Origin of the sequence: Streptomyces mirabilis, assembly GCF_039503195.1 — a bacterium.
Taxonomy (GTDB): Bacteria; Actinomycetota; Actinomycetes; order Streptomycetales; family Streptomycetaceae; genus Streptomyces; species Streptomyces mirabilis_D.
The window spans coordinates 3,483,165-3,538,880 of sequence record NZ_JBCJKP010000001.1 but is presented as its reverse complement, the minus strand read 5'-3'; the positions used below and the strand labels follow the sequence as shown (position 1 = coordinate 3,538,880).

Annotated in this window: 51 protein-coding genes, 1 tRNA gene and 1 pseudogene (1 of these 53 cut by a window edge); 27 read left to right on the top strand and 26 right to left on the bottom strand. The window is 70.0% G+C overall.

Annotated elements, in window-relative coordinates; all coding sequences use genetic code 11:
* Positions 1–55 precede the first annotated feature (55 nt).
* Positions 56–988, bottom strand: coding sequence for a LysR family transcriptional regulator (locus AAFF41_RS16680; protein WP_415925811.1), 933 nt, complete (start codon positions 986–988; stop codon positions 56–58).
* Positions 989–1,036: 48 nt separating this feature from the next.
* Between AAFF41_RS16680 and AAFF41_RS16675 the strand changes: the two genes are divergently transcribed.
* The 3 genes from AAFF41_RS16675 to AAFF41_RS16665 are packed head-to-tail and all read left to right on the top strand — an operon-like array spanning position 1,037 to position 2,632.
* Positions 1,037–1,849: an NAD(P)-dependent oxidoreductase gene (locus AAFF41_RS16675; protein ID WP_319743921.1), complete on the top strand. Its 813-nt coding sequence runs from the start codon at positions 1,037–1,039 to the stop codon at positions 1,847–1,849.
* Positions 1,850–1,860: 11 nt separating this feature from the next.
* On the top strand, positions 1,861–2,277 hold the full coding sequence (locus AAFF41_RS16670) for a RidA family protein (RefSeq protein ID WP_343324144.1): 417 nt from the start codon (positions 1,861–1,863) through the stop codon (positions 2,275–2,277).
* A 25-nt stretch (positions 2,278–2,302) separates the two neighbouring features.
* Positions 2,303–2,632: a YrdB family protein gene (locus AAFF41_RS16665; RefSeq protein WP_343324143.1), complete on the top strand. Its 330-nt coding sequence runs from the start codon at positions 2,303–2,305 to the stop codon at positions 2,630–2,632.
* Positions 2,633–2,670: 38 nt separating this feature from the next.
* Here AAFF41_RS16665 and AAFF41_RS16660 read toward each other — a convergent pair whose 3' ends face one another.
* Positions 2,671–3,246 (bottom strand): TetR/AcrR family transcriptional regulator, encoded by a 576-nt coding sequence (locus AAFF41_RS16660; RefSeq protein WP_099922862.1) that lies wholly within the window; start codon positions 3,244–3,246, stop codon positions 2,671–2,673.
* A 166-nt stretch (positions 3,247–3,412) separates the two neighbouring features.
* Here AAFF41_RS16660 and AAFF41_RS16655 point away from each other — a divergent pair, with 166 nt between their 5' ends.
* The gene (locus tag AAFF41_RS16655) at positions 3,413–5,947 is read left to right on the top strand and encodes a glycoside hydrolase family 3 protein (protein WP_319743915.1); all 2,535 of its coding nucleotides are present in this window, start codon (positions 3,413–3,415) and stop codon (positions 5,945–5,947) included.
* A 126-nt stretch (positions 5,948–6,073) separates the two neighbouring features.
* A complete protein-coding gene (locus AAFF41_RS16650; RefSeq protein ID WP_343324142.1) occupies positions 6,074–6,910 on the top strand; it encodes a hypothetical protein in 837 nt (278 codons plus the stop codon).
* A gap of 28 nt (positions 6,911–6,938) precedes the next feature.
* Here the strand turns inward: AAFF41_RS16650 and AAFF41_RS16645 are convergent, their stop codons facing one another.
* Together AAFF41_RS16645 and AAFF41_RS16640 are read right to left on the bottom strand one after the other, a co-directional pair.
* Entirely contained in the window at positions 6,939–7,919 is a 981-nt protein-coding gene (locus AAFF41_RS16645; protein WP_319743911.1) for an aldose epimerase family protein, read from the bottom strand.
* Between the two features lie 37 nt (positions 7,920–7,956).
* Positions 7,957–8,859 carry an SGNH/GDSL hydrolase family protein gene (locus AAFF41_RS16640; RefSeq protein ID WP_343324141.1) on the bottom strand — a complete coding sequence of 301 codons (903 nt, stop codon included), beginning with the start codon at positions 8,857–8,859 and terminating at the stop codon, positions 7,957–7,959.
* Between the two features lie 256 nt (positions 8,860–9,115).
* Here AAFF41_RS16640 and AAFF41_RS16635 point away from each other — a divergent pair, with 256 nt between their 5' ends.
* Positions 9,116–9,610, top strand: coding sequence for a DUF3145 domain-containing protein (locus tag AAFF41_RS16635; protein ID WP_054231012.1), 495 nt, complete (start codon positions 9,116–9,118; stop codon positions 9,608–9,610).
* Positions 9,611–9,786: 176 nt separating this feature from the next.
* Here AAFF41_RS16635 and AAFF41_RS16630 read toward each other — a convergent pair whose 3' ends face one another.
* From AAFF41_RS16630 to fasR, 5 genes are all read right to left on the bottom strand, one after another.
* On the bottom strand, positions 9,787–11,058 hold the full coding sequence (locus AAFF41_RS16630; protein ID WP_343324140.1) for a beta-ketoacyl-[acyl-carrier-protein] synthase family protein: 1,272 nt from the start codon (positions 11,056–11,058) through the stop codon (positions 9,787–9,789).
* 106 nt (positions 11,059–11,164) lie between these two features.
* Positions 11,165–11,413 carry an acyl carrier protein gene (locus AAFF41_RS16625; RefSeq protein ID WP_028800941.1) on the bottom strand — a complete coding sequence of 83 codons (249 nt, stop codon included), beginning with the start codon at positions 11,411–11,413 and terminating at the stop codon, positions 11,165–11,167.
* A gap of 77 nt (positions 11,414–11,490) precedes the next feature.
* The gene (locus AAFF41_RS16620) at positions 11,491–12,522 is read right to left on the bottom strand and encodes a ketoacyl-ACP synthase III (protein WP_319743907.1); all 1,032 of its coding nucleotides are present in this window, start codon (positions 12,520–12,522) and stop codon (positions 11,491–11,493) included.
* Positions 12,523–12,537: 15 nt separating this feature from the next.
* A complete protein-coding gene (locus AAFF41_RS16615) occupies positions 12,538–13,464 on the bottom strand; it encodes an ACP S-malonyltransferase (protein ID WP_319744512.1) in 927 nt (308 codons plus the stop codon).
* An 89-nt stretch (positions 13,465–13,553) separates the two neighbouring features.
* Positions 13,554–14,759 carry a fatty acid biosynthesis transcriptional regulator FasR gene (gene fasR, locus AAFF41_RS16610; protein WP_319743905.1) on the bottom strand — a complete coding sequence of 402 codons (1,206 nt, stop codon included), beginning with the start codon at positions 14,757–14,759 and terminating at the stop codon, positions 13,554–13,556.
* A gap of 132 nt (positions 14,760–14,891) precedes the next feature.
* Here fasR and AAFF41_RS16605 point away from each other — a divergent pair, with 132 nt between their 5' ends.
* Positions 14,892–15,551 (top strand): pirin family protein, encoded by a 660-nt coding sequence (locus AAFF41_RS16605; protein WP_099922868.1) that lies wholly within the window; start codon positions 14,892–14,894, stop codon positions 15,549–15,551.
* Positions 15,552–15,635: 84 nt separating this feature from the next.
* On the opposite strand, the pseudogene AAFF41_RS16600 reads toward AAFF41_RS16605, so the two are convergent.
* Both AAFF41_RS16600 and AAFF41_RS16595 read right to left on the bottom strand, forming a co-directional pair.
* Positions 15,636–16,459: pseudogene (locus AAFF41_RS16600) on the bottom strand (serine hydrolase domain-containing protein).
* Positions 16,460–16,478: 19 nt separating this feature from the next.
* Positions 16,479–16,955 carry a GNAT family N-acetyltransferase gene (locus AAFF41_RS16595; RefSeq protein WP_319743901.1) on the bottom strand — a complete coding sequence of 159 codons (477 nt, stop codon included), beginning with the start codon at positions 16,953–16,955 and terminating at the stop codon, positions 16,479–16,481.
* A 131-nt stretch (positions 16,956–17,086) separates the two neighbouring features.
* Between AAFF41_RS16595 and AAFF41_RS16590 the strand changes: the two genes are divergently transcribed.
* On the top strand, positions 17,087–17,575 hold the full coding sequence (locus tag AAFF41_RS16590) for a MerR family transcriptional regulator (protein WP_101408168.1): 489 nt from the start codon (positions 17,087–17,089) through the stop codon (positions 17,573–17,575).
* Positions 17,572–18,585, top strand: a complete 1,014-nt coding sequence (locus tag AAFF41_RS16585; protein ID WP_343324139.1) for an aldo/keto reductase — start codon at positions 17,572–17,574, stop codon at positions 18,583–18,585. Before AAFF41_RS16590 ends, AAFF41_RS16585 begins: the two co-directional genes overlap by 4 nt.
* Positions 18,586–18,627: 42 nt before the next feature.
* Here AAFF41_RS16585 and AAFF41_RS16580 read toward each other — a convergent pair whose 3' ends face one another.
* The 3 genes from AAFF41_RS16580 to AAFF41_RS16570 form a co-directional block, all read right to left on the bottom strand.
* Positions 18,628–19,476, bottom strand: a complete 849-nt coding sequence (locus AAFF41_RS16580) for a DUF4429 domain-containing protein (RefSeq protein ID WP_054231050.1) — start codon at positions 19,474–19,476, stop codon at positions 18,628–18,630.
* Between the two features lie 66 nt (positions 19,477–19,542).
* On the bottom strand, positions 19,543–20,760 hold the full coding sequence (locus tag AAFF41_RS16575; RefSeq protein WP_343324138.1) for an alpha/beta hydrolase: 1,218 nt from the start codon (positions 20,758–20,760) through the stop codon (positions 19,543–19,545).
* Positions 20,761–20,939: 179 nt separating this feature from the next.
* On the bottom strand, positions 20,940–21,596 hold the full coding sequence (locus AAFF41_RS16570; protein ID WP_060896032.1) for a TetR family transcriptional regulator: 657 nt from the start codon (positions 21,594–21,596) through the stop codon (positions 20,940–20,942).
* A gap of 113 nt (positions 21,597–21,709) precedes the next feature.
* Here AAFF41_RS16570 and AAFF41_RS16565 point away from each other — a divergent pair, with 113 nt between their 5' ends.
* Complete coding sequence (locus AAFF41_RS16565) at positions 21,710–23,332, top strand: MFS transporter (protein WP_343324137.1); 1,623 nt, start codon at positions 21,710–21,712, stop codon at positions 23,330–23,332.
* A 268-nt stretch (positions 23,333–23,600) separates the two neighbouring features.
* On the opposite strand, the gene AAFF41_RS16560 is transcribed toward AAFF41_RS16565, so the two are convergent.
* Both AAFF41_RS16560 and aceE read right to left on the bottom strand, forming a co-directional pair.
* On the bottom strand, positions 23,601–24,368 hold the full coding sequence (locus tag AAFF41_RS16560) for a potassium channel family protein (RefSeq protein WP_319743893.1): 768 nt from the start codon (positions 24,366–24,368) through the stop codon (positions 23,601–23,603).
* A 111-nt stretch (positions 24,369–24,479) separates the two neighbouring features.
* Positions 24,480–27,227, bottom strand: a complete 2,748-nt coding sequence (gene aceE / locus AAFF41_RS16555) for a pyruvate dehydrogenase (acetyl-transferring), homodimeric type (RefSeq protein ID WP_060896035.1) — start codon at positions 27,225–27,227, stop codon at positions 24,480–24,482.
* 469 nt (positions 27,228–27,696) lie between these two features.
* On the opposite strand from aceE, the gene AAFF41_RS16550 reads away from it, so the two are divergent.
* The 6 genes from AAFF41_RS16550 to AAFF41_RS16525 all read left to right on the top strand — a co-directional run bounded on the left by AAFF41_RS16550 (position 27,697) and on the right by AAFF41_RS16525 (position 32,545).
* Positions 27,697–28,125 (top strand): DUF3052 domain-containing protein, encoded by a 429-nt coding sequence (locus tag AAFF41_RS16550; protein WP_054231000.1) that lies wholly within the window; start codon positions 27,697–27,699, stop codon positions 28,123–28,125.
* A 368-nt stretch (positions 28,126–28,493) separates the two neighbouring features.
* Positions 28,494–28,952: a peroxiredoxin gene (locus tag AAFF41_RS16545; protein WP_060896037.1), complete on the top strand. Its 459-nt coding sequence runs from the start codon at positions 28,494–28,496 to the stop codon at positions 28,950–28,952.
* Between the two features lie 129 nt (positions 28,953–29,081).
* Positions 29,082–29,657 (top strand): TerD family protein, encoded by a 576-nt coding sequence (locus tag AAFF41_RS16540; protein WP_054230998.1) that lies wholly within the window; start codon positions 29,082–29,084, stop codon positions 29,655–29,657.
* A 204-nt stretch (positions 29,658–29,861) separates the two neighbouring features.
* Positions 29,862–30,437: a TerD family protein gene (locus AAFF41_RS16535; protein ID WP_343324136.1), complete on the top strand. Its 576-nt coding sequence runs from the start codon at positions 29,862–29,864 to the stop codon at positions 30,435–30,437.
* Between the two features lie 111 nt (positions 30,438–30,548).
* Positions 30,549–31,697 (top strand): DUF475 domain-containing protein, encoded by a 1,149-nt coding sequence (locus tag AAFF41_RS16530; RefSeq protein WP_097284526.1) that lies wholly within the window; start codon positions 30,549–30,551, stop codon positions 31,695–31,697.
* A gap of 107 nt (positions 31,698–31,804) precedes the next feature.
* Positions 31,805–32,545 carry a TerD family protein gene (locus AAFF41_RS16525; RefSeq protein WP_060896039.1) on the top strand — a complete coding sequence of 247 codons (741 nt, stop codon included), beginning with the start codon at positions 31,805–31,807 and terminating at the stop codon, positions 32,543–32,545.
* A 39-nt stretch (positions 32,546–32,584) separates the two neighbouring features.
* Here the strand turns inward: AAFF41_RS16525 and AAFF41_RS16520 are convergent, their stop codons facing one another.
* The gene (locus tag AAFF41_RS16520) at positions 32,585–33,472 is read right to left on the bottom strand and encodes a TerD family protein (RefSeq protein WP_097284525.1); all 888 of its coding nucleotides are present in this window, start codon (positions 33,470–33,472) and stop codon (positions 32,585–32,587) included.
* Positions 33,473–33,661: 189 nt separating this feature from the next.
* Here AAFF41_RS16520 and AAFF41_RS16515 point away from each other — a divergent pair, with 189 nt between their 5' ends.
* Genes AAFF41_RS16515 through AAFF41_RS16505 form a run of 3 tightly spaced genes read left to right on the top strand, consistent with a single transcriptional unit; the run spans position 33,662 to position 38,133 of the window.
* Positions 33,662–34,831, top strand: coding sequence for an HpcH/HpaI aldolase/citrate lyase family protein (locus tag AAFF41_RS16515; protein ID WP_060896041.1), 1,170 nt, complete (start codon positions 33,662–33,664; stop codon positions 34,829–34,831).
* A gap of 33 nt (positions 34,832–34,864) precedes the next feature.
* On the top strand, positions 34,865–37,309 hold the full coding sequence (locus AAFF41_RS16510; protein WP_343324135.1) for a phosphoribosyltransferase: 2,445 nt from the start codon (positions 34,865–34,867) through the stop codon (positions 37,307–37,309).
* Positions 37,309–38,133: an HAD family hydrolase gene (locus AAFF41_RS16505; RefSeq protein ID WP_343324134.1), complete on the top strand. Its 825-nt coding sequence runs from the start codon at positions 37,309–37,311 to the stop codon at positions 38,131–38,133. The genes AAFF41_RS16510 and AAFF41_RS16505 overlap by 1 nt, the downstream gene beginning before the upstream one ends.
* A gap of 185 nt (positions 38,134–38,318) precedes the next feature.
* On the opposite strand, the gene AAFF41_RS16500 is transcribed toward AAFF41_RS16505, so the two are convergent.
* On the bottom strand, positions 38,319–38,543 hold the full coding sequence (locus AAFF41_RS16500) for an FmdB family zinc ribbon protein (RefSeq protein ID WP_079089420.1): 225 nt from the start codon (positions 38,541–38,543) through the stop codon (positions 38,319–38,321).
* Between the two features lie 796 nt (positions 38,544–39,339).
* On the opposite strand from AAFF41_RS16500, the gene AAFF41_RS16495 reads away from it, so the two are divergent.
* The 3 genes from AAFF41_RS16495 (at position 39,340) to AAFF41_RS16485 (ending at position 44,021) form a co-directional block, all read left to right on the top strand.
* On the top strand, positions 39,340–41,310 hold the full coding sequence (locus tag AAFF41_RS16495) for a transglycosylase domain-containing protein (RefSeq protein WP_319744510.1): 1,971 nt from the start codon (positions 39,340–39,342) through the stop codon (positions 41,308–41,310).
* Positions 41,311–41,421: 111 nt separating this feature from the next.
* Positions 41,422–42,723 carry a polysaccharide deacetylase family protein gene (locus AAFF41_RS16490; RefSeq protein WP_343324133.1) on the top strand — a complete coding sequence of 434 codons (1,302 nt, stop codon included), beginning with the start codon at positions 41,422–41,424 and terminating at the stop codon, positions 42,721–42,723.
* 167 nt (positions 42,724–42,890) lie between these two features.
* Positions 42,891–44,021, top strand: a complete 1,131-nt coding sequence (locus AAFF41_RS16485; RefSeq protein ID WP_343326301.1) for an amidase domain-containing protein — start codon at positions 42,891–42,893, stop codon at positions 44,019–44,021.
* Positions 44,022–44,051: 30 nt separating this feature from the next.
* Here AAFF41_RS16485 and AAFF41_RS16480 read toward each other — a convergent pair whose 3' ends face one another.
* The 3 genes from AAFF41_RS16480 to AAFF41_RS16470 all read right to left on the bottom strand — a co-directional run bounded on the left by AAFF41_RS16480 (position 44,052) and on the right by AAFF41_RS16470 (position 47,131).
* On the bottom strand, positions 44,052–44,780 hold the full coding sequence (locus AAFF41_RS16480; RefSeq protein ID WP_343324132.1) for a DUF4383 domain-containing protein: 729 nt from the start codon (positions 44,778–44,780) through the stop codon (positions 44,052–44,054).
* Between the two features lie 107 nt (positions 44,781–44,887).
* A complete protein-coding gene (locus AAFF41_RS16475) occupies positions 44,888–46,276 on the bottom strand; it encodes a coiled-coil domain-containing protein (protein ID WP_343324131.1) in 1,389 nt (462 codons plus the stop codon).
* Between the two features lie 72 nt (positions 46,277–46,348).
* On the bottom strand, positions 46,349–47,131 hold the full coding sequence (locus AAFF41_RS16470) for a DUF4097 family beta strand repeat-containing protein (protein WP_319743874.1): 783 nt from the start codon (positions 47,129–47,131) through the stop codon (positions 46,349–46,351).
* A gap of 179 nt (positions 47,132–47,310) precedes the next feature.
* On the opposite strand from AAFF41_RS16470, the gene AAFF41_RS16465 reads away from it, so the two are divergent.
* The 4 genes from AAFF41_RS16465 (at position 47,311) to AAFF41_RS16450 (ending at position 51,860) form a co-directional block, all read left to right on the top strand.
* Positions 47,311–47,385 (top strand) — tRNA-Val (locus AAFF41_RS16465).
* 1,012 nt (positions 47,386–48,397) lie between these two features.
* The gene (locus tag AAFF41_RS16460) at positions 48,398–49,093 is read left to right on the top strand and encodes a hypothetical protein (RefSeq protein ID WP_319743872.1); all 696 of its coding nucleotides are present in this window, start codon (positions 48,398–48,400) and stop codon (positions 49,091–49,093) included.
* Positions 49,094–49,554: 461 nt separating this feature from the next.
* On the top strand, positions 49,555–50,124 hold the full coding sequence (locus AAFF41_RS16455) for a hypothetical protein (protein ID WP_343324130.1): 570 nt from the start codon (positions 49,555–49,557) through the stop codon (positions 50,122–50,124).
* Positions 50,125–50,648: 524 nt separating this feature from the next.
* Positions 50,649–51,860, top strand: coding sequence for an acyltransferase family protein (locus AAFF41_RS16450; protein WP_319743870.1), 1,212 nt, complete (start codon positions 50,649–50,651; stop codon positions 51,858–51,860).
* 90 nt (positions 51,861–51,950) lie between these two features.
* Here the strand turns inward: AAFF41_RS16450 and AAFF41_RS16445 are convergent, their stop codons facing one another.
* The 4 genes from AAFF41_RS16445 to AAFF41_RS16430 form a co-directional block, all read right to left on the bottom strand.
* Entirely contained in the window at positions 51,951–52,193 is a 243-nt protein-coding gene (locus AAFF41_RS16445; protein WP_319744508.1) for a SpoIIE family protein phosphatase, read from the bottom strand.
* 69 nt (positions 52,194–52,262) lie between these two features.
* On the bottom strand, positions 52,263–52,598 hold the full coding sequence (locus AAFF41_RS16440) for a hypothetical protein (RefSeq protein WP_343324129.1): 336 nt from the start codon (positions 52,596–52,598) through the stop codon (positions 52,263–52,265).
* Between the two features lie 71 nt (positions 52,599–52,669).
* Positions 52,670–53,011, bottom strand: coding sequence for a hypothetical protein (locus AAFF41_RS16435; protein WP_054230980.1), 342 nt, complete (start codon positions 53,009–53,011; stop codon positions 52,670–52,672).
* A gap of 105 nt (positions 53,012–53,116) precedes the next feature.
* Entirely contained in the window at positions 53,117–53,524 is a 408-nt protein-coding gene (locus tag AAFF41_RS16430; protein WP_319743867.1) for a winged helix-turn-helix transcriptional regulator, read from the bottom strand.
* Positions 53,525–53,647: 123 nt separating this feature from the next.
* Between AAFF41_RS16430 and AAFF41_RS16425 the strand changes: the two genes are divergently transcribed.
* Positions 53,648–54,568 (top strand): alpha/beta fold hydrolase, encoded by a 921-nt coding sequence (locus tag AAFF41_RS16425; protein ID WP_343324128.1) that lies wholly within the window; start codon positions 53,648–53,650, stop codon positions 54,566–54,568.
* Here AAFF41_RS16425 and AAFF41_RS16420 read toward each other — a convergent pair.
* A protein-coding gene (locus tag AAFF41_RS16420) for a hypothetical protein (RefSeq protein WP_343324127.1) crosses the window boundary here: on the bottom strand, positions 54,530–55,716 show its 3' portion. It continues 337 nt past the right edge of the window; 1,187 of the gene's 1,524 nt are visible here — the last part of the coding sequence; the start codon falls outside the window, past its right edge; its stop codon occupies positions 54,530–54,532. The two genes, AAFF41_RS16425 and AAFF41_RS16420, sit on opposite strands and share 39 nt — an antisense overlap.

Below are 55,716 nucleotides of genomic sequence, written 5' to 3'. Positions count from 1 at the left end.
ATGAGGTGTGGCACCGGCAGCCGAAGCGGCCGGGGTGGCTCGGGCGGCGGGTGGCTCAGGTGGGCAGGCGGGTCGCCGCCTCCCGCAGTGCCCCCAGGAACGCCCGCGCCGCCGGTCCCAGTGACCGGCCCCGCACCGTCGCCGCGTACACCGCCCGCGCCGGCGCCTCCTCGTCGCGCACCGCGAGCAGCGCGATGTCCGGGCGTACGGACTCGGCGGCGAGCGCCGGGACCAGGGTCACCCCGAGCCCGGCGGCGACGTACCCCTGCTTGGCCGTCCACTCGGCCACGACATGCGCGACGCGCGGCCGGAAACCGTGCCGCAGGGCCGCGTCCAGCAGGGTGCCCTCGGGGCGGGCGGAGCCGGATATCCAGTCTGCGTCGGCGAGTTGGGGGAGGCGGACGGAGGGCTCGGCGGCGAGCGGATGGTCGGCGGGGACGGCGACGTACAGGGACTCGTCGAGGAGGTGGTGCAGGGTGTACGGGTCCAGCGGGGCGCGGCCCGTCGTGGAGACGATCGCCAGGTCGAGGCCGCCCGCGGAGAGCCGCTCCAGGAGCACGGGCGTCAGGCCCTCCTCGCGGGTGAGCCGCACCCCCGGATGGCGCAGCCGGAACGCGGCGATGGCACGGGGTACGAGCGCGGCGTCGGCCGTGGCGAACGCGCCGAAGCGCAGCCGGCCGCCCGCGACCCGCCGCAGCGCGGCCAGTTCGCGGTTCGCGTCGTGCAGCCGCTCGACCACCGCCTCGGCGTGCGGCACGAGGAACCGCCCGGCCTCCGTCAGCCGTACGCCCCGGGGCAGCCGGTCGAAGAGCGGGGCTCCGCCGAGCGCCGACTCCAGCGAGGCGATCTGCCGGGACACCGCGGACTGCGTCCAGCCGAGGGCCCGCGCGGCCACCGTGAACGAGCCGTGTCGGGCGACCTCCAGGAAGACCCGCAGCCAGGTGGTGGAGAGGTCGGGTACGGCATGCGGGTTGGGCATGAGAGCCATGCTAGACATTCGCTTGTCGCATCACGTGGGCCCACCTAGCGTCGAGGCATGGAAAAGATCGCATTCCTCGGGCTCGGGCACATGGGCGCCGCGATGGCACGCCGCCTTCTCGCCGCGGGATTCCCGCTGACCGTCTGGAACCGCACCGCCGAGAAGGCCGAGCCGCTGGTCGCCGAGGGCGCCACCCTCGCCACGTCCCCGGCCGAGGCCGTACGGGGCGCGGACGTGGTGATCACCATGCTCGCCAACCCGGCCGCGCTCGACACGGTCGCGGACGCCATCGTGCCGGAGCTGCGCCGGGGCACCACCTGGGTGGAGATGTCGACCGTCGGCCCCGACGTGGTCAAGGACCTCGCCGCCCGGCTCGGGGAGGGCGTGACGTTCGTCGACGCGCCCGTGGCGGGCAGCACGGACAAGGCGGCCGCCGGGCAGCTCGGCATCCTCGCGGGCGGCGAGCTGACGGGCGTCGGGCACGTGCTCGTCCATATGGGCACCGTCACCCGCACCGGCCCGCTGGGCTCCGGCGCCGCGCTCAAGCTCATCGTCAACACGGCCCTGCTCGGCGGGGTCGCCCTCGTCGCCGAGACCATGGCCCTCGCGGACAAGCTCGGCATCGACGAGAAGGTGGCGCGCACCGCGCTCGCGAACGGCCCGCTCGGCGGCGCCGTCGGCCGCGCCTTCGCCGAGGACGTGCACTTCGCCACCGCGCTCGCCGCCAAGGACGTCGCCCTCGCCACGAAGGTCGCCGAACTCCCCGTACTCGAAGCGGTGTTGGAGCACTACAAGCGGGCCGCCGCCGATCCCGCCGTCGCCGGCGCGGACATCGCGACGGCCGTCGAACACATCCGCCGCTCCGCCTGAGAGGGCCTCCCATGCAGATCACGCTGGACAACCCGTCCTCGGCGCCGGGGCCGGCCAACGGCTACTACTCCCAGGTCGCCCGGGTCGAACTGCCGGGTGCGGGAGCCCTGTTGTACCTCTCCGGACAGGTCGCGGAGGGCGCCGACCTCACCGAACAGAGCCGCGGGGTCTTCGAGACCATCGACGCCCTGCTGGGGGCGCACGGGGCAGGCCTGGCGGACATCATCAACATCCGTACGTATCTGACGGACATCACCCGACTCCCCGCCTACGGTGCCGTACGTGCCCAGTACCTCACCGGTGCCCCGCCCACCAGCATGACTTTCGAGGTCTCCCGCCTCTTCAAGCCGGAGGCCCTGATCGAGATCGAGGTCGTGGCCGCCGTACCGGCCGTACCGGCTCCGCGTGACGCACACGGGCCGGAGTGATCCCTTCCGGGTGATACTGCCGCCCATGAAGGCAGTGAACCTGGGCGTCCTCTTCCTCATCGAACTCGGCGCCCTCGCGGCCGTCGGGTACTGGGGGTTCACCCGCGCCGCGGCGACGCCGCCGAGCTGGCTCGTCGGCCTGGGCGCCCCGGCCGTACTCATCACGCTGTGGGCGCTGTTCGGCTCGCAGAAGGCGTCGTACAAGACGCGCGGCGCGGTCCGCATCGGTTTCGAACTGCTCTGGTTCGGGGCCGGCGTGGCCGCGCTGGCCTTCGCCGGGGCCCACGGGTGGGCGATCGCCTTCGCCGCCGTCTGTGCGGTGAGCAAGACGCTGGCCGTGGTCTGGCACCAGTAGCGCAGGCGGTGGCGGAGGCGGAACGGTGGTGGTCGGGTTCAGTCCTCGCCGAGCAGCGCGAGGAAGTCCCGGAACGCGCCCGGCATGTCCACCGACTCCGGGTCCAGGAGCCACTGGAACTGGAGGCCGTCCATCACCGCCACCAGCAGCGGGGCGGTGCGCTCGGGCGTGAGCCCGTTCGGCAGCCGCTCCCCGTACTCGGCGCGCAGCACCGCCGCCATGCTCGCGCGCACCCGCGCGTACCGCTCGGTGAAGTACTCGCGCGCCGGGTGCCCCTCGGTGACGCTCTCGCCGAGCAGCGCCGAGAACGTCTGGATGATCCCGGGCCGCATGGCGTTGTACTCGACCAGTGAGGCGAGCAGGTCGACCCGCCACTGGGTGTCGGGCACGGCGTCCCACTGGTCCCGCTCCTCGAGCACCGCGACGAGCAGCGCGTCCTTCGTCGGGAAGTAGTGCAGCAGCCCCTGCTGGGTCAGCCCCACGCGTTCCGCGACCGACGCCATGCTCGCGCCCCGGTAGCCGCGCTCGGCGATCACCTCCAGGGCCGCCCGGACGATCTCGGCGCGCCGCTCCTCGCTTCTGGCCCTGGTGCTCATGGCGTCACCGTACGGCATGCGCACCCATGGACTATAACGAAGAAATAACGAAACCTACTGCTCTACAGGTACCGGATGCAGGATGGACGCGCAGAGCGGATTCAAGGGCTCACGGATTCGCGGGCTCACGGATTCGCGGGCTCACGGATTCGCGGATTCACGGACTCAATGAGGAGGCACCGCGATGGCGGGAACGCGCACACCGGCCGACGAGGCCCGCGAGGCGGTCGTCGAGGCGGCCCTCGGCAAGCTGGACCTGGACGCGAAGACGAGGCTGCTCGCCGGGCAGGACATGTGGTCGCTGCCCGCGCTGCCCGAGATCGGCCTCAAGCCCCTCGTCATGTCCGACGGCCCGATCGGCGTACGCGGTGTCCACTGGACCGCAGACGACCCGTCGATCGCGCTCCCCTCGCCGACCGCGCTCGCCGCCACCTGGGACCCGGCCCTCGCGCGCCGGGCGGGCGCCCTGCTCGCCCAGGAGGCCCGCCGCAAGCAGGTCCACGTCCTCCTCGCGCCCACCGTCAACCTGCACCGCTCTCCGCTCGGCGGCCGCCACTTCGAGGCGTACAGCGAGGACCCGTACCTGACCGGCGAGATCGGCTCCGGCTATGTCCAGGGCGTCCAGTCGGGCGGCGTCGGCACCACCGTCAAGCACTTCGTCGCCAACGACGCCGAGACCGAGCGCTTCACGGTGAACAACCTGCTCTCCGAACGCGCCCTGCGCGAGCTGTACCTGGCCCCCTTCGAGGCCATCGTCGCCCAGGCCCACCCCTGGGGCATCATGACCGCCTACAACACGGTCAACGGCACCACGATGACCGAGCACCACCACCTCGTGAACGAGATCCTGCGCGGCGAGTGGGGCTTCGACGGCTTCAACGTCTCCGACTGGACCGCCGCCCGCGCCACGGCCGGCGCCATCGAGGGCGGTCTCGACGTCGCCATGCCCGGCCCCCGGACCGTGTACGGGGAGGCGCTCGCCGCCGCCGTCCGCGCGGGCGGGGTCGAGGAGGCCAAGGTCGACGAGGCCGTCCGCAACGTCCTGCGGCTCGCCGCCCGCGTCGGCGTCCTGGAGGGCGCCGAGCCGGTCGTCACCGAACCGCCCGCGACGGTGGACGGCGAGGCCCTGGCCCGCGAGATCGCCCGCCGCTCCTTCGTCCTCGTGCGCAACCAAGGGGCTCTTCCGCTCGGGGGAGGGCGCGGGGAAGGGCACGGCGAAGCGCGCGGCGAAGGGCACAAGGTCGCCCTGATCGGCGCCGCCGCCCGCGACGCCCGCATCCTCGGCGGCGGCTCCGCCACCGTCTTCCCCGCCCGGGTCGTCCCGCCCCTCGACGGCCTCACCGCCGTCCTCCCCGAGGGCAGCCTCACGTACGCCGTCGGCGCCGACCCGAACGAGGAACTCGCCGTCGCCGACAGGGGGTTCACCCTGCGGGCCGTCTGCCGCGACCGGGACGGCGCGGTCATCGGCACCGGCTCGGCCCCCAACGGCCAGATCCAGTGGATGGGTGACGACCTCCCCGAAGGCGTCACCCACGCCACCCTCCACAGCGTCGAACTGACCGGCACCTTCACCCCGCGCGAGAGCGGCACCCACACCCTCGGCATCAAGGGCCTCGGCGCGTTCACGCTCACCGTCGACGGCACGGTCCACTTCGACGACATCCAGCGCGGCACGAAGGACGACCCCTTCGAGGCGTTCTTCGGCGCCCCCGTCGAGCGCGCCCAGGTGGATCTCGTCGCCGGTGAGACGTACGAGGTGGCGCTGCGGCACGTCATCGTCGTCCCCGAGGGCGCGCCGCTGAAGGTGGTCGGCTTCGCACTCGCCCACCAGGACCCGCGCCGCGACCCCGACGAACTCATCGCCGAGGCCGTCGATGCCGCCCGCGCCGCCGACACCGCCGTCGTGGTGGTCGCCACCACCGACCGCGTCGAGTCCGAGGGCTTCGACCGCAAGGACCTCCGGCTGCCCGGCCGTCAGGACGAGCTGGTGCACGCCGTCGCCGCCGCCAACCCGAACACCGTCGTGGTCGTCAACGCCGGCTCCCCGGTCGAGCTGCCGTGGCGCGAGGAGGTCGCGGCCGTACTGCTCGGCTGGTTCCCCGGCCAGGAGGGCGGCGCCGCCCTCGCCGACGTCCTCACCGGCGCCCACGAGCCCGGCGGCCGGCTGCCCACCACCTGGGGTTCCCTCACGGCCGCCCCGGTCACCCAGGTGGTCCCGGCCGACGGCGAACTCCCGTACACCGAGGGCGTGTTCATCGGCTACCGCGCCTGGGAGAAGGAGGGCAGGACCCCCTCGTACGCCTTCGGACACGGCCTCGGCTACACCGACTGGACGTACGAGTCGATCGAGCTCGGCGACGGCGACGGCGGTGCCGGTTCCGGTGTCGACGCCGGTTCGGGTGCCGGTTCCGATTCGGGTACGACGACGGTCACGGTCCGCGTCCGCAACTCCGGTGCGCGGGCCGGGCGCGAGGTCGTCCAGGTCTATCTGGCGCCCGTCGAGGCCGACGCCGGGCGTCCGGCCCGGTGGCTCGCCGCCTTCGCGGGCGTCGAGGCGGGCCCCGGCGAGAGCGTCGACGTCGTCCTCGTACTCCCGCGCCGGGCCTTCGAGGTCTGGGACGAGAGCACCGGAGCCTGGGTGTTTGTGAAGGGTTCGTACGAGATTGCTGCGGGTCGCTCGATCGTCGACCGTCGGGTCGCGGCGACGATTAACGTCTGACGTGGGACGAGTCCACCCCGAGCAGCCCCGGTCCGGAACCTGACATCCGGATCGGGGCTCGTCGGTTCTCGGCCACCTGTGGCAGACTCGCGGGCCGGAACACGCCGGTTCGGGGGAGAACAACGCATGTACCCAGGTCAACAACCAGGCCCGTACCCACCGCGGGGGCCCTATCAGGGGCAGCAGCCCTACTACCCGCCCCCGCAGCAGGTCCCGTACCCGCCTCCGTACCAGCAGCAGCCCCAGGCCCCCCAACAGCACCTGGGCGAGGGCGAGATGCGGCTGGACCCCCACCTCACCCCCGACCAGCGACAGCTGGTGCTGCGCATCCAGCAGCAGGCGAAGACATACGCGTACGGCTTCGTCCTCGGCATCCCGCTGACCTTCGGCGGCGCCCACTACGGCATCACGCGGACACCGGTCGGCTTCGCGGCCACGGCCGTCGGACTGGTCGCCGTGGCCGTCGGCCTCTTCGCCATGACACGGATGCGGGCCCTCAAGCAGCAGCTGCGCCTGATCACCCCGGACGCCTGGCGCTCCCCGGCCGCGCATCTGCCGGGCGCCCGCAAGGCCGCCACCCTCGCCGCGTACCTCAACGGCGTACTCGTCCTGCTGTCCCTCGGCGCCGCGGGCTATCTGCTCTACAAGGGCGCCGGATGGGGCGCGTACGGCAACTCGTTCGGCTTCGGTGCCCTGGTGCTCGGCGCGTTCATCCCGTTCGGCATGGGCATCGCCGCGGCCACGACGATCCCGCAGCTGCTGCGGGTGATCCCGGCCGGCGCCAAGGTCGGCCGGAGCCTGTACTCCATCATCATGGTGCTGGCCACCACCGTGCTCGTGGAGGGGATCAAGGGCAAGTCCCCGCTCCCCGCGCTGGTCGGGGCCGTGGTGGTCGCGGTCTGCCTCGGCGCGATGACCCTGCTGGGCAGAGCCACCAAGCGGATGCGCGGCGAGAGCGTCTGACGGCCGGTCGCCGGTCGCCGGTCGTCGGCTACTGGTCGCGGACGCCGAACCCGTACACGGTCTCCGACCGGTACACCCCGCCCGGCCGCAGTTCCGTGCTCGGGAACTCGGGCCGGTTGGGGGAGTCGGGGAAGTGCTGGGTCTCCAGCGCGACGCCGTCCCCGGGGGCGAAGGGGTCGCTCAGGTGCTCCGCGGTGTACAGCTGGAGCCCGGGTTCGGTGGTCGCGACCGTCAGCGTCCGCCCGGAGGACGGGTCGTGCAGCTCGGCGACCTCGACGGCGGTCTGCGTGAGCCCCTTGTCGAGGACGAGGTTGTGGTCGTAGCCGGCGCCGACCTTCCGCGCCGTACGGAAGTCGAACCGCGTCCCGTCGACGGCGTCCAGCGCCCCGGTGGGGATCAGATCGGCGTCCACCGACGTCAAGCGCGAGGCGTCCAGGCGGAGTTCGTGGCCGCCGGCGTTGCCCATACCGGCCAGGTTCCAGTACGTGTGGTTCGTCAGGTTCACCACGGTCGGCGCGTCCGTGACCGCCTCGTACGCGATCCCCAGCGCGCCCGCCTCGTCCAGCGTGTACGTCGCCGAGGCCTCCAGGCGGCCCGGGAAGCCCTCCTCGCCGTGCGGGGAGACCCGGGTCAGGCGCAGCCCGTGATCGACCGGTTCCGCGTCCCACACCCGCTTGTCGAAGCCGCGCTCCCCGCCGTGCAGGGAGTTGGGCGGGTTGTTCTGCGCCAGGTGATAGGTGTGGCCGTCGAGCAGGAAGCGGCCCCCGGCGATCCGGTTCGCGTACCGCCCGACGAGCGCCCCGAAGTACGGCCCCGTGTGCGTCAGATAGCCGTCGAGGTCGGGGAACCCCAGTACCACGTCCGCGCGCACCCCGTCCCGGTCCGGGACCTCGACCGACTGGACGATCCCGCCGTACGTCAGGATCCGCACCCGCACCCCGGCACGCTCCAGCGTCCAGCGGTGGATCGGGGTGCCGTCGGGAAGGGTTCCGAAGAATTCGCAGTGCATGATCGAAAGCCTAGGCCAAGGATCCGAACGGCAGGTCCTAGCTCACCGGCCTCGTCGCCGTCACCACCCGATAGGCCATCTCCGCGAGCCGCGCCTGCCCGTCCCTGCTCGGGTGGAACCAGTCCCAGTGGCTCAGCTGGTCCGTGCCGAAGCGGTAGTCGAAGACCGCGCCCCCGTCGAAGCGGCAGTGCCGGTCCTTGGCGCACACCTCCTTCAGGACCTGGTTGTACGCCTCCACCCGGTCCTGCACCGTCGTGCGTCGCCGCATCGCCGTCGTGGTCAGGGAGTCCGCGTCGCCCAGCATCGAGGGGCAGATACCCAGCTTCCAGATCTGCTTGCCCAGCGGGTTGCTCCGCCCCTCGGACCACAGCCGCTTCAGATCCGGCACGCTCGACACGTACACCTGGGTCTTGGGCAGCGCCTTGCGCAGCGTGTCCATGGCGTCCTCGAACTCGGCGCGGAACTCGGCGACGGGGGTCATCGCCGACACCGACGAGCGGCAGGCGTCGTTCGCGCCCGCCATCACGGTCACCAGCTCCGGCTTGTTCGTGACGGCCTGTGCCATCTGGTCGGGGAGATCCGCCATCCGGGCACCGGTCACCGCGTAGTTCCAGCTGCGCTCGGCGGCCCCGGCCTGCCCGAGCAGCCGCACGGCGAGGCTCTTGACCTTCGTGTCGCTGCCGGTGGCCCAGGACACCTCCGGACAGTCGGACAGCACGGTGCACGCGTCGAAGCCGCGGGTGATGGAGTCCCCGACGGCGGCCATCGACGTCGGGCTGCGGTCCCAGGTGGGGGTCGGCTTCGGGAACGCCTTGGCCGTCGTGCCCCGGGGCGCCGGGGAGTTGTCACCGACGGCGTCGCAGCCGGCGACGGCGACGCCCAGGAGAGCCGCCGACACGAGGGCGAGGGCGGCCCGAGAACGGTGACTCCTGTGACGCATCCCCTGGTCCCCTCGTTCGTCAAGCACGATTGCTCAGCACCATTGCTCAGCACCCATGCGACACGGTTGGCCGACACCCCGCAGTACGCGACCGGTCGCACCGCGTCCCCTTGGGTGAAACCTCAATGTTTCTGGGCGCTGGGACCGACGGTACGTCACACTCCTTGCGCCGCCGCACGGTAGCCTCGCCACGTGGCCGCCCTGCCACTGCCTTTCCGCTAAGTTACAAGATGTCTCGCTCTGTCCGGAGGCCCCAGTGACGACACGTGGAGTTCTCTACGTGCACTCCGCGCCCCGCGCGCTGTGCCCGCACGTCGAGTGGGCGGTCGCGGGCGTGCTCGGTACCCGCGTCAACCTCGACTGGATCCGGCAGCCCGCCTCGCCGGGCACCTGGAGATCCGAGTTCTCCTGGAAGGGCGAGGTGGGCACCGCCTCCAAGCTGGCCTCCGCGCTGCGCGGCTGGCAGATGCTGCGCTTCGAGGTCACCGCCGAGCCCTGCCCCACAGCCGAGGGCGAGCGCTACAGCTGCACCCCCGAACTGGGCATCTTCCACGCCGTCACCGGAATCCACGGCGACATCCTGATCCCCGAGGACCGTCTGCGCGCCGCCCTCCTGCGCTCCCAGCGCGGCGAGAGCGACCTGGAGTCCGACCTCGCCAAACTCCTGGGCAAGCCCTGGGACGACGAACTGGAACCCTTCCGCTACGCGGGCGAGGGCGCCCCGGTCCGCTGGCTCCACCAGGTGGTCTGACCTGAGAAACGGGCGTGAGGGGACGCTTTTGGGGGCGCGAGGCTGTGACATATGCGGCTCCGCCGCGTGGGCGTGACCGGCCCCCACCGCCCCGCACCCGACGAACAAGCACATGTGGCCCGGACTCCGACAGGGAGTCCGGGCCACACGCCGGTTCAGTACACCTACGGCCGAATTCAGATCGTACGGAACGCCAGCACCACGTTGTGCCCACCGAACCCGAACGAGTCGTTCAGGGCGGCAATGCGGCCCTCGACAGGCAGCTTGCGAGCCTCCCCGCGCACGATGTCGGCGTTCGCCTCGGCCTCGGGGTCGAGGTTCTCGACGTTGATGGTCGGCGGAGCGATCCGGTTGTACAGCGCCAGTACCGACGCCACCGACTCCACACCCCCCGCGCCACCGAGGAGATGACCGGTCATCGACTTGGTCGCAGAGACCGCCATGTGGTCGGCGTCGTCACCGAAGACCTTGCGCAACGCCTTCAGTTCCGCCACGTCACCGGCGGGCGTCGAGGTCGCGTGCGCGTTCACGTGCACGATCTCGGCCGGGTCCAGGTCGGTGTTGTCGAGCAGGTTCTGCAGGGCGTGGGAGATGCCACGCCCCTCCGGCTCCGGCTGCACGATGTCGTGGCCGTCGGCGGAGATGCCCTGGCCGACCGCCTCCGCGTACACCCGGGCCCCGCGCTTGGCGGCGTGCTCGGCGGACTCCAGGACGAGGACGCCGGCGCCCTCACCGAGGACGAAGCCGTCACGCGCGACGTCGTAGGGGCGCGAGGCGCCCTGCGGGTCGTCGTTGTTCTTGGACATCGCCATCATGTTGCCGAACGCGGCGATGGGCAGCGGGTGGATCGCCGCCTCCGTACCACCGGCGACGACGACGTCGGCGCGCCCGGTGCGGATCATCTCGATGGCGTAGCCGATGGCCTCGGCGCCCGAGGCGCAAGCGGAGACCGGGGTGTGCACGCCGGCGCGGGCGCCGACGAGCAGACCCACGTTGGCGGACGGGCCGTTCGGCATGAGCATGGGAACGGTGTGCGGGGAGACGCGGCGGACGCCCTTCTCCTTCAGCACGTCGTACTGGTCGAGCAGCGTCGTCACGCCACCGATGCCGGAGGCGATGACGGTGCCGAGCCGGTCCGGGTCGACGGAGGCGTCGTCGCCGGCCTTGTCGGTGAAACCGGCGTCGGCCCAGGCTTCCTTGGCGGCGATCAGGGCGAACTGCGCCGAGCGGTCGAGACGGCGGGCCTGCGGGCGGGGGATGACCTCGCCCGGCTCCACGGCGATCTGCGCCGCGATTCGGACCGCCTGGTCGGCGGCCCAGTCCTGCTCCAGGGCGCGGACACCGGACTTGCCGGCGACGAGGCCCTCCCAGGTAGAGGCTGCGCCGCCACCCAGCGGTGTGGTTGCGCCGATACCGGTGACGACCACGGTGCGATTGGTCGAGCTCACGGGAATTCTTTCTCCAAATACGAGGATTCAGCGGCGCCACCGCCGGGTGGCGGGGCAACGGACTGATCGGTGGACCGGGCCGGGCGAACCGGGCCCGATCGCTGGATCAGGCCTGGTGCTTGAGGATGTAGTCGGTCGCGTCGCCGACGGTCTTGAGGTTCTTGACGTCGTCGTCCGGGATCTTGACGTCGAAGCGCTCTTCGGCGGCGACGACGACCTCGACCATGGACAGCGAGTCGACGTCCAGGTCGTCGGTGAAGGACTTGTCCAGCTGGACGTCCTCGGTGGGGATCCCGGCGATCTCGTTCACGATCTCGGCGAGACCTTCGACGATCTCTTCCTGAGTGGCGGCCATGTCAGGCGCTCCTTCGGTGTGTATCCAGAGAGGGTTGGCGGTATTCCGTACGGACCGGATGATCCGGTACGGAGTGCCTAGGGGAGAGTAACGACCGTCGCGGCGTACACGAGACCCGCCCCGAAGCCGATGACGAGCGCGGTGTCGCCGCTCTTCGCCTCGCCGGTCGCCAGAAGCCGCTCCATCGCGAGCGGGATCGAGGCGGCCGAGGTGTTGCCGGTGGTGCGTACGTCACGCGCGACCGTGACGTGCTGCGGCAGTTTCAACGTCTTCACCATCGAGTCGATGATCCGCTCGTTGGCCTGGTGGGGAATGAAGACGTCCAGGTCGTCCGCGGTGATTCCGGCCGCGTCCAGCGCCTGCTGGGCGACCTTCGCCATCTCGAACACGGCCCAGCGGAACACCGCCTGGCCCTCCTGCGTGATCGCAGGGAACTTGACCTCGCCCTTGGAGTCGAGCGGAAGCTCCGACACGTCGCCGATGCGGAAACGGTCCCACGGCACGGTCTGCTTGATCGTGCCGGCCTTGTCGCCCTCGCTGCCCCACACGGTCGGGCCGATGTGCGGCTCCTCGGAGGGGCCCACGACGACCGCGCCCGCGCCGTCACCGAACAGGAAGGCCGTCGCACGGTCCTCCAGGTCGGTCAGGTCGGACAGCCGCTCCACGCCGATGACGAGGACGTACTCCGCCGAACCTTCGACGATCATGCCCTTGGCGAGCGTGAGGCCGTAGCCGAAGCCCGCGCAGCCGGCCGAGATGTCGAAGGCGGCGGCCTTCTGCGTGCCGAGCTTGTCGGCGATCTCCGTAGCGACGGCCGGAGTCTGGCTGAAGTGCGAGACGGTCGAGACGACCACGGCGCCGATCTGGTCGGCGTTGATCCCGGCGTCGGCGATGGCCTTGCCGGACGCCTCGATCGACATCGCGGCGACGGTCTCCTCGTCGGAGGCCCAGTGCCGGGTCTCGATGCCGGAGCGCGAGCGGATCCACTCGTCGGAGGAGTCGATCGTCTCGAGGATCACCTCGTTCGGCACGACCCGGACGGGACGGTAGCCGCCCACACCCAGGATCCGCGCGTACGGGGCGCCCTTGCTGGGCCTGATCTTCGACATGCTCTGTCGGCTCCTTTAGGCGGAGGCGTGCTCGGCGATGAGCTCGCGAGCCGCGTCGAGGTCGTCGGGGGTCTTCAGCGCCAGGGTCTTCACACCCGGCAGCGCGCGCTTGGCGAGCCCGGTCAGGGTGCCGCCCGGGCAGACCTCGATCAGCGCGGTCGCGCCGAGCTCCTGGAAGGTCTCCATGCACAGGTCCCAGCGGACCGGGTTCGCGACCTGGCCGACCAGTCGCTGCACGACCTCGGCGCCGGTCGTGACGGCCTTGCCGTCCTTGTTCGAGACGTACGCGATCTTCGGGTCCACGGGGCTCAGGGCCTCGGCGGCTCGTGCCAGGGTCTCGACCGCGGGTGCCATGTGGTGCGTGTGGAACGCGCCCGCGACCTTCAGGGCCACCACGCGGCGGACGCCCTCGGGCTTGTCCGCCTCCAGGGCGGCCAGCTGCTCCAGCGTGCCGGCGGCCACGATCTGGCCCCCACCGTTCACGTTCGCCGGGGTCAGACCGAGCTTCTCCAGGTGCGGGACCGTGGTCTCGGGGTCCCCGCCGAGCAGCGCCGACATACCGGTCTCGGTGATCGCGGCGGCCTCGGCCATCGCCAGACCCCGGGTGCGCACGAGCGTCAGCGCGGCCGTGGCGTCGAGCACGCCCGCGAACGCGGCGGCGGTGATCTCTCCGACGCTGTGACCGGCGACGGCACCGGGGCCGAGCTCGGCGACGTCACCGAGCGCGGCGGCGGAGAGGAGACCGGCGGCGACCAGGAGCGGCTGCGCGACAGCCGTGTCCCGGATCTCGTCCGCGTCTGCCTGGGTGCCGTAGCGGGCAAGGTCGAGCCCGATGGCGTCCGACCACGCGGCGAGGCGGTCGGCGGCACCGGGGAGATCGAGCCAAGGGGTCAGGAAGCCAGGCGTCTGAGCGCCCTGGCCGGGAGCGACGAGTACGAGCACTCTCACACTCTCTCTTGTGGACGGCCACGGCCGCCCGTGGGGACAGGGACGAAGAACACGAAGGGGAATTGTAGAGCCCCGACAAAAGCCTAGGCTTGAGGATCCCCATCGGCCAGACGCCCCAGGATCAGCGCGATCCGCAGTGTGAACGCGGATCGTACATCCGAAGGCGACCAACCGGTGACGTCAGTCACACGTCGGAGCCGGTAGCGCACGGTGTTGGGGTGAACGAAGAGCATCCGGGCCGCGCCTTCGAGACTGCTCGCCTGTTCCAGATAGACACTGAGCGTTTCCAGCAGCGCGGAGCCGGCTTCTTCAAGTGGTCTGTAGATCTCCTCCACCAGTTGCTCGCGCGCCGAGGGGTCTCCGGCGATCGCGCGCTCCGGCAGCAGATCGTCCGCCAGAACCGGGCGCGGGGCGTCCTGCCAGGCGAAACACGCCTTCAGCCCGGCGGCTGCGGCCTGCGCGGAGCGGGTCGCGGCGAGCAGATCGGGCACGATCGGCCCCGCGACGACGGGCCCGGCGGCATACGGCCCGATCAACGCCTTCGCGACCCCGAGCGGGTTGTTGTTACCCCCCGCGATGACCACGAGCCGGTCCCCGAGCACACCGGTGAGCACCTGCAGCTTGGCGTGCCGGGCCGCCCGCCGGATCGCCTCGACCGTCAGCTCGCTGTCACCGTCGGGCGCCGTACCCAGCACCACGCAGACATGTTCGGGCGAGTTCCACCCGAGGGCGGCGGCCCGGCTGACGGCACCCTCGTCGGCCTCGCCGGAGAGCACGGCGTTCACGACGAGCGATTCGAGGCGGGCGTCCCAGGCGCCCCGGGCCTCGGCGGCCTGCGCGTACACCTGGGCGGTGGCGAAGGCGATCTCCCGGGCGTACACGAGCAGCGCCTCGCGCAGTACGGACTCGTCGCCCGGGGCGGCGACCTCGTCGATCGCGCTCTCCATGACCTCGATGGTCGTGCGCACCATCTCCACGGTCTGCCGCAGGGTGATCGCCCTGGTCAGCTCGCGTGGCGCGGTCCCGAACACATCGGTGGAGATGGCCTGCGGGGCGTTCGGGTGCCGGAACCACTCGGTGAAGGCCGCGATACCGGCCTGAGCGACGAGCCCGATCCAGGAACGGTTCTCCGGTGGCATGGCCCGGTACCACGGCAGCGTCTCGTCCATCCGCGCGATGGCCTGGGCGGCGAGACTGCCGGAGGACTTCTCCAGCCGCTTCAGGGTCGCGGAGTGCGCGTGGATGTCGTGCGCTGGGCGCTCGGTGTTGCTGGATTCGGGTTCGGGCACGGGACAAGACTGCCTTATCAGGACGGAGGCGTGCGGCGGCGGGTCGCAAGTAGGCGGGGGGAGGGCCTGGGGCGGGGCTACGGTGTCCGTTGTGACGGACGTACGGCGACGACGGCGGAACGAGCGGATCTGATGGACGTACGGCGCGCGGACGAGCGCTACCACGGAGGTGACCCGGACGCCGGGATCACCTCCTTCCACGCCTTCTCCTTCGGACCGCACTACGACCCCGACAACCTCCGCTTCGGTGCGGTGATCGCCTGCAACGAGGAGTGGCTCGCGCCCGGCGCCGGCTTCGACGAGCACCCGCACAGTCACACCGAGATCGTCACGTGGGTGGTGGAGGGGGAGCTGACCCATCGCGACTCGGCGGGCCACGAGTCGGTGGTCCGCCCCGGAGACGTCCAGCGCCTCAGCTCCGCGGGCGGCGTCCGCCACGTGGAACGCAACGACGGCTCGGTCCCCCTCGCCTTCGTCCAGATGTGGCTGGCCCCGCTGTCACCCGGCGGCGAACCGTCCTACGAAGTCGTCCACGGCATCGCCGACTCCACGCCGTACGCCGTCCCCGAGGCCGGGGCGATGCTTCATGTGCGGAGGCTGGCGGCGGGGGAGCGGACGGCGGTGCCGGACGCCGGGTTCGTGTACGTCCATGTAGTGCGGGGCGAAGTGCTCCTGGACGGCGAGGAGTTGGGCCCCGGCGACGCGGCCCGCATCACCGAGGCCAAGGACCTGGAAGCGGTGGCGGGAGCCCCCGCGGAGCTGTTGCTGTGGGAGATGACCCCCTCGACCTGAAACTCCGGCCGGCCCGAGGCTTTCCGGGGCGCGGGGAACTGTGCGACCGGTCCCCGCCCACCCGCAGCCGAAGAACCGGTGGGATCAGGCTCGTAGGGCTGTCACCACGGCATCCGTGAACGGGGGCCAGGACTCGACCGCCCAGGGGCCGAACGCGCGGTCCGTGAGGGCGACGCACGCCGCGCCCGCCACCGGGTCGATCCACAGGAACGTACCGGACTGCCCGAAGTGACCGAAGGTCCGCGGGGAGGAGGAAACGCCCGTCCAGTGGGGGACTTGGAGTCGCGGATCTCGAAGCCGAGCCCCCAGTCGTTGGGGTTCTGGTGGCCGTACCCGGGCAGCACCCCCTTCGTACCGGGGTACTGGACGGTCATGGCCTCCAGGACCGTACGCGGATCGAGCAGCCGCGGCGCCTGCACCTCGGCGGCGAAACGCACCAGGTCCGCCACCGTCGACACCCCGTCCCTCGCGGGCGAGCCGTCCAGCGACGTCCTCGTCATCCCCAGCGGCCCCAGCACCGCCTGCCGCAGATACTCCCCGAAGGGGATGTCGGTCGCCTTGGCGACATGGTCCCCGAGCACCTCGAACCCGGCGTTGGAGTACAACCGCCGCTCCCCGGGTGTGGACGTCACCCGGTGCTCGTCGAACGCGAGCCCGGAGGTGTGCGCGAGGAGATGACGAACCGTCGACCCGGCAGGACCGGCGGGCTCGTCGAGCTCGATCGCCCCCTCCTCGTACGCGACGAGCGCGGCGTAGGCGGCCAGCGGCTTGGTGACCGAGGCGAGGGCGAAACGCTGATCGACGGGACCGTGCGACCCGAGCACCGCACCGTCCGCGCGGACGACGGCCGCGGCCGCCGTGGGAACGGGCCAGTTCTCGATCGACGCCAGGCTGCTCTGCAAAGACATGCCTACGAGCCTAAGCGGCTCACAGTTGCAGCCGCATCGACGGGTCGGCCTTGCGGACGAATCCGAGCGAGGCGTACAGCGGCTCGGCCGCGGCGGACGCGTTGAGGTCGACCTGGCGGACGTTCCGTTCGCGGAACCAGTCGAGGAGCGTGTCCATGCACGCCCGCGCGTACCCCCGCCGCCGCGCGTCCGGATCGGTCGCGACGCTGAAGACGTGCCCGACCGCGCCGTGCGGATTGCCCGCGCGCCCGATCCGGTACTCGATCGTCCCCGCGACGAGCGCCGCGAGAGCGCCGGGACGGTCGGGGTGGTCCACGACGAAGGCCACGAAGTCCCCGTCGAGGTCGGCGAGCCTGCCACGTATGGTCGGAAGGGACTGGGCGTGCCACTCGGTGGACGAGGGGCCGGCGGAGGCGAAGACCGAGTCGATCATCACCTGGCGCAGTCGCAGCACTTCCTCGGCGTCCTCGGGCACGGCACGGCGTACGAGACTCATGATCCGCACGGTAGTCAGGGTGCCCCGCGCACGTCTCCGTATTTTCGGCGGGCACCCGTCGGACGTCGCCGGGCGGGTTCTCCCCGAATCCGCTTGCTTCGAGTGCACTCGAAGGTTTTAGCGTGGAGGTCATGACGGTGATGGAGACCACGGCCGAGGCAGCCGAGACCGGCACCAGTACGCGTACCCGGGACTGCGCCGCCCCGCCCCATCGGCACCGGCGCCCGGACGGCCAGGACAACTACACGATCAGCGAGGTCGTCGCCTTCACCGGCCTCACCGCGCACACCCTGCGCTGGTACGAGCGGATCGGTCTGATGCCGCACATCGACCGCTCGCACACCGGTCAGCGCCGCTACAGCAACCGCGACCTGGACTGGCTCGACCTCGTCGGCAAGCTCCGGCTGACCGGAATGCCGGTCGCCGACATGGTCCGGTACGCGGAGCTGGTGCGCGAGGGGGACGACACGTACATCGCGCGCTTCGAGCTCCTGGAGGCGACCCGCCGCGACGTCAAGGCGCGGATCGCCGAGCTCCAGGACACCCTGGCGGTCCTCGACCACAAGATCAGTTTCTACGCGGACGCCGGGCGTGCCCTGGCGTCGGAGAGGTCCCGATGACGGACAGCAGGATCGCGAACGTGGAGCTGGGCACCGGCGGCCCCGAGGTCGGCGTACAGGGCCTCGGCTGCATGGGCATGAGCGCCGCGTACGGGCCCACGGACGCCGGCGAGGCCCGGGCCACCCTGGAACGGGCCCTGGAACTGGGCGTCACACTCTTCGACACGGCCGACGTGTACGGCCTGGGGGAGAACGAGAAGTTCATCTCGCCCTTCGTCAGGGCGCACCGCGACGAAGTCGTCCTCGCCACGAAGTTCGGCATCTTCCGTGATCCCGCCGAGCCGACGAAGCGGACCATCCGCAACGACACGCCGTACATCCGCCGGGCCGTCGAGGGGAGCCTGCGGCGGCTGGACGTCGAGGTCATCGACCTCTACTACATGCACCGCCGTGACGTGAACATTCCCATCGAGGAGACCGTCGCCGCGATGGCCGAGCTGGTGCGCGAGGGCAAGGTCAAGCACCTCGGGCTGAGCGAGGTCACCGGCGGGGAGCTGCGCGCCGCACACGCCGTGCACCCGATCGCGGCCGTGCAGTCGGAGTGGTCGCTGTTCAGCCGGGACATCGAGGCGGGCGTGGTGCCTGCGGTCCGTGAACTGGGCGTCGCTCTGGTGCCGTACTCGCCGCTCGGGCGCGGCTTCCTCACCGGTTCGTTCGTCCACGCCGAGGATCTGACCTCGGACGACTTCCGCCGTACGATGCCGCGTTTCACCGGCGACAACGCGGCCGCCAACGCCGCGCTGCTGGAGCCGGTGCGTGCGGTCGCCGAGGCGCACGGGGCGTCGCCGGGGCAGATCGCGCTGGCCTGGGTGCAGCACCAGGCGTCGTCGCTCGGGTTGCCGGTGGTGCCGATCCCGGGCACGACGAGGCGCAGCCGGGTCGAGGAGAACACCGCGGCCACGCGGATCGTCCTGACGGAGGACGAGTTGGCGGTGCTGGAGCCGATCGCCTCGAAGGTGGCCGGGGAGCGGTACGCGGACATGTCGTTCGCGTCGGCGGGGCGGGAGTAGAGCTCTGCGGGGCGGGAGCAGAGCCGCGCCCCGCAGACGACATCAGAGCTCGGCCAGCAGTTCCGCCTTCTTCGTCGTGAACTCCTCGTCCGTGACGAGGCCCGCCTGGTGGAGTTCGCCGAGGTGGCGGATGCGGTCGGCGATGTCGGCCGGGTCGCGGCGGGGAGCCGCGGTCGCCGGGGTGGGACCCGAGGCCCGTACGGCCGCGAGGACCGAGGCGGCGAACGGGAGAGACTCGTGGACGGGGCCGTAACCGAGGCCGAAGACGACCGCCGCCGGGTCCTGGTCCGCCTGGGCGGGCTGTGCGGTGGCGGGCTCGCGCCGCAGGAGCCGCAGATGGCCCTCGAAGACCTCGGGGGAGCGCCACTCGACCCCGCTGAGGCCGGTGACCGGGAAGCTCTGGTCGCCGGCCTTCCACTTGGCGGAGGACGCGCCCGTCCAGAACCAGCGGAAGGACACCGCCTTGCCGTCGAAGGAGGCCTTCCCGTCGTACGCCTTGAAGTGGAGCGGCGCCTCGGGCGGCGCGACGAGGTAGCGCTCGGGCGGTTCGGCGTCCTCGGTGAGCGCGGCGCGCAGCTCGTCCGCGTAGTACTCGGCGAGGGTCTCCCGGTCGGCCGGCAGCACCAGCCGATAGGGGTCGCCCCCCTCCTTCAGCTGTCCTGCGGCCGCCTCCATCAACGGATCCGCGCCCGCTCGCGGCACGGCGTGCAGGACGACCGTTCCGCGCTTGCCCGGTGTCAGTGTGACCCCCGCTATCGCCTCCAGGGGGATACGCCGTTCGCCGAGCGCCTGGAACAACTTCGGCGTACGGATCCCCCGTTCGAAGCGGATGAGCACGGAGTCGGACTCGAACTCCCAGGCGGCATGAAATCCGGCCAGTACGTCACCCATGCGGGCCATCGTAAGCGGCTCGCACGTCTGCGTCGCCTCCCTGGGCGAACCGCAGTTTTTCGACCTCTACGCGCGTCCCGCCGCCGGGGTGTCGGACAAACCCTGTCGGCACGCGTCATCCTCGTGTGCGCACTGCACCGCCTGGTACGCGCCAATGCCGATCTCGGCGAAGTTGCGCAGGCTCTCGGTGCCCGGCTCGAAATAGCCTCCGTGGCCGTTCGCGCCCCGCGCGGACAGCACCCGGGCCCCGAACGCCTTCGACACCGGGTCGGCGCCGTGTCCGAGCCCGCCGAATTCGAGGTAGGGCACGTCCTGGATCCAGTCTCCGGAGTCCCGCATCGCCCAGACCCGGGCCGTGGTGTGCAGCGAGGACGCATTCTGGGCCCGCATGCCGGGGCTGCCGGCGACCGCTATGTCGGAGACCCGGGAGGGCAGGGTGTGGGCGGCGAGACCGCACAGCACGGAGCCGTAGCTGTGGCAGTAGAGCGCGACGGGCGCACGGCCGGGCAGGGCGCGCAGCAGCGCGTTCAGCCGGATCGCGCCCTCCTCGGCGCGGCTGCCGGTGGCGGCGTCCATGCCGAGTCCGCTGGGCGTGGTGTAGTCGGCCCAGGCGATCACGGCCGTACGGGCCTGGGGGGCGGCGGCGTGCTCGGCCCCGTACAGGGCCTGCGCCATGCCGACCGGCGCCGAGTACTTCTTGTTGGTGCGCTGGAACGTGAGCAGATCGGTGTCGACGCCCGGCACCACGATGGAGATCCGCTCGGCCCGGTCGAGGTTTCCGAAGACCTCGGCGACCCGGCCCGAACCCATGGGGTCGAAGGCGAGGAAGTCGCGCCCCTTCTGCAGCATCGCCTCGTAGCGGTGCATACGGCGCCCGGCCTGCTGCTGTCCCAGGGACGAGAGCTGGTTGTCGTGCATGCGCTTCTTCTCGACCTCGCGCTGCTGGTCGATGGCGACGCGGTTGGCCTCGTAGCGCAGGGTCACGGGCGCGCCGTTCATGTTGCCGACCGCGAGCGGATAGCGGTGGGCGAGACGGGTGCGCTCGTGGACGTCGAGGGACGCGAAGAAGCGGGCGAGGCGGCTCGGCGTGGTGTCCGGGTCAGGCAGTCGCTGTCCGGCGACGCTGCCGTGCTCCCACGCGGAGCGGGACGACTGGAGAGGGGTTGCCCCTCGATGGCCCTGGAGTGCGGTCCAGCCACTGGTGGCCAGCATCACGAACACCACGGCCAGCGCGAGCAGTGCGCGCCAGACGTTCAGTTGGGGGGATGAGTCGAAGGAAGTCACTGAGAGGACACCCTAGGAGAAGGTTGGCGCCTCCCGTTAAACGAGTGACTGGTATCACGTTTCTGGCAGGGTAATTGGGGCAAACCGGGTTCAGTTTCAGATAAATAGTGACGCTGTGTGCGCGGAGTTGATCGTTCCGTGCGTCGCTCCAGACGCCATTCCGCACGCCGTTGCGTACGTCACTCCGCGCGCCACTTCTCCGCCAACGCGGGCCCCACCTGGTCGAGGTAAGCGGTGGTCAACTCGCGGATCGCCGGGATGCTGTGGTCGGCCCCCTCGCTCCACAGGCGGCCCGTGATCCGCATCACTCCGCCGAACACGGCCACCGCGACGCGCGGTCTCGGGTCCGCGTCCACGTCGAGTCCCTCGCGCTCGGCGATGACCCGCGCGATCTCCTCCTCCAGTTCCGCCGAGCGGCGCAGATAGGCGGCGAGGAGGGCGGGTGTCGACTCGATCAACTGGTAGGCGCGCATGTGCAGTTCGAGCGGCACGACGGACTCGATCGACTCGCCGATGGTGTCCCAGCCCTCCAGGACGGCGCGGCGCAGCGCCTCCAACGGGGCTTCCTGGGGCGGGCGTTCGCGTACGGCGTCGAGGAAGCGCGCCTCCGCGACCCCCTGGGTGAACAGGGCGACCTCCTCCTTGCCCGCGAAGTACCGGAAGAAGGTGCGCTGCGAGACGTCGACGGCCTCGGCGATCTCGTCGACGGTCGTCCGCTCGTAACCCTGGGTGGTGAACAGTTCGAGGGCGGCCCGCAGCAGCGCCTCCCGGGTGCGCTGCTTCTTGCGCTCGCGCAGGCTCGCCGGGGGCGACGTCTGGGCGGCTGTCGTCTCCATGAGGTCCTCTTCTGTTCTTTCAGCCCAGCTCAGCGTACTGGTGGGTGACGTGACAGTTACCGACTTGTGAATTGGTTTGTCAACTGTCAGTGGCTGTCACTAGCCTCGAAGGTATGACTAGTCAGACCACCATCGACACGACGGGTTCGGGGGACAAGGCTCCGGTCGCTCCGTCGGACAAGGCGCCGTCCGACGGACTGCGCGGCCATCCGTGGTTCACCCTGTTCACCGTCGCCGTCGGCGTCATGATGGTCGCCCTGGACGGCACCATCGTGGCCATCGCCAACCCGGCCATCCAGAAGGACCTGGGCGCGAGCTTCGCCGACGTCCAGTGGATCACCAACGGCTACTTCCTCGCGCTCGCGGTCACCCTGATCACCGCGGGCAAGCTCGGTGACCGCTTCGGCCACCGCCAGACCTTCCTCATAGGCGTGGTCGGTTTCGCCGCGGCCTCCGGCGCGATCGGCTTCTCCAGCAGCATCGCCCTGGTCGTCACCTTCCGCGTCTTCCAGGGCCTGTTCGGCGCGCTGCTGATGCCGGCCGCGCTCGGCCTGCTGCGGGCCACCTTCCCGGCCGAGAAGCTGAACATGGCGATCGGCATCTGGGGCATGGTCATCGGCGCCTCCACCGCGGGCGGCCCGATCCTCGGCGGTCTGCTGGTCCAGCACGTCAGCTGGCAGTCGGTGTTCTTCATCAACGTGCCGGTGGGCATCATCGCGCTGGTCCTCGGCCTGATGATCCTCCTCGACCACCGCGCCGAGAACGCCCCCCGCTCCTTCGACGTCCTGGGCATCGCGCTGCTCTCCGGCGCCATGTTCTGCCTGGTGTGGGCGCTCATCAAAGCCCCGACCTGGGGCTGGGGCGACGGCCTGACCTGGACGTTCCTGGGCGCATCGGTGCTCGGCTTCGTGCTCTTCGCCCTGTGGGAGAAGCGCGTCGAGGAGCCGCTGATCCCGCTGGGGCTGTTCCGCTCCGTACCGCTGTCGGCCGGTGTGGTCCTCATGGTGCTGATGGCCATCGCCTTCCTGGGCGGCCTTTTCTTCGTCACGTTCTACTTGCAGAACGTGCACGGTATGAGCCCGGTCGACGCCGGTCTGCACCTCCTCCCGCTCACCGGAATGATGATCGTGGGCTCACCGCTGGCCGGCGCCCTGATCACCAAGACGGGCCCGCGCATCCCGCTCGCGGGCGGCATGGCCCTCACCGCGATCTCCATGTACGGCATGTCCACGCTGGACACGGGCACCAGCGGCGCCGTCATGTCGCTCTGGTTCGCCGGTCTCGGTCTCGGCCTCGCGCCGGTCATGGTCGGCGCCACCGAGGTCATCGTGGGCAACGCGCCGATGGAGCTCTCCGGTGTGGCCGGCGGCCTCCAGCAGGCCGCGATGCAGATCGGCGGCAGCCTCGGTACGGCCGTGCTGGGCGCCGTGATGGCCTCCAAGGTCGACGGCGACCTCGCGGGCAACTGGGCCGACGCCAAGCTGCCACCGCTCACCCCGGCCCAGCTCGACCAGGCCTCCGAAGCCGTCCAGGTCGGCGCCGCACCGGTCGCCCCGGGCACCCCGGCCGCACTCGTCGAGAAGATCACGACCGTCGCCCACGACACGTTCATCTCCGGCATGAGTCTGGCCTGCCTGGTCGCCGCCGGGGTCGCCGTCGTGGCGGTCCTCGTCGCGCTCCTCACCAAGCGGGGCGACAACGCCGAGGCGGCGGGGACGGGCGCGGGCCATATCTGAGTCTGCGCGTCTGACCAGCCCTGTTTTGCGCAGGTTTCACCTATCCGGGTGACACCGCCGAAGATCCCTCCCACCCGGCAGCCGTCGCACCTCACAGTGGGTCAAGTCCTCCGCACGACATGGGAGGACCACCGGAACTGCGGCGCGCTGCCGGAGGGGGCAGCGCGCCCGCAGTCCGAGAAGGCGCGGGCGGGGCGCCTCTTCAGGGGCGCGAGGAACTGCGCGCCCAGCCACATCGGACCCGCACCCGACAACGAGTCCCCGCGCGCTAGCGCGAACGCTCTTCCGCACCCTCTGGCACCGGGTGCCGAACCCCACCAGCCAGCGCAGCCACCTCCGCCCGGAGCGCCCGCACTTCCTCCGTGAGCGACTCGATCGCCGCCGTCTGCCGCCGCTCCTCCACGTCGTCCTTCTCGAACCGCGAGATGAACCACGCGGCGATGTTCGCGGTCACGACACCGAGCAACGCGATACCGGAGAGCATCAGCCCGACCGCGATCATCCGCCCGAGACCGGTGGTCGGCGCGTGATCCCCGTACCCCACCGTCGTCATCGTGGTGAACGACCACCACACGGCGTCACCCAGCGTCTTGATGTTCCCGTTCGGCGACTCCCGCTCCACCGACAGCACCGCGAGCGAGCCGAACATCAGCAGTCCGACGACCGCGCCCCCGACGTAGGTCGTCAGCCGGATCTGTTCATCCATCCGGGCCCGCCGCCCGACCAGCGTGAGCGTCGCGACGAGCCGCAGCAGTCGTAGCGGCTGGAGAATCGGCAGGATCACCGCGCACAGGTCCATCCAGTGCGTACGGACGAAGTCCCTGCGGTCCCGGACGAGTATGAGGCGCACGAGGTAGTCGGCGGCGAACGCGCCCCAGACCGTCCACTCCACGGCCGTGCACGCGCCGGTCAGGCCACGGCTCGCGTCGCTGTCCACGATCGGCACGGCGTAGGCGACGGCGAAGGCCACCGCGAGTCCCAGCAGGGGCCGCTGCGTGCGCTGCTCCCAACGGACCTGCACGGATTGCTCGTTCATGTCCGCATCGTAGGTGCAGACAGCACACGTAAGAGGCGCGGGAAACCGGCTGGCCGGCTCCCCGCGCCTCTCGTTCCTGTCGTTTGTTTCCCCGGCGCTCGCGCGGAGCGCCTACGCGTCGCCGCCCGCGGCTCCCGGGTCGGCCGACGCCACGTCGAGCAGCTGATAGCGGTCGATCGCCTGCTTCAGCACCGACCGGTCGACCTTGCCCTCACGGGCCAGTTCGGTCAGCACCGCGACCACGATCGACTGCGCGTCGATGTGGAAGAAGCGCCGCGCCGCGCCTCGCGTGTCCGCGAAGCCGAAGCCGTCCGCGCCCAGCGACTGGTACGTGCCCGGCACCCACCGCGAGATCTGGTCCGGAACCGATCGCATCCAGTCGGAGACGGCCACGAACGGACCCTCGGCGCCGCTCAGCTTCTGCGTCACGTACGGGACGCGCTGCTCCTCCTCGGGGTGCAGCAGATTGTGCCGCTCCACGTCGACGGCCTCGCGCCGCAGCTCGTTCCAGGAGGTCGCCGACCAGACGTCGGCGCGCACGTTCCACTCCTCGGCGAGGATCCGCTGCGCCTCGACCGCCCACGGCACGGCGACACCGGACGCCAGGATCTGCGCCGGGACGGAACCCGAAGTTCCTTCCGCGTAGCGGTGGATGCCCTTGAGGATGCCGTCCACATCGACGTCCGCGGGCTCGGCCGGGTGCTGGATCGGCTCGTTGTAGACGGTGAGGTAGTAGAAGACGTCCTCGCCGTGCGGGTGTTCGTCGGACGAGCCGTACATCCGGCGCAGACCGTCCTTGACGATGTGCGCGATCTCGAACCCGAACGCCGGGTCGTACGCGACACAGCCCGGGTTGGTCGAGGCGAGCAGCTGTGAGTGGCCGTCCGCGTGCTGAAGGCCCTCACCGGTCAGAGTCGTACGCCCGGCGGTCGCACCCAGGACGAAACCGCGCGCCAACTGGTCGGCCATCTGCCAGAACTGGTCACCGGTGCGCTGGAAACCGAACATCGAGTAGAAGACGTAGACCGGGATCAGCGGCTCGCCGTGCGTGGCGTACGCCGAACCCGCGGCGATCAGCGAAGCCGTGCAGCCCGCCTCCGAGATGCCGTCGTGCAGCATCTGACCGGTCGGCGACTCCTTGTAGGCCAGGAGCAGATCGCGGTCCACGGACTCGTACTGCTGACCGAGCGGGTTGTAGATCTTCGCGCTCGGGAAGAACGAGTCCATGCCGAACGTGCGGTACTCGTCGGGCGCGATCAGCACGAACCGCTTGCCGATCTCCTTGTCCCGCATGAGGTCCTTCAGCAGTCGTACGAACGCCATGGTCGTGGCGATCGACTGCTGACCGGAGCCCTTCTTCACACTCGCGTACGCCTTGTCGTCCGGCAGGGCCAGCGGCTGCGACCGTACGACGCGGGTGGGGACGTATCCGCCGAGCCCCTTGCGGCGGTCGTGCATGTACTGGATCTCTTCCGAGTTCCGGCCCGGGTGGTAGTACGGGGGCGCGCCGGACTCCAGCTCCTTGTCGGAGATCGGCAGGTGCAGACGGTCCCGGAAGCCCTTGAGGTCGGCGACCGTCAGCTTCTTCATCTGGTGCGTGGCGTTGCGGCCCTCGAAGTTCGGGCCGAGCGTCCAGCCCTTGACCGTCTGCGCCAGGATCACCGTCGGCTGGCCCGCGTGCGCCTTGGCCGCCGAGAACGCCGCGAAGATCTTCTTGTGGTCGTGACCGCCGCGCCCCAGGTGCAGGATCTGGTCGTCGGTCATGTTCTCGACCATCGCGCGCAGCCGGTGGTCGTCACCGAAGAAGTGCCGGCGGATGTAGTCGCCCGTCTCGGTGGCGTACGTCTGGAACTGGCCGTCCGGGGTGGTGTTCAGCTTGTTGACCAGCACGCCGTCGCGGTCCTGCGCGAGCAGCGGGTCCCAGGTGCGGTCCCAGACCAGCTTGATGACGTTCCAGCCGGCGCCCCGGAACTGGGACTCCAGCTCCTGGATGATCTTTCCGTTGCCGCGTACCGGGCCGTCGAGGCGCTGGAGGTTGCAGTTGACGACGAAGGTCAGGTTGTCCAGGCCCTCTCGAGCGGCGATGGACAGCTGTCCGAGCGATTCCGGCTCGTCCATCTCGCCGTCCCCGAGGAACGCCCAGACGTGTGACTTGGAGGTGTCCGCGATGCCGCGCGCCTCCATGTAGCGGTTCATCCGCGCCTGGAAGATCGCGCCGAGCGGACCGAGGCCCATGGAGACGGTCGGGAACTCCCAGAAGCCCGGCATCAGGCGGGGGTGCGGGTACGAGGACAGACCGTACGGGGCCTTCGACTTCTCCTGCCGGAACGCGTCGAGCTGCTGCTCGGAGAGCCGGTCGAGGAGGAACGCGCGGGCGTAGATACCGGGGGAGGCGTGCCCCTGGAAGAAGATCTGGTCGCCGCCGTCGCCCTCGTCCTTGCCACGGAAGAAGTGGTTGAAGCCGACGTCGTAGAGCGAGGCGGAGGAGGCGAAGGTGGCGATGTGACCGCCGACGCCGATGCCGGGACGCTGGGCGCGCGAGACCATCACGGCGGCGTTCCAACGGGTGGCGTTGAGGATCTTGCGCTCGATCTCCTCGTTGCCGGGGAAGAAGGGCTCGTCCTTGGTGGCGATCGTGTTGACGTAGTCCGTGCTGCGCATCTCGGGCACGGCCACGCGCTTCTCGCGGGCCCTCTCGATCAGCCGCAGCATCAGATAGCGGGCGCGCTCACGGCCGCGCTCGTCGACGGCGGCGTCGAGGGAGTCGAGCCACTCCTGGGTCTCTTCGGGGTCGAAGTCCGGGACCTGACTGGGAAGGCCGCCAATGATGATCGGATTGCGATCGGATCCGGAAACCACGCTGTTCCTTCACTGTCAGAGGGGCGTGTGAGGGCTGCCCGAGGGGTTGTCTGGGAAGCTGTCTGGGGCGGTTTTTCGGTCTGTCTGCACCGTTCCCCATCGTGTACCTCGGGAACGGAATCGTCATCTCTACCGAGAGGTAACCAACACATTCCTGCAGTTCGTTGGGACGTGCCCGACCAAAACGCAACGATACGCTCACTCCGTGACGCGTTCCGCAAAGTCGTTCGGGTCTCGTACGCTCCAAGGGTTCCGAAATTCATAAATGGGGCAGAAGGGTGTGGTGTGCGTCACTTGTGGCCTTGAATCCACGCCTGGGGTTGCGCCGACACCGCCGGGATCGTCACCGTTTCGGCGGTCTCGACGGCCGGGTACTTGCGCGATCCGCCCCGCCCGTGTGGACTACGGCCAATGCTTCGCGTACGCGCGTGGCTGAGACATCTACCGAAACATGATCAGGAGGCAAGCCGTGAGCGCGACCGCGGACCACGCGGAGGAGCGGACCAACCCGGCCGGCAGGCTGGGGTTCGAGCCCGGACAGGTGGTCCAGGAGATCGGCTTCGACGACGACGTTGACCACGAGCTCCGTGAAGGTATCGAATCGTTGATCGGCCAGGACCTGGTCGATGAGGACTACGACGACGTCGCTGACGTCGTGTTGCTGTGGTTCCGCGACGAGGACGGCGACCTTACGGACGCTCTGGTGGACGCCATCGGTCTCCTTGAGGACGGCGGCATGATCTGGCTGCTGACCCCGAAGACCGGCCGGGACGGCTACGTCGAGCCCAGCGACATCAGTGACGCCGCCCAGACTGCCGGCCTCTCCCAGACGAAGAGCATCTCGGTCGGGAAGGAGTGGTCGGGCACGCGTCTGGCCACGCCCAAGTCGAAGCGCTGAGCTCTCGCTCCGTCTGCCGCACCAAACCACCCAAGAGGCCCCCGTCGGCGTCCCGCCGTCGGGGGCCTCCCCCATGCCCCGGCCTCCCACGCGGCGGCCGGGGGCTCCGCGACCAGGCCTGTGGGGGCGCGCGAGCACCACCCACGTCGGACCACCGCACCGCCACACCCCACCCGAGCCCGGGCCCCGGGGCGGGCCGGCACCACCCGGATGGCGGCAGCCCCCACGAGACGTTGCACCCCGGGCGCGCCGCGTCGGGATGGGGGGTGGCGCGTGGGGCCCGTGGTCGGGGTGCGGCCGGTGGGGTGGGGGGTGCTGCGTAGGGTGGGGTTCACCCGAACAGGCCCTTGGAAGGGGAGCGTGTGACTATGGCGATCGAGGTCGGCACCGAGGCACCGGACTTCGAGCTCAAGGACAACCACGGCGCCACCGTGAAGCTGTCCGACTTCCGTGGTGAGAAGAACGTGGTGCTGCTCTTCTACCCGTTCGCCTTCACCGGCGTGTGCACCGGCGAGCTGTGTGCCCTGCGCGACGAACTGCCGAAGTTCGTCAACGACGACGTCCAGCTGCTGGCCGTCTCCAACGACTCCATCCACACCCTGCGCGTCTTCGGTGAGCAGGAGAGCCTGGAGTACCCGCTGCTCTCCGATTTCTGGCCGCACGGCAACACTTCGCGCGCGTACGGCGTCTTCGACGAGGACAAGGGTTGTGCCGTGCGCGGCACCTTCATCATCGACAAGGCGGGCGTCGTCCGCTGGACCGTCGTCAACGGTCTGCCGGACGCGCGTGACCTGAACGAGTACGTGAAGGCGCTCGACACTCTGTGAGCCCGACACCCTGTGATGGTTCGGTCGCAGGGCCTGCAGGGTGCGGGAACCCGTCACTAGGATCGACACGTTGATCCGATACCAACGCACGACGGGGCTCCCCGCCCCTGGACACCATTGGGAGGACTCGTGGGAGTCAGCCTCAGCAAGGGCGGCAACGTATCGCTGACCAAGGAGGCCCCGGGACTGACCGCGGTCATCGTCGGTCTGGGATGGGACGCCCGAACCACCACCGGCGTCGACTTCGACCTCGACGCCAGCGCCATCCTCACGAATGCGGACGGCAAGGTGAGCACCGACCAGAACTTTGTGTTCTTCAACAACCTGAAGAGCCCGGACGGTTCGGTCGAACACACCGGGGACAACATCACCGGTGAGGGCGAGGGCGACGACGAGCAGATCAAGGTCAACCTCGCCGCCGTGCCCGCCGACGTCCAGAAGATCGTGTTCCCGGTCTCCATCTACGACGCCGAGAACCGCCAGCAGTCCTTCGGCCAGGTCCGCAACGCGTTCATCCGCGTGGTGAACCAGGCCGGCGAGGCGGAGATCGCGCGCTACGACCTCTCCGAGGACGCCTCGACGGAGACCGCCATGGTCTTCGGCGAGCTGTACCGCAACGGCCCGGAGTGGAAGTTCCGCGCCATCGGCCAGGGCTACGCCTCGGGCCTGCGCGGCATCGCGCAGGACTTCGGCGTCAACGTCTGACACGACCGTCGGACGGGCCCGCGTCGGACGCGAACGTTTGATCTGAACGTTTGACGCGACCGTCCGACGTGAACGTCTGAGCCGTACGGCCTTCGGCTCCAGGCCCGGCGCCGCACGCTTCATGTGCGGCGCCGGGCCCGCTGTACCACCGCGCGCAGGCCGCGCGGAACAACTGAAAGTCTGACCTCGGGGAGGACCAGCATCATGGGCGTCACGCTCGCCAAGGGAGGCAATGTCTCCCTCTCCAAGGCCGCACCCAACCTCACGCACGTGATGGTCGGGCTCGGCTGGGACGCGCGCTCCACCACCGGAGCCGATTTCGACCTCGACGCCAGCGCTCTGCTGTGCAATTCCGGCCGGGTGCTCGGCGACGAATGGTTCATTTTCTACAACCAGCTCAAGAGCCCGGACGGCTCCGTGGAGCACACCGGTGACAACCTCACGGGTGAGGGCGAGGGCGACGACGAGTCGATCCTGATCGACCTCTCCAAGGTGCCGGCCAACGTCGACAAGATCGTCTTCCCGGTCTCCATCCATGACGCCGACAACCGCGGTCAGACCTTCGGCCAGGTCAGCAACGCGTTCATCCGCGTGGTCAACCAGGCCGACGGTCAGGAGCTGGCGCGCTACGACCTCTCCGAGGACGCCTCGACGGAAACAGCGATGATCTTCGGCGAGGTCTACCGCTACAACCAGGAGTGGAAGTTCCGAGCGGTCGGACAGGGGTACGCGTCCGGTCTGCGCGGCATCGCGCTCGACTTCGGAGTCAATGTTTCCTAGGGCCCGCCCGAGTCAGCCGAAGGGGCGGCCCTCTAGACTTCGTGGTCAACAGTAGGTAAAGCCGAGTACGGCGCGGGGGAGACCCGTACATACACGATGATTGGGTAGCCAGTGCTTCTGAAAACCTTCGGCTGGTCGTTTGCGGTCACCGCGCTCGGCTTGGTCGCAGCGGTGATCTACGGGGGGTGGACCGCCTTTGGCATCGTGGCGATCCTGGCCATCCTTGAGATCTCGCTGTCCTTCGACAACGCGGTGGTCAACGCCGGGATCCTGAAGAAGATGAGTGCCTTCTGGCAGAAGATCTTCCTCACGGTGGGTGTGCTGATCGCCGTCTTCGGTATGCGACTGGTCTTCCCCGTCGTGATCGTGGCGGTCACCGCCAAGAAGGGTCCGATCGAGGCGGTCAACCTCGCGCTGACCGACAAGGACCAGTACCAACAGCTGGTCACGGACGCCCACCCGGCGATCGCCGCCTTCGGTGGCATGTTCCTTCTGATGATCTTCCTCGACTTCATCTTCGAGGACCGGGACATCCAGTGGCTGCGCTGGATCGAGCGCCCGCTCGCCAAGCTCGGCAAGGTCGACATGCTGTCGGTCTGCATCGCCCTGGTCGTGCTGCTGGTCTCCTCCATGACCTTCGCGGTCCACGCCCACCAGCACGGCGGCGCGCACATCGACAAGGCGCAGACGGTGCTGATCGCCGGCATCGCGGGCCTGATCACGTACATGGTCGTCGGCGGACTCTCCGGCTACTTCGAGGACAGGCTCGAGGAAGAGGAGGAGCGGGAGCACGAGGAAGAGGAGGAGGCCGCGCGGACCGGCAAGAAGAAGCCGGCCGTCGTCCTCGCGGGTCAGGCCGCGTTCTTCATGTTCCTCTACCTCGAGGTCCTGGACGCGTCCTTCTCCTTCGACGGTGTCATCGGCGCCTTCGCCATCACCAACGACATCGTGCTGATGGCGCTCGGCCTCGGTATCGGCGCCATGTACGTCCGCTCGCTCACGGTCTACCTGGTCCGCCAGGGCACCCTCGACGACTACGTCTACCTGGAGCACGGCGCGCACTACGCCATCGGCGCCCTCGCCGTGATCCTCCTGGTCACCATCCAGTACCAGATCCACGAGGTCATCACCGGTCTCGTCGGTGTCGTCCTGATCGGCTGGTCCTTCTGGTCCTCGGTGCGTCGCAACAGCGCGCTCGCGGCGGCCGAGGGAAAAGCGACGGCCTCGGACGACAAGACTGAGGTCTCGTCCGGGGTGTGAGTCCGGGAGCGTGATTCCGGGAACGCTCTGAGCGGGGCGGCCGTCGAGGACGAGTCCTCGTGGCCGCCCCGTCGCATATCCAGGCAACGTGGGGGCGGGACAAGGCAATGGGCTTCTGGGACGACCTGTGGCGCGGACGCTCGACGGACTTCGACTCCGGCAGTGCCGCCACCAATTCCATAGAACTGACCAAGCGGAACCACACGGTCTCGCTCACCAAACAGGGCGCGGCCACCGGCAACCTGCGCATCAACCTGTCCTGGCGCATGCGCACGTCGGACATCGGCGGCGGCCAGCAGCGGGGCAGCCTGCTGCGGCACCCCTTCAAGACCTTCAAGCCGGACGTGGTCCAGGCGCACACCCAGAGCATGGTGAACGTCGACCTCGACCTGGGCGTCATGTACGAGCTCGCGGACGGCTCCAAGGGCGTGGTGCAGCCCCTGGGCAACTTCCTCGGCGACATCAACGACCCGCCGTACGTGAAGCTCAGCGGTGACGACCGGTTCGGTTCCGCGTCCGGCGAGACGGCCTACGTCAACCTCGACCACCGCGACGACATCAAACGGCTCCTGGTCTTCGTGTACATCTACGACCAGACGCCCGCCTTCGACCGTACGCACGCCATCATCACGCTCTACCCGAGCAACGGGCCCCGGATCGAGATCGGGCTCGACGAGCGGCATCCGCAGGCCCGCTCCTGCGCGGTCGTGATGATCGAGAACAACAAGGGCGAGATCACCGTGCGGCGTGAGGTGAAGTTCGTGTACGGCTTCCAGGCGGAGCTGGACCGGTTGTACGGGTGGGGGTTGCAGTGGGGACGGGGGTACAAGTCCAAGGCCGACCGTTGATGGTCGAATACAGCCCCGCGCCCCTTTCGGGGCGCTTCCCTAGCGGCCGATGAACTGTGGCCCCTGCGGCGGCAGCCTGAAGTCAGGGTCGGGGAGGGAGCCGACCGCCTGCGGGAAGCCGTAGGCCGGCTGGACGGCCGGGGCCGTCTGGGGCCCCGGGTATCCGTAGGCGGGCTGGCTGGTCGGCTGGGGGTAGCCGTACGCGGGCTGGGCGGGGGCCGTCTGCGCGGGCCCCGGATAGCCGTACGCGGGCTGCTGGGGCACCGGGGCGGCCTGCTCGGGCGGGAGCGGCACCGAGGTCTCCGGGGAGGCCGCGGGGTCCGCCCAGGCGGTGGCGTCGGGTACGGGCGCGACCGCCTCCGGCTCGGACTCGTCCACCGTGATCCCGAAGTCGGAGGCGAGCCCCTCCAGACCGTTCGGATAGCCCTCGCCGAGCGCCCGGAACTTCCAGCCCTGACCGCGCCGGTACAGTTCGCCGCAGATCAGCGCGGTCTCCGTACCGGTCTCCGGCTTGATGTCGAAGTAGGCCAGCGGCTCACCGTCGGACCCCGTCGTGCCGGTCGTGGCGGACGCGTCGTACAGCAGAATGCGTAGGGCGCGTACCTGGTCGAAGGTGACGCCGTCCGCCGATGCGACCAGCAGAATCTGTCCGACACCGGACTCGACACCCGCCAGATCCGTCTGGATGGTGTCGGTGAGGCCCTCGGCGACGCGTTTCTTGCCAAGTCGCCACACCTTGCCCGAGGGATGGCGTGGCTGGTTGTAGAAGACGAAGTCCTCGTCGGATCGCACACGACCGTCGGGACCGAGGAGCAGCGCCGAGACATCGACGTCGGGGACACCCTGCCCGGGTGTCCAGCGCAGCACGGCACGTACCGCTGTGGCGTCCAGCGGGACGTTAGACCCCTTCAGCATCGCGTGCGTCATGCGGTCATCCTGCCCTCTCGGTCCTGGTCACGACAACGCGGGGGTAAGGATTCCCGGTCGGGATGTGCGGGCAACCGACATGGCCGAGTTACCTGAACTTCACGCCTGGTGGGAACGACTGACATGGATTTGTACGTACTATTACCGGCCACATCACGTAGGTCCGCCTAGCCGCAACGGGGGAGTTTCATGCGTCATTTCGGGCATATCGCCCCTGAAGAGCGGCAGCGTCTCTTCCACCGGGAGCCGTGCGTCTTCACCGCCGACTCGCCCGCCCGCGTGCTCGCGGCGGCCCTCGGCGCCACCCTGTACAGCCCCGCGACCAGACCCCACCTCGCCGACGACGTCGTCAAGCAGGCCGGACGCGGCGTGGTCTCCATGGTCCTGTGCCTGGAGGACTCGATCGACGACGCCGAGGTCGTGGGCGCCGAGGAGAACCTGGTCCGGCAGTTCGCCGACCTCGCCGGACGGCCGGAGACCGACGGGCTCCCGCTGCTGTTCGTACGGGTCCGTGAGCCCGAGCAGATCCCGGACCTCGTCCGGCGGCTCGGCGCGTCCGTGCGGCTGCTGTCCGGGTTCGTCCTGCCGAAGTTCACCGAGGAGCGGGGCGTCCCGTTCATGGAGGCGCTCGCCGCGGCCGAGTCCGCGAGCGGCCGGCGGCTGTTCGCCATGCCTGTCCTGGAATCGCCCGGGCTGCTGTACCTGGAGAGCCGCCGGGAGACCCTGGTGGGCATCTCCCGGGTCGTCGACAAGTACCGCGACCGCGTCCTCGCGCTGCGCCTGGGCGTCACCGACTTCTGCTCGGCTTACGGGCTGCGCAGGGCGCCCGACATGACCGCCTACGACGTCCAGATCGTCGCCTCCGTGATCGCGGACGTGGTGAACATGCTGGGGCGCTCGGACGGCACCGGGTTCACGGTCACCGGGCCCGTGTGGGAGTACTTCCGGGTCCAGGAGCGCATGTTCAAGCCGCAGCTGCGCCGCAGCCCCTTCCAGGAGGGTGAGGTCGAGGAGCTGCGCCAGGCGCTGATCGAGCACGACCTGGACGGCCTGCTGCGCGAGATAGCCCTCGACCGGGCCAACGGTCTGCTCGGCAAGACCTGCATCCACCCCTCGCACGTCCCGGCGGTGCACGCGCTGTCCGTGGTCAGCCACGAGGAGTACAGCGACGCGCAGGACATCCTCAGGCCCGAGCGGGGCGGCGGGGGCGTGCTGAGGTCGGCGTATACGAACAAAATGAATGAAGTGAAGCCGCACCGCGCCTGGGCCGAGCGCACCCTCCAGCGCGCCGAGGTGTTCGGTGTGGCGAACGAGGACATCGGCTTCGTGGAACTGCTCGCGGCCGCCCTGCCTGCGTGAACCGCGCCGGCCCGACCGACCAACAAGGAATCGATGAAGAACGTGGTGTGGACGGGGACCTGGGTCGCCGAGCGACTGGGTGTCGAGCTCGTCGGTGACGAGAGGCTGAGCGACCTGCTGGGGCTCGCGCTGCGGCGCAACCCCCGCCGGGCGCATCTGCTCGTGTCGAACGTGCTCGGCAAGCACGTCCCGCAGTCACCGTCCGTGGTGTATGGACACGGGTTCGCGCTCGGCCGGCGGGTACGGGAGCTGCTCGGCGCCGAGGACGCCGGCGCCGCCGTCGTCCTCGGGTACGCCGAGACGGCCACCGGCCTCGGCCACTGCGTCGCCGACGGCGTGGGCCTCGCGCCCTACCTCCACTCGACCCGCCGCCCCGTGCCCGGCGTCGACACGGCGGGCGGCTTCGAGGAGTCCCACTCCCACGCCACCTCCCACCTCCTGCTGCCGGAGAACCCCGCGCTGCTGGCGGGCGCGGGCCCCCTGGTCCTCGTCGACGACGAGTTCTCCACCGGCAACACGGTCCTCAACACCATCCGCGACCTCCACGCCCGCTATCCGCGCGACCGCTATGTGGTCGTGGCCCTGGTCGACATGCGCTCGACCGCTGACCTGGGCCGTCTGGCGGAGTTCGCGACGGAGATCGGCGCACGGGTGGACCTGGTCGCCGCGGCGAGGGGCACCGTGAACCTCCCGGAGGGCGTCCTGGAGAAGGGCCAGGCACTGGTGGCGGAACACGAGACCACCCAGACCACCGAGCCCGCCGACAGCCGTCCCGGGCACCCCGGTGCCGCCCGGGTCGAGCTCGGCTGGCCCCGGGGTCTGCCCGACGGGGGGCGGCACGGCTTCACGCCCGGGCAACGAATACGGCTGGACGCGGCGCTGCCCGCGATGGCCGCGCGGGTCGCCGAAGCGCTGCCGGAGGGGGCGCGGCGCGTCCTCGTACTCGGCTTCGAGGAGCTGATGTACGCGCCGCTCAGGCTGGCCAGGGAGCTGGAGCAGGTGGTGTCCGCCGAGGTGCGGTACTCCACGACCACGCGCTCCCCGGTGCTCGCCCTCGACGACCCCGGTTACGCCATACGGACGCGCCTCGTCTTCCCGGCCCACGACGACCCCGACGACGGACCGGGTGAGCGGTACGCCTACAACGTCGCGGGTGCCGGATTCGACGCGGTCGTGGCCGTGGTCGACTCCGCCGCCGACACGCCCGCCCTGCATGCCCCCGACGGTCTGCTGGCCCAGCTCGCGGAGCACACCCCGAGCGTCCTGCTCGCCGTCGTTCCGTCGTACGTCCCCGCACGGCCGTCCACCGAAAGGCCCTCCATGCTCCCCGAGCCCCTCCGCGGCCCAGCCTTCTCCTCGTACGCGCCCGACGAGGTCGGCTGGCTGCTGCAGGACCTCTCGGACGTGACGCTGGAGGCGCCGACCGAGGAGCGCGAGGAGGCGATCCAGAGCGGCGGCGCCCACTACGCGGAGTCGCTGCCGGTCGAGTACCAGCCGAGCACCCAGTACCAGGAGCTGTTCCAGACGGCCCTCGGCACCTCGGCCGCCCGGATCGCCCAGGCCGTCGGCGCCGTCACCGAGCTGGTGCTCGCCGAACGCTCTCCGCACCCCGTACTCGTCTCGCTGGCCCGCGCGGGCACCCCCGTCGGTGTCCTGATGCGCCGCTGGGCCCAGCACCGGCACGGCCTCGACCTGCCGCACTACGCCGTCTCCATCGTCCGTGGCCGCGGCATCGACGCCAACGCGCTGCGCTGGCTGGCCGCCCACCACGACCCGGCCGACGTCGTGTTCGTCGACGGCTGGACCGGCAAGGGCGCCATCACCCGCGAACTCACCGAGGCCATCAGGGAGTTCGAGTCCGCCGAGGGCGTCACCGGCTTCGATCCGGAGATCGCGGTCCTCGCCGACCCGGGCTCGTGCGTACGGACGTACGGCACCCGCGAGGACTTCCTCATCCCCTCCGCCTGCCTCAACTCGACGGTATCAGGCCTGATTTCGCGTACCGTGCTGCGCTCGGACCTGGTCGGCGAGTACGACTTCCACGGCGCGAAGTTCTACCGCGAGCTCGCCGGCTCCGACGTCTCCGTCGACTTCCTGGACGCCGTCGCCGCCCACTTCCCCGACGTCGCCGACGCGGCATGCGCCCAGGCCAAGGAGCTCCTCGCCACCGACCGCACCCCCACCTGGGAGGGCTGGGCGGCCGTCGAGCGGATCAGCGAGGAGTACGAGATCCACGACGTGAACCTCGTCAAGCCGGGCGTCGGCGAGACCACCCGCGTGCTGCTGCGCCGCGTCCCCTGGAAGATCCTGGCGCGCGCCGGAGCGGGCACCGACCTCGACCACGTACGCCTGCTCGCCCAGCAGCGCGGGGTGCCCGTCGAGGAGGTCGACGAACTCCCTTACACCTGCGTGGGGTTGATCCACCCGAAGTACACGCGCGGCGCGACCGGCGCCGACGGCAAGGCGGTGACGGTCTGATGGCCGCGCCCAAGGTGCTCGTCGCCAGCGATCTCGACCGTACGCTGATCTACTCCTCCGCCGCCCTCGCGCTGACCATGCCCGACGCGCGGGCGCCCCGGCTGCTCTGCGTCGAGGTGCACGAGGCCAGGCCGCTGTCGTACATGACCGAGACGGCCGCCGCGCTGCTCACCGAGCTCGGCGACACGGCCCACTTCGTGCCGACCACGACGCGCACCCGCAAGCAGTACCAGCGCATCAACCTGCCCGGCCCCGCGCCCGAGTACGCGATCTGCGCCAACGGCGGGCATCTGCTCGTCGACGGTGTCTCCGACCCCGACTGGCACGCGGCAGTGACCGCGCGGCTCGCCGACGAGTGCGCGCCGCTGGCCGAGGTACGGGACCACCTCGTGGCCACCGCCGATCCGGCCTGGGTCCGCAAGCACCGGGTCGCCGAGGACCTGTTCGCCTATCTGGTGGTGGAGCGCGAGCTGCTGCCCGAGGAGTGGGTGAAGGAGCTCGCCGTCTGGGCGGAGAGCCGTGGCTGGACGGTGTCGCTGCAGGGCCGCAAGATCTACGCCGTGCCGAAGCCGCTCACCAAGAGCGCGGCCGTGCGCGAGGTCGCCCGCCGCACCGGCGCCCTTCTCACGCTCGCCGCCGGTGACTCCCTTCTCGACGCCGACCTGCTGCTCGCCGCCGACCGCGGCTGGCGGCCCGGCCACGGGGAACTGGCCGAGGCCGACTGGACGGCGCCGGCGATCACCGCCCTCCCGGAGCGGGGGGTCTCGGCGGGGGAGCGGATCCTGCGGGAGTTCGCGCACGCCTGCCGACCGGGCGCGGTCTGAAAGCGGGCCGGGCGCGGCCTGAGGGGCAGCGGGGCGTGGTCCGAGGGCGAGCCGGGCGCGGTCTCAGCGGGAGCCGTGCCCGGCCTGTGCGGGTGCCACGTACGGCCTGAGAGTGCGACACGCCCGGGCCGCACGGAGGATTCGGGCGAAGAAAAGCTGAAGACTTCCTGAAAAATCCTGGTCGATCAGCCGCAGCACCCGCCGCCGCAGCACCCGCCTCCGCCCCCTGCGGACGGGCCCGGGGAAGGCGCGGACGCCGACCCGCCGGTGGCGACCGCGACGGTCGACAGGAGTTTCACCGTGTCGTCGTGCCCGGCGGGACAGTCCGCCGGAGCGGCGGATTCCGCCATCGGGCGGCTCAGTTCGAAGGTGTCGCCGCAGGTCCGGCAGCGGTACTCGTAGCGAGGCATACGCACAGGTTAGCGGCCGGGAGCCGACGATCGAAGCGTTCCACGGCCCGGTCGCGCACCGGGTCGCGCCGTGACCCGGAACCCGGACCTCCTCGATTCCTCCCCGATTCCCGCCCGGTGCCTTCAGAGGGCCGACTTGACCTGCTGAACATTTCTGTCTGGTTCCTGGGCGAGGAGATCGTATTAGTCGCTGATAATTTAAGAGGGCCGCGACGAGCCGCAAGGTCGGGGAGGGGGGCTCGCAGCCGCATGTGCGGCAGCTGCATCTACCCGCGCGCGCAATTCCGAAGTGCGGAGGGAGACGCAGTGACCGAGGCATGGCATCGAACAGATGCCCCGCAACTCCTGGGCCGTCCACGCGCCGGAGCCGTCCGTGGCTAGCGGGGAGGGCGACGACCGCCGGAATCGCCGCGGGCTCGGTCCGCAACGGCCCGCGAGCCGTCGTACGGAAGACCCTGCGAGCCGTCGTGCGGAAGACTCCGCGAGCCGTCGTGCGGAAGACTCCGCGAGCCCTCGTACGGAAGACACGGGGAACGAGACTCCCGCCGAGCGAACCACTCAGCTTCGCCTCCCGCCCGGCGTCGAGGAGACCACTCAGCTCCGCCTCCCGCCCCGCGCCGAGGAGACCACTCAGCTCCGCCTCCCGCCCGGCGCCGAACGTCCCGCCGAGAAGACCACGCAGCTTCGCGTCCCCTCGCGCGCCGAGATCGAGGCGCGCTCAGGTGCCGAGGACCCCGCACAACGCGCCGATCGAGGGGCGACTTCCGGCCATCGCGGCACCCGCCGTAAACCGGCCATGCCCTCCGCGCTCGCCGGACGCTGGGCGCGCATCGCGCGCCGCCTGAAACCGGCGTACCCGCGCCCCGGCCGCACCGGCTGGCGGCGCTGGGTGCCCTCCTGGCGTCAGTGGCTGGGAGCCTGGGGCCTGGCCATCGGGCTGAGCGGAACGTTCCTGGTGATCGCCTACGCTGCGACAGACATACCCCAGAACCTCAATACGTACGCCACCCAGCAGGACAACGTCTACTTCTGGTCCGACGGGACGCCCATGGCCCGTACCGGATGGGTGCGGCGGCAGGCGATGCCGCTGAAGGACATACCCCAGGACGTGCGCTGGGCGGTGCTGGCCGCGGAGAACCAGAGCTTCTACTCCGACCCGGGCATCTCCTTCAAGGGCATCACCCGCGCCCTGGTGCGCACGATCGGCGAGGGCAACACCGAGGGCGGCTCGACGATCACCCAGCAGTACGTCAAGAACGTCTATCTGAACCAGAACCGCTCGGTGAGCCGCAAGTTCACCGAGGCGATGATCTCCCTCAAGCTCGACCAGAAGATGAGCAAGGACAAGATCCTCGAGGGCTATCTCAACACCAGCTGGTTCGGCCGCGGCACGTACGGCATCCAGCGCGCCGCCCAGGCCTACTACGGCAAGGACGTCGGCGAACTCAACGCCAGCGAGGCCGCGATGCTCGCGTCCCTGCTGAAGGGCGCCGGCCTGTACGACCCCACCCTGAGCCAGGCGAACCACAAGCGCGCCGTGGAGCGCTGGTCCTGGATCCTCGACCGCATGGTCAAGATCGGGAAGCTGTCGCCGGCCGAGCGGGCCAAGTACACGAAGTTCCCCGAGCCGACCACGCAGTCCCAGACCTTCGACACCGGCAAGCAGAGCGACTACCTGGTGGAGCTCGCGACCCAGTACGCCAAGAAGGCCGGGCACATCTCGGACCAGCAGTTCGACCTGGGCGGCTACCAGATCTACACGACCTTCGACCGGAAGCGGGAGACGGCGCTCGCCGACGCCGTGACCAAGGCCCGCAACAAGGCCCTGAAGGACGACCCCAAGGGGGCGAAGACCGCCCACTACGGGGCCTCCTCGGTGGCTGCCGACGGCAAGATCCTCGCCGTCTACGGCGGCCCCGACCACCGTACACAGGGCTACAACGAGTCCAACGCGAGCACCGTCCCGGCCGGTTCGGCGTTCCTGCCGTTCGTCTACGCGGCCGGGCTGGAACACGGCGTCCACAAGACCCGCGACAGTACGGCGACACCGGTCACGCCGGAGACGCTCTACGACGGTGACGACAACATCCCTGTCACCACACCCGAAGGGCCCTACTGGGACCGCGCGAACAAGAAGGTCGCCGCCCACAACGACGGCAACAAGTCCTGGGGGCAGATCAGCCTGCGCAAGGCGCTCGCCGAGTCCGTGAACGTGCCGTTCATGCAGCTCGGCATGGACACGGGCCTGGACAAGGTGCGGCAGACCGCCGAAGCGGCCGGGCTGCTCTCGTCGACCATGGGTCCCCAGGTGCCCGCGCTGTCCCTGGGCAACTCCACGCCCAGCGCGATCCGGATGGCCAACGCCTACGCCACCTTCGCCGCGGGCGGGTCGCACACCGAGCCGTACTCCGTGCGACGCATCACCCGCAACGGCTCCCAGGTCGCCCTGGACACCCCCCGACCCAAGCGCGCGGTGAGCCCCGAGGTGGCCCGCGAGGTCACCGAGGGGCTCACGGACGCCTTCGGCGCGGCGCACCCCTCCGCGGCCCTGAGCGCACCGGAGACGGCAGGGAAGGCCGGCACCACGGCGGACGACACCGCCGCCTGGTACGTCGGCACGAACCGTTCCGTGTCGACCGCCGTCGTCCTCTACCGCATCGACCTGGCCAAGAGCCTCGAACCACTGCCGCTCAAGGGGCTCGCCGGCACGTCCGCCGACGACGTCCCGTACGGCATCTGGGCCGGCGCCATGAGTCCGCTCGGCTGACCGCGACGGCCACGAGGCCGCCCACCCCGACGGCCGAAAGGCCACCGCGCATCCCGATGGCCGAAAGGCCCCCGCCCGCTCCTTCCACCCCCCTCGCAGAATGTGCCCCGTATGAACTCGAAGCACAGCGGTCGCCGCCGCCGCGAACCCGCGCCCGCTCCCGGTTCCGCCCGCCAGGGTTTCGTGGCCATGGCGGCCTTCCTCGTCGTGACGTCGACGACCGCCACCTACCTGGCCCTGAACCACTCGGACAACACCACACCGGCCGCCTCGGCCGGCGGTCCCCGCTCCGGGGCCGGCGCCACCAAGACGACCAAAGAACCCCCGTGGGACGGCAAGACAAAGGTGCTCGGGGACGGCTCCACGTCCTACACCGGGCCGCAGAAGGGCCAGTTGAAGCCCGTCCCGCTCAAGCCGGGTGAGAAGCCGCCCCAGTTCGTCGTCTTCTCCTGGGACGGCGCCCTCCAGGGCGACGACAAACTCTTCACGCACTACCAGGAGTTGGCGAAGCAGTACAACGCCCACATGACGTTCTTCCTGACCGGCATCTATCTGCTGCCCAAGGACAAGAAGACCCTCTACAAGCCGCCGATGCACGCGCCGGGCGCCGCGGCGATCAGCTACGCCACCGACCAGCACATCCGCGACACGCTGGTGGAGCTCGGCAAGGCGTACAAGGAGGGCAACGAGATCGGCACCCACTTCAACGGTCACTTCTGCGAGGACAAGGGCGGCGGGGACTGGAGCGTGGCGGAGTGGGAGAGCGAGATCAACCAGTTCTTCTCGTTCGTCGAGAAGTGGAAGACCAACACCGGCTACACCGACCTGCCGGCCCTGCCGTTCGACCCCACGAAGGAGGTCAACGGCGGTCGCGCGCCCTGCCTGGAGGGCCAGAAGAACCTGCTCAAGGCCATGAAGGCGACCGCCAAGGACTACGACTGGCGCTACGACGCGAGCTCCTCGGGCAACCTCCAGATATGGCCCAACAAGAAGGAGGGCGTCTGGGACTTCCCGCTGCAGCTGCTCCCCTACGAGGGCGGCAAGTTCCAAGGTCTGTCCATGGACTTCAACTTCCTCGCCAACCAGTCCGGCGACTCGACCGAGGGCGACCCGGCCAAGTACCCCGAGTGGGAGCAGGAGACCGTCGCGTCGTACATGGACGGTTTCAACCGCGTGTACTACGGCAGTCGCGCACCGCTGTTCATCGGCAACCACTTCGAGAACTGGAACGGTGGCATCTACATGAAGTCCATCGACCAGGTCGTCAAGAACGTGTGCACGAAGAAGGGCGTTCGCTGTGTGTCCTTCCGTGAACTGGCCGACTGGCTCGACGTGCAGAAGCCCGCGACCCTGGAGCGCCTGCGCAGTCTGGATCCCGCGCAGTCCCCGGACTGGTCGACGGTGGTGAAGTAGCCGTGAACGGCACCCCGACTTTCGGTGCGTCAACGTACCGTTTTCTCAAGGGAGTTGACCTGGACGTGCATGAAATCTCCCCGGGTTCACCACAGTTGAGGAGGACGTGTAAAGATTCCCTCCCCGGCATCTGATCGGGTGTAAGGAGATCATCAGTGAGATCGAAGATGTTGAGCCGATGCTCGACCCTGACGGCGATAGCCGTCTCCGCAGTCCTGCTGCCCCTTTCCTCCGCCCACGCGGCGACCGCTTCCGGCGCCGTGAACCGGGCGACGGCCGACGCGTTCGGCCGGATGGCGGACGCCGTGCTCACCGACCGCACGGCGGCCCTCCTCGACAAGAGCCAGGCGGCACCCCGCACGGCCCTCGCGTCGAAGTCGACGGGAGGCGTCAGGCTGACCGCCGCGCTGACGAAGACGGAGGACACCGCGGTGACCTCCCTGCGCGGCACCCGCTCCCGCCTCGCGGCGCTGGGTGAGGCCTACACCGCCGGCGACACCAAGGTCACCGTCGACAGGACGCGCAGGTGGGGCAAGGTGGCCACCGCCTGGGTCACCGAGACCACCGTCCTCACGTACAAGAAGATCCGCGGCGACGAACCCGACACCACGGGCTTCGACGCGCACCACGTGCTGACCTTCGCCGCCCAGCCGGACGGCACCTGGAAGCTCTCGGGCCTGCGTACGACCGACAAGGGCGCCCACCAGGTCAACGAACCCGTCACCGCCGCCCCCGCGCGCAGGACCCCGATGGCCGTTGTCGACGCCCCCCCGGCAGCGACCACGTATCCCGCGCCCGCCAACCCCAAGAAGCTCACCGGAGGCGCGTACGACTACGCGGCGATGGCGACCTACGCCGAGAAGTACTGGAAGAACTACAACGCGGCCTACCGGAAGTTCAACGGGGTCGGCGGCGACTGCACCAACTTCGTGAGCCAGAGTCTGCTGGCGGGCGGCTGGCAGCCGATCAGCACCGTGACTCCGGAGGAGTACGACACCTGGTACTACGTCGCCAACGGCCAGTCCGACTCCTGGGCGGGCGTGAACGAGTGGTCCTGGTTCACCCAGACCGCCCAGCGCACCACGCCGCTGGCGAACGTCTACCAGATGGACGTCGGTGACGTCATGCAGATGGACTTCGACAGGGACGGGGCCAAGGACCACACCATGATCACGTCCTACCGCAGCTCCAGCGGCATGCCGTACCTGACGTACCACGACGCCGACACCTACCGCCGGTCGCTGTCGAGCATCATCGCGTCGTACCCGACCTCGGCGTACTACGCGTACCGCACCTGATCACCTGGTCACCTGATCTCCTGAGGTGACCTAGGGGTCCGTGGTCCTGGGCGGCTCGGCGGCCTCGGTCTCCGATGCCTTGGTCTCCGCCGCCTTGGATTCCGCCGCCTTGGTGGATTCCGATACCTCGGCGGATTCCGCTGCCTTGGTTTCCGTGCCGCCCACGGCCTTGGGCGTCGGCGCGGCTCTGTGCGACTGCTGCAGGGCCGTTGCCGAGGCCGACTCCCGCAGCGCCCGGATCCGCTCCGCCCGCTCGGCCTCCTCGGGGTGGCGGGCTTTGTAGTACGGGTTGTCGTGCGGCAGGGCCGAGCCGACCCTCCCGTACATCCCGAAGAACATCAGCAGGACGCCGACCACGAAGCTGAACAGCACGTTCTGGATGTGGAAGGCGAGGAAGTTGTAGCGGCCGTCCAGCAGCGCCAGGTTCAGGAAGCCGTTGAGGATGAACAGGACGCCGAAGACCATGTTGAGCGTCGAGGCGAAGTTCCCGCCGATCACCATGCCCACGAACAGCAGCAGCCCCACGCAGATGGACAGCACGCTGAGCGAGCCGTTGGTGTTCAGCCCTATGACCGTGTCCCCGTGGGTGGTGAAGAAGCCGACCTTGTTGGTCAGGCCCAGGATGCCGAAGGCGAGCAGGAAGAGGCCCATCAGGCCCGCGCCGATCCGATAGAACGTGTTCAGCCGGTGATCGACCGGCAGATGGTCGTCGAAGGCGATGCGTCGTCGGGTTCCGGGACGAAGTACGTGCGTGGCCATGTCCGCCTCCCTCTCCAGCTAGCGGAGGCCGTACGTACATCCCAGCATCCGCCCGCAGGCCGGGGACCGCCAACACCGGGGACCGGGATCGCCGGCACCGGAGAAGCTCAGACCGGGCCGCCGCGCTCCTCGCGGATCTGGGAGACCACCCGGGCGGCCGTCGCCCGTACCGCCTCCGTCTCGGTCAGGAAGTGCCAGTAGTCGGGGTGGCGCCCCTCCAGCGCGGCGATGGCACGCTCCAGCCGGGTGACGGAGTCGTCGAGCGGGCGGGCGTGCCGCGGATCCGGGGTGTTGCGGCCCGCCATGGCCAGGCGCTGGGCGTCCCGGATGGCGAAGCGGGTGCGGTCGATCTCCTGCTGGGGGTCCTTGGACACGGCGTTCAGCCGTCGCAGCCGGTCGCTGGCCGCCGACACGGCCTCGTCGGTACCGTTCAGCAGCGCGCGCACCGTGGACAGCAGCGAGGTGGCGTCCGGCCAGCGCTGCGCGTCGCGCGCGGCCTGCGCCTCCTTCAGCTTCAGCTCGGCCTGCCGTACGTTCTCGGTGGCCTGCTCCGGTACGTGCTGCAGGTCCTGCCAGCACGCGGCCGAGAACCGGCGCCGCAGCTCGCTCAGCACCGGCTCCACCTGCCCGGCGCGGGTGGTCAGTGCCTGGGCGCGGGTGCGCAGCGACACCAGCCGGTGATCGATCTCCGCGGCCCGCTCCGGCAGCCGCTCGGCCTCCGCGCGCACCGCCCCGGCCTCCCGGGAGACCCGCTCGGCGCGCTCCAGCGTCTCCGCTACGCCGTGCTGTCCGGCCCCTTGGTTGAGCTTGGTCAGCTCGGGCCCGAGCGCGGCGAGCCGGCCGGCCAGATCATCCGCTCTGAGCCCTGTCTTGCGGACGCTGTCGAGGGCGTTCGAGGCGGCGAGGAGGGCCTGACGGGCGCGCTCGACGGCGGGCGCGAGCCGGGCGAGCTGCGTCTCGGCCTTGCCGAGCAGCGGCGCGAGTCCCTGGGTGAACCGGTCCAGGTCCTGCTTGACCCGCCCCAGCTGGTCCTTGGCGGCGGTGAGTTCGGCGCGGGCGCGGGTGGCGACCGACGCCTCCAGCTCGTCCCGGTCGAGGTCGTGGGCGTCGACGGCCTCGATGTACTGTCCACTGGCCTCGTCGATGCGCCGGCCCAGCGCCTCGAAGTCGGAGACGGCGCGGCGGGCCGCGGGGGAGTCGTCGACGGCGATGATGGTCTCGATCGAGATCCGCAGATCGCGCTGGGCGGTGTCCAGCTCGTAGAACGCCGCCGCGGCGGCGTCCTTCGCGGCCTGCGCCTCGGCCCGCTGACTCTCGGCGCGCCCGCCGAACCAGCGCCGGGTGCCGCCACCGGCGAAGGCCGCGGGCAGCACGAGGGCGGCGAGGAGCGGGAGGGTGACGAGGGTCAGCACGTCACGGTATCGATGGAGCTGACGGCGTACCGACTGCGCGCGTGGCGCAGACGGCGTGTACGGCTCTGAAGGTGTCGCCGTCACATCCCTCTCCCGTGCTGTCATCCGCCTTGCCCGGTCATTCTCCCACCGGTTAAGGACGAACACACGGGCCGGTTAGTTCGCGGTTCGTACGGTGATGCTTCCGTCGCTCGCGTGGGCGGACACGACGTGCGAACTGGCCGGGTCCCGGGGCACGGACACCCGCACGGATCCGTCCCCGCTCTCGGCTGTCACCCGGTACGTGTCGTGGGGCAGCCCGATGGTGAGCGAACCGTCCTGGCTGCGGGCCTCGACCAGGTCGGGTACGACGCCGAGTTCGAGTTGTACGGACCCGTCAGAGGTCTGGGCGCGCACGTGACGCGAGTCGATTCCGAGGGCGTGGATCGAGCCGTCGGCGGTACGCAGGTCCAGCGCGCCGGAGGAGTTCGTCACGCGGACGCTCCCGTCCGACGTACGGATCCCGAGCGTCTCCTTGAACCCCTCCGCCCGTACGCTCCCGTCCCCGTCCACGACCTTCACCGCGACACCGCGCGGCACGACGATCCGGTGCTTGGCGCTGCAGTCGGCGACCACGCCGGAACACTTCATCCGCAGCGTCAGCCGGTCGTCCTTCATCGTCCAGGTCACGCGCGGATCCCCACCGACGACGATGTGCCCCTGGAACCACCGGGTGACCTCGACCTTGTCCGTCGCGGCCGACTCGGCGACCACGAGCTCAAGCGCGGAGTCGTCCGAGTCCACGGTGAGCGTACGACCGTGCAGCGCGAACGCCCGATGATCCGGATGCCTGTCGTCTCCGGCACTCGCCCCGCAACCTGTGGCGGTCGCGACGAGAGCGCCGACGGCACCGGCGACGGCCGCGGTCCGCGCAGCCGTCTGTGTCCGAGTCCGAACCATGAAGATCTCCCCCTGGAATGAAACGCCGACGTGCTCCGATGCCCTTCGACGCCTTCCGACCGTACGGTTCCGGGGTCCGCCGGGGGATCCGGGCTGCTCCCGGACCGGAGGTGGGGTTAACCCCCGGATACGGGTTTGCGGGGCATCCCCCCGGGCAATGTAGGCTGTCGACTCGTCCTGGGCGCGTAGCTCAGCGGTAGAGCGCCGCCCTTACAAGGCGGATGTCGGCGGTTCGAAACCGTCCGCGCCCACCAGTCTCAGGACACGAGAAAGGCCCAGATCAGCGGGTGACCACCCGGAGATCTGGGCCTTGGTCTTTCTCGGCGACTTCTCGGCGCCGTGCCACTTACGTGCCAGATGGGCCGCGCGGAGGCCGCTGCACCTTCCTGATCTGACCGTCCACGTAGTCGGCGATCTGGTGGTCGCGCTCGTTGACGAGGTGCTGACAGACCAGCGAACTCGGCCATCTCGGGGGCTCGGGATCTGGCCTCGATGAGCCCGTCGACCTCGGCGACCTCCTCGTTGGGGGTTTGGACCTCCTCCGCGAGCGTCCGAAGGGGCTGCTGCAGGTAGAGCGCTGTTCGAGCCACGGGCTCAAAGTTGAGGGTCGAACGAAGCATACTGGCCACGTACCGAGCCGATAGTGCTCGGCGGAGCCTCCCCGAGCGAGTACGCGTCCACGAGCGGCAGCAGCGACGTTCTTGCAGCTCAGAAGGCCCAACGGCGATGTGCGAGGCGTGCTCTCCGGAGCCGTGTGCGCAGGTTGAATCCTGTCGGGAGCACTCGCCGCGTCTGCCAAGGCGCGGCTACGACAGGGCAGTTGGCCCCCGCGCGGCCCGCCATCCCGGAACTGGCGGGCCAACGTCTCGAAAGACGCCGCCGCGGGGTAACCGGAACCTACGCCTCCGCCAATCGAAACGGAAGCCCCCTGTTTCCGCAACGATCGGGCCGCCCATTCGTGTGCGGCTGGGCCGGGGCCTCGGCAGAGTTCTCCGGGCTCGCACGTCACTAGCCCGGGGCCTGGCTGTCCCACACCCAAACCGGCGTCTCACGCCACAGCCTCGCGCTGGGTCGTGTGCCCGCGAAGCCGTCCGCCCCCGGCCCTGATGGCCGGGGGCGGTTCGGTACTACCAGTGGAGGACGGCCGCGCCTCTCTGCGGCGTTCTTTTCGTTGCCTGTTCGTGCTTGATCTGTCCTCAGGTCGGGCTGGACGCTGAGGCGCCCCCTCCACATCTTCCCGTTTGAATCTCGAAGATGGACCTGCCCATGCGTACTCTCATACGCGCCGGCGCGCTGACCGCCGGTGTTTCATCCCTGCTGCTCCTCGGACCGACCGCGCACGCCACCCCTCCCGGTGACAACGGGACAGTGAAGATCCACGACGCCAGGACAGGCGAGGAGTTGCGCCGCAACGAGCCGCATGTCTGCACGTTCTACCTCGACGCCTTCGGTTTCGACGCGATACAGCAGGTCGACTGGCACATCGAGGCCTGGGCTCCGACAGCCGCAGCCAAAGGCGAGACCGTGAAGTCCGGGGCGATCACCCTGGATGCCGAGGGTCACGGCCGTACGGCAGACCTGTCGCTGCCTGACGGGCACTACAAGCTGTTCTGGAACTTCGACGGCGAGAAGGGAGCCGCCAAGCACAAGGTGTTCTGGACAGACTGCAAGGGCTCTGGGGGCGGTGGTGGCGGTACGACGCCGTCCGGCTCAGCGTCGCCCTCTTCACCGGCGTCGTCCTCGCCTTCAGGTTCGCCGGGTGCCACCGCCGCGCCGAGTGTCTCCTCAAGCGAGGGCGGGGCAGCCCCGTCCGCGGCCGCCTCCCCGTCCGCGCAGGGCGGCGGTGGCCTGGCCGAGACCGGTAGCAGCGCCCCGGTGGGCCTGCTGTCGGGCGCCGCGGCGGCGCTGGTGACCGCGGGCGGTTGCCTGGTGCTGCGACGCCGTAGGACCTTCCGAGGCTGACGTCTGCTGGGCATGGCGGATCCCCCCGTACTCACTTACAAGGCGGATGTCGGCGGTTCGAAGCCGTCCGCGCCCACCAGTAGAAGACCCCCAGCCGATCATGGCTGGGGGTCTTTGACATCCGGATCTGACAGCAGCGCCGGGACCGCTCGCGCTGGAGGCGTCTCGTGAGCAGTCGGTCCATGTGGCTGACCGCCTCGTGCTGCGTGTCCTGGACCACGTAGGCGTAGACGTTCACCGTGACGGCGATCTGGCGCGGACGGGATGGGGGCCGGGGAGGGGGGTGGCCCAAGCGAGAAGACGCCGGTACTCCGCGCGTGAACACTGAGGCCGTAGATCACTAGTCCGACTTGTTGATATATAGGCGTGTTACCCCCGAACGTGCCAAGTGCTCCAGTGTGCGCGGTTCAAGCTCGCATCGGATGTAGGAGACATCCGAAACGCTTGAACAAGGAGCACACATGAGTCCTGACCACAGGACACCTACGCCGTCCGGACCCCTACTGCGAGGCAAGCGCAGGAAGATCGGCGGGCTCGCCACCACCGCGCTGCTGGTGGCGATCGGACTGGTCACCCCCGCCGCGGCCATCGCGCACACCGTGACTGGCCACGCGGCCGCCGACGGTAGGTGCGAGAAACCTGGCATGGGAGCGCTGGACAAGTGTAGGGGGCCGCGGCCGCCGAAGCCGACCCCGCCCCCGCCGCCGACGGGCTGCAACGACATCGACTCGGCAGTTCAAGGGATGACCAAGTACGTCTCGGTGGTTTGTAGCGGGCAGGTGCGGGTCCTGTCCGTCAACGAGGCTGGTCCGAATCCGCCGACCCCCGTTGCTAACGGAAGCAACGTCTTCTGGCAGCTGGTGGGAGGCCCGACCAACGTATTCGACGCCACCTTGGCGGCATTCGATGGTGGCCTCCTGGTCACCGAGCTGACTTCAACAGGAGAGGTGTGGCAGGGGGTGTGCACCTCAACGCTGCCGCTCACGGTGCCGTGCACCTTCAAGCAGATGCCCACGCCACCGAACACGTAACGAACCTGCTCGCGGCGATCGTGTGGCCTGTCGGAAGCATGCGGCGGTCCGCTCACCGCCGGGGCAGCATCGGCCGGCCGACACCGTGCCCCTGGCGTGCCCGTTCGAGAGGCACGCCAGGGGGCCACGGGGAACGCCGGACAGTGCTCCACGAACGGGCAGGTCAGCGTTCTCCCACGTCAGGGCTGAACGCGCATACGCGATCTCTCGGGGCGGATGTCGGCGGTTCGAAACCGTCCGCGCCCACCAGTCTCAGGACACGAGAAAGGCCCAGATCAGCGGGTGGGTACCCGGAGATCTGGGCCTTGGTCTTTCTCGGCGACTTCTCGGCGCCGTGCCCGCCGGTACCCCTCGGGCACGGAGAGGAACGGCCGCTCGGGTGTCAACTGGGCTCCACCCGGTAAGGCGGAAGACACGACGCCCTGTCGCTGTCTGCCGAAGTCTGTTTCTTACCTAGCCTTACTTCGGTGGTCTTATAGTGCGTCGGTTACTGGCGGACCCCCGAAGGGCTACGGCGAAACCCCATGTCTTTGCCAGGCATACGGGCGGTGGTGACACCCCTCCCCAAACGCCTCGACTCCCTCACGAGCCTGCGCTTCTTCGCGGCCTTCGCGGTCTTCACCACTCATTTCACCGGGAGCGGCGGCAAGACCGGACTGGGACGGGCGCCGTTGATCTTCCCCTACGCGCAGTTCGGCGGAAACGGCGTCAGCCTCTTCTTCGTTCTGTCCGGTTTCCTGATGATCTGGGTCTTCAAACCGAACGAGCACCCAGGTGCCTTCTACTGGCGCCGCGTAGGCCGGATATGGCCCGCCCACCTGGTCGCCCTGCTGCTGGGCACCTACGCCTACTACACGGCGGCGCACCTCGCGATCAGCTGGCCCAGCCTGATCTCCTCCGCCTTCCTGGTGCAGACCTGGTCCCCGAACGTCACCCCGGCCCTCCCCGGGAACGAGGTCACCTGGACGCTCAGCGTCGAACTGCTCTTCTACGCCCTCTTCCCGCTGCTGGCCCGGATCGCGGTCAGGCTGCGCACCCGCTGGCTCGGGGCGGTCACGGCAGGCGGACTGGTGGGAATGTGGGCCGTGGACTGGTTCGCCACCACCCACTATTCGGCCGCCCACGCCGCCTGGGTGATGCGCCACCCCGTGGTCTACCTGCCGGAGTTCCTGCTCGGCATGACGCTCGCGCTCGCGGTCAAACGCGGCTGGCGGCTGCCGCTGCACCCCTCGCTGCCGGTGGTGCTGCTGGCGGCCTGGGTCTACTTCTACTACGAGGGCCAGGCCCGCTTGCCGGCGGGGGTCGCCGCGCAGCTCGACTATCTGGTGCGGCCGGTGGTCGCGGTCCTGGCCGCACTGATCATCCTCGCCTTCGTCCAGCGCGAGGTCCGCGGACTGCGTGGCGTACTCAACGCCAAGCTGATGGTCCAGCTCGGCCTGTGGTCGTACTGCTTCTACCTCCTGCACCACTCGATCAGCCGGCTGGCCATCTACCAGTGGGGCCGCATGCCCGACAACAACGGCACGCTGTTCGCGCTGATCGGCATGTGCATGGTCGTCATCGTGCTGGCCTGGGCGTTGTACTCCGCGGTGGAGGAGCCCGCGGAGAAGTGGTGGCGGCGGCACACGCCGCAGCGGTGGCTGCGGCAGGGGCCGCCCGGCGGGCGAACAGTGGCGGTTCCGCCGTCTCGCCGGCCGGAGAGCGAACCGCGCGAGGCGGTCGCCAACACGTCGTGAAGCCGGCCTCGTGATCGTCAAGTGCGTCGGACGACCAGCACGGCCACGTCGTCGAGGACGCGGTCGGCGATCTGCTGGGCGTTCAGTCCGTCATGGAGGGCCGGCCAGTGTTCCGGCTCGCTCCAGTCCGGCGTCCAACGTGAGGCCCGGTCCTTCGACCACACCGTCCGTGACCATGACGAGCGTGCTGTCCTCGTCGAGGATGAAGGTCCCCTCGCCGTACTCGGTGTCGGGCACGACTCCCAGGACCGGGCCGCCCGGCAGCTCGCGGATGCTGTGGCTGCCGTCCTTGCGCGCACAGCCAGCGGGCGGCGACCTCCAGGCCCGCGAGATGCTCGGGCAGCCTGGGGAGCATGGTCTTCTGCAGCGCCGTGGCCGGCTCGACCCGTGTTTCCGGCCCCGTCATTCCTCGGCGAAGACCAGGTCCTCGATCGGGTGGGTCATGCGTACCGTCCCGCCGTTGACCTCGACCACGTGGTGCAGGCCGGTGAGGGCCTTGGCGGTGGAGCCCTGGGGGAGGATGCGGAATCGGTCGGCGCCGCCGAAGAGGTGGCTGGGGAAGCAGTCCAGCGAGGTGTCGGGCGCGAAGCGCAGGTGGTCCGCGAGGCGGCGGAAGCGCTTCGGGAGCAGCACCAGGTCGTCCGTGAGGGAGGACGGGCCGGTGATCGCCGCCCCGGTGGTCGTCGTGTCCTTGGCCCATACGCCGAGGCCCGCCGACCTCGCCTGCAGGGACACCACGGTCAGCTCGGTGCGCAGGTCGGGGAAGAGGTTCGAGTAGAAGGCTCGCTCGTGCCCGGAGCGACATGGAATTACGACGTTTGTGGCGGGCCTTCGTGGGCGTGCTTCAGCTTCGCGCGGGCGTCCACCGTGTCCGGTGGGGCGACCTCCGACCAGAAGCGGTGGCAGGTGACGAAGACGGCGAGTTCTCGTTCGCGTTGGCGGAGCTTCTCGACCTCGGCCTGTTCGTCGGGTGTCCAGCCGGGGGAAGCGGGGCGTTCCACCTTGCGCCAGCCCTTGTCGTCGCTGAAGCCGTCCAGCGGCTCCACCGACCAGGGGAGCCTCTTGAGCAGGGCCAGGAGCTCCGCCCGGACCTGATGCAGCTCCTCCTGGCCTGCCAGGAGGTCACTCGGGAAGTCATAGGTCGCAGCCACGCGGCAATGGTACGCCTGTTCGAATTTGAGGTGCGAGTTCCTTCGGGGACTTCACGCGAACGGGGGTCCACGGCGGACGGCTTCCTGCCGCGGCGGCCCGAACGGTCAGTCGTCGTCGGCGAGTTCGCGGCCGCGCGCGTTGGCTCGGTCCACCTCGGCCATGTGCTCCTCGGCCCAGGCCCTGACCATGGCCAGTGGACCCTCCAGCGACAGGCCGAGCGGAGTGAGCCGGTAGTGCACGCGCGGCGGCACCGACGGCTCCACCCTGCGGTCGACCAGGCCGTCGCGGGTCATGCCCTGGAGGGTGACCGACAGCATCTTCTGCGAGACCCCGGGCATCCTGCGCCGCAGTTCCGCGAAGCGCACCTCCTCCGGGGACGCCTCCGCCAGCACTTTGACGGTCATCGACATCCACTTCGTACCGATCCGGTCGAGCAGGCGACGGGTCGGGCACTGCGGATCGAAGAGATCCCCGCGGTTCCCGTCGCGGGGCTGGGGCGGAGAAGGGGTCATGAGGGGGTCACCTGGGGCTCACTACCTGTCGTGGAAGTGCGGTCTTGGCGTCTCCAGGTTAGTCACCTAGCGTTTGGTTGTCACCATTGGTAACCACCCCACCCCCCCGCACCTGGAGGTCTCATGTCCCTCGCACTCCGGCAGGTCGAAGCCAACGGCGTCGAACTCAACGTGGCCCTGGTCGGCGAGGGCCCGGCCGTTCTGCTGCTCCACGGTTTCCCCCACACCTGGCAGCTGTGGACCCACGTCCTGGACGGGCTCGCCGGGCGGTACCGAGTCATCGCACCGGACCTGCGCGGATGCGGCGCGAGCGCGCGCACGGCGGGCGGCTACGACGCCGGTACGCTCGCGGCCGACGCCGAAGCCCTCCTCGACGCCCTCGGAGAGACCTCGGCCGCCGTGGTCGGCATCGACGCGGGCACCCCGCCGGCGTTCCTGCTCGCGATGCGCCGCCCCGACCTCGTCCGGCGACTCGTCGTCATGGAGTCGCTGGTGGGCAGGCTGCCGGGTGCCGGGGAGTTCCTCGCCCACGGCGCGCCCTGGTGGTTCGGCTTCCACGCGGAATCCGGCGGCTCGGAACCGGGCCCCTCTGAATCCGGCCACGCGAAACCCGGCCTCGCGGAATCCGTCCTGACCGGGCACGAGGACCGGTACGTCGACTGGTTCCTCGAATCGGGCACCCTCGGGCAGGGCGTGGATCCCGCCGTCCGTGACGCATTCGTCCACGCGTACACCGGGACCGAGGCCCTGCGCTGCGCCTTCTCGTACTACCGGGCCCTGCCCGAAAGCTCCCGGCAGATACAGGAAGCGGTCCGTACGGCCCGGCTGACCGTGCCCACCATGGCCATCGGCGCCCACCCCGTGGGCAGCGCGCTCGAACGACAACTGCGGCCGGTGGCCGACCACTTGATCGGCCATGTCATCGAGAACTGCGGGCACATCATCCCGCTGCACCGCCCGGACCGGCTCCTCGGTCTGCTGGAGCCGTTCCTTGCCCCGGCGGGGTCAACGGATCAGCTTCAGCATCATGGCCGGCGGCAGTGACGGGTTGGCCGCGGCCGCCTCCGCCACGCGGCCCTCGGCGTCGCCGAGCAGTTCGACGACGACCGGTACGGGCAGGGACGGGTGGGCGGCGGCGATCGGTCGCGCCTGTCGGTCGGTCAGGCAGGCGAGCAGGGCCGGCGCCGTCGCGTTGCGGTGCCGGGCCACCTCGCGGAACGCCTTCGGGACCGGTGGGTCGTGTCTCGTGACGTGCTCCAGGAGGGACCGCGACGCGTCCGGGTTCGTCGCCACCCTGGCCAGCACCCGTACTCCGTGACGGTCGATCATGTCGCGCAGCCTGGCCTCGGAGAGGCCGGGGTGAGGGGCGATGGACTTGAGCACCTTCGCGTCGGTGTCGGCGGCCAGCGCGTCGCGTGTCCCGGGCGGCAGATCACGTCGTGCGGCCAGGAGCATCCGTACCGCAGGGTCGGGAGACTTGGCCAGGCTCTCGACCTCGGCAGGGGTGGCGGCGGCGATCCGTGGCAGCAGGGTCGCGCCGATCGTGGCGGTGCCCGCCAAGGAGGCGAGCAGATCCAGTGGCACGCGGGGATTGTGGGCCAGGCTGCGCCGTACGTCGGGGCTCACGTCGGTGGCCAGCGCGCGCAGGTGGGTGGCGTCGACCGCGGGGTTCTCGGCGAGGTCGCCCCGTATGCCGGGCAGCGGGTCGTCGGCCAGCCGTCCCCATACCTCCGGGGGCAGATCGGAGCGGCCGGCGAGCGACCAGCGCAGCAGCGCCGAGGAATGGCCGGCGAAGCCGGCGGCGGCCCGGGCGGGAGTGGCCGGGTTGCTCAGTGCCCGCCGCCACATGTCGTGCACCGTGGACTCGTGGGAACCGGTGCAGAACGCGCCCGGCGGCAGGTCGTCGGCCGGGTGCGGGTGTGGATGCGGATGCGGGCGACCGGGAGCGGCCGGAGTCCGCTCACGGTCGCAGACCAGGCAGTGCCGCGCCGGAGGCAGCCCGTCCCCGGTCAGCAGCATCTCCAGTACGGCCGGTGGCGTCGCCTCGTTGGCCGCCACCGCGCGGCGGACCTCCGCATGCGGGTGTCGCGCGAGCCGGGCGGCCATGTCCGGCGTGGTCCACAGCGCGAGCTCGGCCACCACCGCGATCTCCGAGTCGGCGGCGAGCGTGTCCGTCACATCGGGGGGAAGGT

What these genes read in the sequence shown, in the direction of transcription:
- AAFF41_RS16620 (WP_319743907.1), bottom strand. Translation starts at nt 12,522, where the DNA reads ATGTCGAAGATCAGGCCCAGCAAGGGCGCCCCGTACGCGCGGATCCTG.
- AAFF41_RS16625 (WP_028800941.1), bottom strand. Translation starts at nt 11,413, where the DNA reads ATGGCCGCCACTCAGGAAGAGATCGTCGAAGGTCTCGCCGAGATCGTG.
- AAFF41_RS16480 (WP_343324132.1), bottom strand. Translation starts at nt 44,780, where the DNA reads ATGGCCACGCACGTACTTCGTCCCGGAACCCGACGACGCATCGCCTTC.
- AAFF41_RS16580 (WP_054231050.1), bottom strand. Translation starts at nt 19,476, where the DNA reads ATGGGTGACGTACTGGCCGGATTTCATGCCGCCTGGGAGTTCGAGTCC.
- AAFF41_RS16505 (WP_343324134.1), top strand. Translation starts at nt 37,309, where the DNA reads ATGGCCGCGCCCAAGGTGCTCGTCGCCAGCGATCTCGACCGTACGCTG.
- AAFF41_RS16590 (WP_101408168.1), top strand. Translation starts at nt 17,087, where the DNA reads ATGACGGTGATGGAGACCACGGCCGAGGCAGCCGAGACCGGCACCAGT.
- AAFF41_RS16430 (WP_319743867.1), bottom strand. Translation starts at nt 53,524, where the DNA reads ATGACCCCTTCTCCGCCCCAGCCCCGCGACGGGAACCGCGGGGATCTC.
- AAFF41_RS16665 (WP_343324143.1), top strand. Translation starts at nt 2,303, where the DNA reads ATGAAGGCAGTGAACCTGGGCGTCCTCTTCCTCATCGAACTCGGCGCC.
- AAFF41_RS16595 (WP_319743901.1), bottom strand. Translation starts at nt 16,955, where the DNA reads ATGAGTCTCGTACGCCGTGCCGTGCCCGAGGACGCCGAGGAAGTGCTG.
- AAFF41_RS16565 (WP_343324137.1), top strand. Translation starts at nt 21,710, where the DNA reads ATGACTAGTCAGACCACCATCGACACGACGGGTTCGGGGGACAAGGCT.
- AAFF41_RS16495 (WP_319744510.1), top strand. Translation starts at nt 39,340, where the DNA reads ATGCCCTCCGCGCTCGCCGGACGCTGGGCGCGCATCGCGCGCCGCCTG.
- AAFF41_RS16490 (WP_343324133.1), top strand. Translation starts at nt 41,422, where the DNA reads ATGAACTCGAAGCACAGCGGTCGCCGCCGCCGCGAACCCGCGCCCGCT.
- AAFF41_RS16640 (WP_343324141.1), bottom strand. Translation starts at nt 8,859, where the DNA reads ATGCGTCACAGGAGTCACCGTTCTCGGGCCGCCCTCGCCCTCGTGTCG.
- AAFF41_RS16515 (WP_060896041.1), top strand. Translation starts at nt 33,662, where the DNA reads ATGCGTCATTTCGGGCATATCGCCCCTGAAGAGCGGCAGCGTCTCTTC.
- AAFF41_RS16605 (WP_099922868.1), top strand. Translation starts at nt 14,892, where the DNA reads ATGGACGTACGGCGCGCGGACGAGCGCTACCACGGAGGTGACCCGGAC.
- AAFF41_RS16585 (WP_343324139.1), top strand. Translation starts at nt 17,572, where the DNA reads ATGACGGACAGCAGGATCGCGAACGTGGAGCTGGGCACCGGCGGCCCC.
- AAFF41_RS16560 (WP_319743893.1), bottom strand. Translation starts at nt 24,368, where the DNA reads ATGAACGAGCAATCCGTGCAGGTCCGTTGGGAGCAGCGCACGCAGCGG.
- AAFF41_RS16425 (WP_343324128.1), top strand. Translation starts at nt 53,648, where the DNA reads ATGTCCCTCGCACTCCGGCAGGTCGAAGCCAACGGCGTCGAACTCAAC.
- AAFF41_RS16655 (WP_319743915.1), top strand. Translation starts at nt 3,413, where the DNA reads ATGGCGGGAACGCGCACACCGGCCGACGAGGCCCGCGAGGCGGTCGTC.
- AAFF41_RS16450 (WP_319743870.1), top strand. Translation starts at nt 50,649, where the DNA reads ATGTCTTTGCCAGGCATACGGGCGGTGGTGACACCCCTCCCCAAACGC.
- AAFF41_RS16525 (WP_060896039.1), top strand. Translation starts at nt 31,805, where the DNA reads ATGGGCTTCTGGGACGACCTGTGGCGCGGACGCTCGACGGACTTCGAC.
- AAFF41_RS16510 (WP_343324135.1), top strand. Translation starts at nt 34,865, where the DNA reads ATGAAGAACGTGGTGTGGACGGGGACCTGGGTCGCCGAGCGACTGGGT.
- AAFF41_RS16680 (WP_415925811.1), bottom strand. Translation starts at nt 988, where the DNA reads ATGGCTCTCATGCCCAACCCGCATGCCGTACCCGACCTCTCCACCACC.
- AAFF41_RS16675 (WP_319743921.1), top strand. Translation starts at nt 1,037, where the DNA reads ATGGAAAAGATCGCATTCCTCGGGCTCGGGCACATGGGCGCCGCGATG.
- AAFF41_RS16535 (WP_343324136.1), top strand. Translation starts at nt 29,862, where the DNA reads ATGGGCGTCACGCTCGCCAAGGGAGGCAATGTCTCCCTCTCCAAGGCC.
- AAFF41_RS16460 (WP_319743872.1), top strand. Translation starts at nt 48,398, where the DNA reads ATGCGTACTCTCATACGCGCCGGCGCGCTGACCGCCGGTGTTTCATCC.
- AAFF41_RS16645 (WP_319743911.1), bottom strand. Translation starts at nt 7,919, where the DNA reads ATGCACTGCGAATTCTTCGGAACCCTTCCCGACGGCACCCCGATCCAC.
- AAFF41_RS16500 (WP_079089420.1), bottom strand. Translation starts at nt 38,543, where the DNA reads ATGCCTCGCTACGAGTACCGCTGCCGGACCTGCGGCGACACCTTCGAA.
- AAFF41_RS16670 (WP_343324144.1), top strand. Translation starts at nt 1,861, where the DNA reads ATGCAGATCACGCTGGACAACCCGTCCTCGGCGCCGGGGCCGGCCAAC.
- AAFF41_RS16545 (WP_060896037.1), top strand. Translation starts at nt 28,494, where the DNA reads ATGGCGATCGAGGTCGGCACCGAGGCACCGGACTTCGAGCTCAAGGAC.
- AAFF41_RS16485 (WP_343326301.1), top strand. Translation starts at nt 42,891, where the DNA reads ATGTTGAGCCGATGCTCGACCCTGACGGCGATAGCCGTCTCCGCAGTC.
- AAFF41_RS16570 (WP_060896032.1), bottom strand. Translation starts at nt 21,596, where the DNA reads ATGGAGACGACAGCCGCCCAGACGTCGCCCCCGGCGAGCCTGCGCGAG.
- AAFF41_RS16650 (WP_343324142.1), top strand. Translation starts at nt 6,074, where the DNA reads ATGTACCCAGGTCAACAACCAGGCCCGTACCCACCGCGGGGGCCCTAT.
- AAFF41_RS16660 (WP_099922862.1), bottom strand. Translation starts at nt 3,246, where the DNA reads ATGCCGTACGGTGACGCCATGAGCACCAGGGCCAGAAGCGAGGAGCGG.
- AAFF41_RS16520 (WP_097284525.1), bottom strand. Translation starts at nt 33,472, where the DNA reads ATGACGCACGCGATGCTGAAGGGGTCTAACGTCCCGCTGGACGCCACA.
- AAFF41_RS16470 (WP_319743874.1), bottom strand. Translation starts at nt 47,131, where the DNA reads ATGGTTCGGACTCGGACACAGACGGCTGCGCGGACCGCGGCCGTCGCC.
- AAFF41_RS16455 (WP_343324130.1), top strand. Translation starts at nt 49,555, where the DNA reads ATGAGTCCTGACCACAGGACACCTACGCCGTCCGGACCCCTACTGCGA.